At 57.2% G+C, this 57,671-nt stretch carries 45 protein-coding genes and 5 tRNA genes (2 of these 50 only partly in view); 35 read left to right on the top strand and 15 right to left on the bottom strand.

What is annotated here, in order from left to right:
• Window positions 1–201, top strand: the 3' portion of a protein-coding gene (locus G439_RS12745; protein ID WP_022867955.1) for a bacterial Ig-like domain-containing protein. It extends 1,671 nt beyond the left edge of the window; the window shows 201 of its 1,872 coding nt (coding positions 1,672–1,872); its start codon lies beyond the left edge, outside the window; it ends in the stop codon at window positions 199–201.
• A gap of 58 nt (window positions 202–259) precedes the next feature.
• Here the strand turns inward: G439_RS12745 and G439_RS0104295 are convergent, their stop codons facing one another.
• The 4 genes from G439_RS0104295 to G439_RS11120 form a co-directional block, all read right to left on the bottom strand.
• On the bottom strand, window positions 260–1,024 hold the full coding sequence (locus tag G439_RS0104295; RefSeq protein ID WP_022867954.1) for an alpha/beta hydrolase: 765 nt from the start codon (window positions 1,022–1,024) through the stop codon (window positions 260–262).
• Window positions 1,025–1,200: 176 nt separating this feature from the next.
• A complete protein-coding gene (locus tag G439_RS0104290; RefSeq protein ID WP_022867953.1) occupies window positions 1,201–2,670 on the bottom strand; it encodes an amino acid permease in 1,470 nt (489 codons plus the stop codon).
• A 32-nt stretch (window positions 2,671–2,702) separates the two neighbouring features.
• Window positions 2,703–3,164, bottom strand: a complete 462-nt coding sequence (locus tag G439_RS12145) for a NanQ anomerase/TabA/YiaL family protein (protein ID WP_022867952.1) — start codon at window positions 3,162–3,164, stop codon at window positions 2,703–2,705.
• A complete protein-coding gene (locus G439_RS11120) occupies window positions 3,161–6,268 on the bottom strand; it encodes a glycoside hydrolase family 2 TIM barrel-domain containing protein (protein WP_022867951.1) in 3,108 nt (1,035 codons plus the stop codon). Before G439_RS11120 ends, G439_RS12145 begins: the two co-directional genes overlap by 4 nt.
• A gap of 246 nt (window positions 6,269–6,514) precedes the next feature.
• Between G439_RS11120 and G439_RS0104275 the strand changes: the two genes are divergently transcribed.
• The 10 genes from G439_RS0104275 (at window position 6,515) to G439_RS0104230 (ending at window position 22,784) form a co-directional block, all read left to right on the top strand.
• Window positions 6,515–7,519, top strand: coding sequence for a LacI family DNA-binding transcriptional regulator (locus G439_RS0104275; protein ID WP_022867949.1), 1,005 nt, complete (start codon window positions 6,515–6,517; stop codon window positions 7,517–7,519).
• 392 nt (window positions 7,520–7,911) lie between these two features.
• On the top strand, window positions 7,912–11,193 hold the full coding sequence (gene ileS, locus G439_RS0104270; RefSeq protein WP_022867948.1) for an isoleucine--tRNA ligase: 3,282 nt from the start codon (window positions 7,912–7,914) through the stop codon (window positions 11,191–11,193).
• Window positions 11,194–12,008: 815 nt separating this feature from the next.
• On the top strand, window positions 12,009–12,923 hold the full coding sequence (locus G439_RS0104265; protein WP_131333518.1) for a hypothetical protein: 915 nt from the start codon (window positions 12,009–12,011) through the stop codon (window positions 12,921–12,923).
• A gap of 270 nt (window positions 12,924–13,193) precedes the next feature.
• Window positions 13,194–14,975 (top strand): bifunctional folylpolyglutamate synthase/dihydrofolate synthase, encoded by a 1,782-nt coding sequence (locus tag G439_RS0104260; RefSeq protein WP_022867946.1) that lies wholly within the window; start codon window positions 13,194–13,196, stop codon window positions 14,973–14,975.
• A 96-nt stretch (window positions 14,976–15,071) separates the two neighbouring features.
• Entirely contained in the window at window positions 15,072–16,064 is a 993-nt protein-coding gene (gene dhaK, locus G439_RS0104255) for a dihydroxyacetone kinase subunit DhaK (RefSeq protein ID WP_026459383.1), read from the top strand.
• Window positions 16,065–16,072: 8 nt separating this feature from the next.
• On the top strand, window positions 16,073–16,705 hold the full coding sequence (gene dhaL, locus G439_RS0104250) for a dihydroxyacetone kinase subunit DhaL (RefSeq protein ID WP_022867944.1): 633 nt from the start codon (window positions 16,073–16,075) through the stop codon (window positions 16,703–16,705).
• Complete coding sequence (dhaM, locus tag G439_RS0104245; protein ID WP_022867943.1) at window positions 16,705–17,418, top strand: dihydroxyacetone kinase phosphoryl donor subunit DhaM; 714 nt, start codon at window positions 16,705–16,707, stop codon at window positions 17,416–17,418. Before dhaL ends, dhaM begins: the two co-directional genes overlap by 1 nt.
• Window positions 17,419–17,495: 77 nt before the next feature.
• Entirely contained in the window at window positions 17,496–17,942 is a 447-nt protein-coding gene (ndk, locus tag G439_RS0104240; protein WP_022867942.1) for a nucleoside-diphosphate kinase, read from the top strand.
• Between the two features lie 171 nt (window positions 17,943–18,113).
• Window positions 18,114–21,656 (top strand): chromosome segregation protein SMC, encoded by a 3,543-nt coding sequence (gene smc / locus G439_RS0104235; protein ID WP_026459382.1) that lies wholly within the window; start codon window positions 18,114–18,116, stop codon window positions 21,654–21,656.
• A 162-nt stretch (window positions 21,657–21,818) separates the two neighbouring features.
• Window positions 21,819–22,784, top strand: coding sequence for a 2-hydroxyacid dehydrogenase (locus G439_RS0104230; protein ID WP_022867940.1), 966 nt, complete (start codon window positions 21,819–21,821; stop codon window positions 22,782–22,784).
• A gap of 193 nt (window positions 22,785–22,977) precedes the next feature.
• Here G439_RS0104230 and G439_RS0104225 read toward each other — a convergent pair whose 3' ends face one another.
• Window positions 22,978–23,289 carry a DUF7455 domain-containing protein gene (locus tag G439_RS0104225; RefSeq protein ID WP_022867939.1) on the bottom strand — a complete coding sequence of 104 codons (312 nt, stop codon included), beginning with the start codon at window positions 23,287–23,289 and terminating at the stop codon, window positions 22,978–22,980.
• A 92-nt stretch (window positions 23,290–23,381) separates the two neighbouring features.
• Here G439_RS0104225 and G439_RS0104220 point away from each other — a divergent pair, with 92 nt between their 5' ends.
• The 7 genes from G439_RS0104220 to G439_RS12495 all read left to right on the top strand — a co-directional run bounded on the left by G439_RS0104220 (window position 23,382) and on the right by G439_RS12495 (window position 29,851).
• Window positions 23,382–25,490: a DNA gyrase/topoisomerase IV subunit B gene (locus G439_RS0104220; protein WP_022867938.1), complete on the top strand. Its 2,109-nt coding sequence runs from the start codon at window positions 23,382–23,384 to the stop codon at window positions 25,488–25,490.
• A 138-nt stretch (window positions 25,491–25,628) separates the two neighbouring features.
• Complete coding sequence (locus tag G439_RS0104215) at window positions 25,629–26,648, top strand: GNAT family N-acetyltransferase (protein ID WP_040434683.1); 1,020 nt, start codon at window positions 25,629–25,631, stop codon at window positions 26,646–26,648.
• A gap of 36 nt (window positions 26,649–26,684) precedes the next feature.
• A complete protein-coding gene (locus G439_RS11110) occupies window positions 26,685–27,731 on the top strand; it encodes a GNAT family acetyltransferase (protein ID WP_022867936.1) in 1,047 nt (348 codons plus the stop codon).
• Between the two features lie 152 nt (window positions 27,732–27,883).
• The gene (locus G439_RS0104205) at window positions 27,884–28,078 is read left to right on the top strand and encodes a hypothetical protein (protein ID WP_207382263.1); all 195 of its coding nucleotides are present in this window, start codon (window positions 27,884–27,886) and stop codon (window positions 28,076–28,078) included.
• The gene (locus G439_RS0104200; protein WP_022867934.1) at window positions 28,075–28,365 is read left to right on the top strand and encodes a hypothetical protein; all 291 of its coding nucleotides are present in this window, start codon (window positions 28,075–28,077) and stop codon (window positions 28,363–28,365) included. The genes G439_RS0104205 and G439_RS0104200 overlap by 4 nt, the downstream gene beginning before the upstream one ends.
• Before the next feature lie 459 nt (window positions 28,366–28,824).
• Window positions 28,825–29,130 (top strand): hypothetical protein, encoded by a 306-nt coding sequence (locus G439_RS0104195; RefSeq protein ID WP_131333516.1) that lies wholly within the window; start codon window positions 28,825–28,827, stop codon window positions 29,128–29,130.
• Between the two features lie 319 nt (window positions 29,131–29,449).
• The gene (locus tag G439_RS12495; protein ID WP_131333513.1) at window positions 29,450–29,851 is read left to right on the top strand and encodes a hypothetical protein; all 402 of its coding nucleotides are present in this window, start codon (window positions 29,450–29,452) and stop codon (window positions 29,849–29,851) included.
• A 4-nt stretch (window positions 29,852–29,855) separates the two neighbouring features.
• On the opposite strand, the gene G439_RS0104185 is transcribed toward G439_RS12495, so the two are convergent.
• The gene (locus G439_RS0104185; protein ID WP_022867931.1) at window positions 29,856–32,336 is read right to left on the bottom strand and encodes a DNA gyrase/topoisomerase IV subunit A; all 2,481 of its coding nucleotides are present in this window, start codon (window positions 32,334–32,336) and stop codon (window positions 29,856–29,858) included.
• Window positions 32,337–32,404: 68 nt separating this feature from the next.
• On the opposite strand from G439_RS0104185, the gene G439_RS0104180 reads away from it, so the two are divergent.
• Both G439_RS0104180 and G439_RS0104175 read left to right on the top strand, forming a co-directional pair.
• Window positions 32,405–32,941: a DUF5998 family protein gene (locus G439_RS0104180; protein WP_022867930.1), complete on the top strand. Its 537-nt coding sequence runs from the start codon at window positions 32,405–32,407 to the stop codon at window positions 32,939–32,941.
• Complete coding sequence (locus tag G439_RS0104175) at window positions 32,934–34,082, top strand: alkaline phosphatase family protein (RefSeq protein WP_022867929.1); 1,149 nt, start codon at window positions 32,934–32,936, stop codon at window positions 34,080–34,082. Before G439_RS0104180 ends, G439_RS0104175 begins: the two co-directional genes overlap by 8 nt.
• Before the next feature lie 101 nt (window positions 34,083–34,183).
• Here G439_RS0104175 and sepH read toward each other — a convergent pair whose 3' ends face one another.
• Window positions 34,184–35,347 (bottom strand): septation protein SepH, encoded by a 1,164-nt coding sequence (gene sepH / locus G439_RS0104170; protein ID WP_022867928.1) that lies wholly within the window; start codon window positions 35,345–35,347, stop codon window positions 34,184–34,186.
• 172 nt (window positions 35,348–35,519) lie between these two features.
• Between sepH and G439_RS0104165 the strand changes: the two genes are divergently transcribed.
• From G439_RS0104165 to G439_RS11105, 4 genes are read left to right on the top strand one after another with little or no spacing between them, the layout of a single operon-like run.
• Window positions 35,520–35,822, top strand: a complete 303-nt coding sequence (locus G439_RS0104165) for a DUF4193 domain-containing protein (RefSeq protein WP_026459377.1) — start codon at window positions 35,520–35,522, stop codon at window positions 35,820–35,822.
• Window positions 35,823–35,831: 9 nt separating this feature from the next.
• Window positions 35,832–36,479: a DUF3710 domain-containing protein gene (locus tag G439_RS0104160; RefSeq protein ID WP_022867926.1), complete on the top strand. Its 648-nt coding sequence runs from the start codon at window positions 35,832–35,834 to the stop codon at window positions 36,477–36,479.
• Window positions 36,472–36,864 (top strand): OB-fold nucleic acid binding domain-containing protein, encoded by a 393-nt coding sequence (locus G439_RS0104155; RefSeq protein ID WP_022867925.1) that lies wholly within the window; start codon window positions 36,472–36,474, stop codon window positions 36,862–36,864. Before G439_RS0104160 ends, G439_RS0104155 begins: the two co-directional genes overlap by 8 nt.
• Window positions 36,864–37,601 carry a DUF3159 domain-containing protein gene (locus tag G439_RS11105; RefSeq protein ID WP_022867924.1) on the top strand — a complete coding sequence of 246 codons (738 nt, stop codon included), beginning with the start codon at window positions 36,864–36,866 and terminating at the stop codon, window positions 37,599–37,601. Before G439_RS0104155 ends, G439_RS11105 begins: the two co-directional genes overlap by 1 nt.
• Before the next feature lie 61 nt (window positions 37,602–37,662).
• On the opposite strand, the gene G439_RS0104145 is transcribed toward G439_RS11105, so the two are convergent.
• Window positions 37,663–38,379: a potassium channel family protein gene (locus tag G439_RS0104145; RefSeq protein WP_022867923.1), complete on the bottom strand. Its 717-nt coding sequence runs from the start codon at window positions 38,377–38,379 to the stop codon at window positions 37,663–37,665.
• Between the two features lies 1 nt (window position 38,380).
• A complete protein-coding gene (locus G439_RS0104140) occupies window positions 38,381–39,031 on the bottom strand; it encodes a potassium channel family protein (RefSeq protein WP_022867922.1) in 651 nt (216 codons plus the stop codon).
• Between the two features lie 161 nt (window positions 39,032–39,192).
• Here G439_RS0104140 and G439_RS0104135 point away from each other — a divergent pair, with 161 nt between their 5' ends.
• Together G439_RS0104135 and G439_RS0104130 are read left to right on the top strand one after the other, a co-directional pair.
• A complete protein-coding gene (locus G439_RS0104135; protein WP_022867921.1) occupies window positions 39,193–41,247 on the top strand; it encodes an APC family permease in 2,055 nt (684 codons plus the stop codon).
• Window positions 41,237–42,571, top strand: coding sequence for a class I SAM-dependent RNA methyltransferase (locus G439_RS0104130; protein WP_022867920.1), 1,335 nt, complete (start codon window positions 41,237–41,239; stop codon window positions 42,569–42,571). Before G439_RS0104135 ends, G439_RS0104130 begins: the two co-directional genes overlap by 11 nt.
• A 487-nt stretch (window positions 42,572–43,058) precedes the next feature.
• On the opposite strand, the gene G439_RS12140 is transcribed toward G439_RS0104130, so the two are convergent.
• Window positions 43,059–43,712 (bottom strand): GDSL-type esterase/lipase family protein, encoded by a 654-nt coding sequence (locus G439_RS12140; RefSeq protein ID WP_022867918.1) that lies wholly within the window; start codon window positions 43,710–43,712, stop codon window positions 43,059–43,061.
• Window positions 43,713–44,026: 314 nt separating this feature from the next.
• Here G439_RS12140 and G439_RS12605 point away from each other — a divergent pair, with 314 nt between their 5' ends.
• Both G439_RS12605 and acnA read left to right on the top strand, forming a co-directional pair.
• Window positions 44,027–44,182 (top strand): hypothetical protein, encoded by a 156-nt coding sequence (locus G439_RS12605; protein ID WP_022867917.1) that lies wholly within the window; start codon window positions 44,027–44,029, stop codon window positions 44,180–44,182.
• Window positions 44,179–46,869, top strand: a complete 2,691-nt coding sequence (acnA, locus tag G439_RS0104110) for an aconitate hydratase AcnA (RefSeq protein ID WP_022867916.1) — start codon at window positions 44,179–44,181, stop codon at window positions 46,867–46,869. The genes G439_RS12605 and acnA overlap by 4 nt, the downstream gene beginning before the upstream one ends.
• Before the next feature lie 95 nt (window positions 46,870–46,964).
• Here acnA and G439_RS0104105 read toward each other — a convergent pair whose 3' ends face one another.
• The 4 genes from G439_RS0104105 to G439_RS0104090 form a co-directional block, all read right to left on the bottom strand.
• Window positions 46,965–48,809 (bottom strand): chloride channel protein, encoded by a 1,845-nt coding sequence (locus G439_RS0104105; protein WP_040434621.1) that lies wholly within the window; start codon window positions 48,807–48,809, stop codon window positions 46,965–46,967.
• A 6-nt stretch (window positions 48,810–48,815) separates the two neighbouring features.
• Complete coding sequence (locus G439_RS0104100) at window positions 48,816–50,816, bottom strand: alpha/beta hydrolase family protein (RefSeq protein ID WP_022867915.1); 2,001 nt, start codon at window positions 50,814–50,816, stop codon at window positions 48,816–48,818.
• 84 nt (window positions 50,817–50,900) lie between these two features.
• Window positions 50,901–52,145, bottom strand: coding sequence for an HRDC domain-containing protein (locus tag G439_RS0104095; protein WP_022867914.1), 1,245 nt, complete (start codon window positions 52,143–52,145; stop codon window positions 50,901–50,903).
• A gap of 6 nt (window positions 52,146–52,151) precedes the next feature.
• The gene (locus tag G439_RS0104090) at window positions 52,152–52,703 is read right to left on the bottom strand and encodes a DUF3000 domain-containing protein (protein ID WP_022867913.1); all 552 of its coding nucleotides are present in this window, start codon (window positions 52,701–52,703) and stop codon (window positions 52,152–52,154) included.
• Between the two features lie 158 nt (window positions 52,704–52,861).
• Between G439_RS0104090 and G439_RS0104085 the strand changes: the two genes are divergently transcribed.
• Window positions 52,862–53,923, top strand: coding sequence for a lipid II:glycine glycyltransferase FemX (locus G439_RS0104085; protein WP_022867912.1), 1,062 nt, complete (start codon window positions 52,862–52,864; stop codon window positions 53,921–53,923).
• Window positions 53,924–53,927: 4 nt separating this feature from the next.
• Here the strand turns inward: G439_RS0104085 and glgX are convergent, their stop codons facing one another.
• Window positions 53,928–56,039 (bottom strand): glycogen debranching protein GlgX, encoded by a 2,112-nt coding sequence (glgX, locus tag G439_RS0104080; protein WP_022867911.1) that lies wholly within the window; start codon window positions 56,037–56,039, stop codon window positions 53,928–53,930.
• Between the two features lie 166 nt (window positions 56,040–56,205).
• Here glgX and G439_RS0104075 point away from each other — a divergent pair.
• The 6 genes from G439_RS0104075 to G439_RS0104050 all read left to right on the top strand — a co-directional run.
• A tRNA-Gly gene (locus G439_RS0104075) sits at window positions 56,206–56,278 on the top strand.
• A gap of 1 nt (window position 56,279) precedes the next feature.
• Window positions 56,280–56,351: transfer RNA gene (locus G439_RS0104070), tRNA-Val, on the top strand.
• A 59-nt stretch (window positions 56,352–56,410) separates the two neighbouring features.
• A tRNA-Gly gene (locus G439_RS0104065) sits at window positions 56,411–56,483 on the top strand.
• Between the two features lie 37 nt (window positions 56,484–56,520).
• Window positions 56,521–56,591: transfer RNA gene (locus G439_RS0104060), tRNA-Cys, on the top strand.
• A 1-nt stretch (window position 56,592) separates the two neighbouring features.
• Window positions 56,593–56,667 (top strand) — tRNA-Val (locus G439_RS0104055).
• A gap of 137 nt (window positions 56,668–56,804) precedes the next feature.
• Window positions 56,805–57,671: the 5' portion of a carboxylate--amine ligase gene (locus G439_RS0104050; RefSeq protein ID WP_022867910.1), read on the top strand. The gene runs 390 nt beyond the window's last position; 867 of the gene's 1,257 nt are visible here — the first part of the coding sequence; it begins with the start codon at window positions 56,805–56,807; its stop codon lies beyond the right edge, outside the window.

Here is a 57,671-nt window from a genome sequence, read left to right as displayed (position 1 = left end):
GAGCCTGAGGGGCCCGAGACGCCTGCAAAACCGAATAAGCCCAGCACGCCCAATGACTCCGAGGAGGCACCCACTCGCCAACAAGGGCACAAAAAGCTCGCCCAAACGGGTAGCTCTGCTGCTAAATCCTTGACCGGTGGAGTTGTTCTCGCGTTACTCGGCCTCGGCATGGTTGGTCTGCGTCGGCGCACGAAAAACTAAGCGAATGCACCAGTGATCAACTGTTGAGGGCCTGTTTCGAGGACAGGCCCTCAACACTTTATGGAGCTGAGTCAAGGAAAGTACGGATTTCCTCGCAGCACTTTTGGATGCGCCAGGAGCCGAACAAGCCGTGACCAACACCGTCTAGAACAAAGAGGCGGGTATTGGGGTGTTCGCTCGCGAACTTGCGTGAAGAGCCCAAGGGGACTAATCCGTCCTCGCTTCCGTGATAGATCAAGATAGGCCCCAGGTAGCGGCCTACTTGACCATAAGCATCGATTTGCCGACCATCATCAAGGTAACGTTCGCCGACTTTGAATCCAAGAAATGACGGATGATCATGTTCTGCGCCCTGCGGGTATTGGCGTCGGATGTTGCCAGGCAGACTGAGGGCTGGATAAAAGAGGACGAGTGCATCAATATCGGCTGTTCTCTCCGCTGCGACCAAGCCCGCCACCAGACCTCCCTGGCTTTCACCCGACAGGGCAAGGGAAGAAAAGGGCAAGAGTTTGTCGAGTACCGCCCAGTCGATCACATCGTTAAGTTCCTGGCATTGCGTGAGCACGGACATGTTCATCATCGACCCGCCTGAGGCTGAATCGGGTGCGCCACCGATGAAATCAAAGGTGAGACATGAAACCCCCAGGTCGGCTAGCAACTGAGCCTTTTCGACCAGACTGTCCTGTGTATCAGCAAACCCATGGCACATAATAAGCAGGGGAGACGAGGCCGGAGTCTGCGTGGGGTACAGATTGCCGATGAGTGTGCCCCGGGTGGAGGGAATCTCCACGCGGTGGGCGACCTGGTCACTGGCGCTGGGCATGTGTTTATTGTGCCTGTTGTGTAGTGAATGGACGCTAGGAGCTCAAGCATTTCATGAGGTGAAAGTGACAGCGTTTGGCTCTTGACCAGTTCTTGTGGATGGAGAAAGAGTGCGCGCCGCACAGATGCTTTCATCTACGCGGCGCGCACTCAGAACTAGCTCGAACTACAGGGCAACTATTCAGATGTCGTCATGTACAAGGCTGTCGGTGCCAACTCCTTATTTGCTGCCTCTGGATCATCAGCTCGAAGCCGCGCAATGTAACGGGCATAGACGATCCATGCTCCACCTAGGAAAATGACGACGCCTCCGATGTTGTAAACCAGTGTCAGCCAAACTTCTTGACCGTAAGGCAGTGTGCCTGTGATGAAAACGAAGGTGAAGATCACCATCATGAACGCTGCCATTGACATTCCAAACGTGCGCGAACCGACTCGGAAAGAGCGCGGAACATTGTCATGATTCTTCCGGAAGAAGAAGTAAGCGAGGTAGATGAACAATGGGGGAATCAGTGCTGTTGCTGCAGTCATGTTGATGACGATTTCTAGCAATCCGTTGATGGAATCTGAGCCGAGAGCAGGGATCACCAGGATCGGGACGACGATCAGGAACTGGAGCCACGCCGCTCTCCATGGGATTCCTTTGTCGTTGAGTTCGACCAACTTGGAACCGAAGATGCCCTCGGGAATTTCTGAGAAGAAAATCTTCACTGGTGTTGCGGTCCACATGAGAAGCGAACCAAGGGTGGCGGCCAACATGACGAATCCTATGACTCGATTAACTAGCCCGGCATTCAGTCCAAGATAAGAGCCCAGACCACCCATTGTCTGGAAAATACCGGAGGAGTAGGTTAATTCTCCAGCTGGAACGAATACGGTCATGAGAATCGAAGCAACGGCGTACAATAAGCCAATCATCAGACCGGCAAAAATAATGGTTCGGATGAAGGTTTTAACGCCACCCTTAATGTCGTTGATATAAACACCAACCGATTCTGCACCTCCAACACCTTGGATAATCCATGCGAGTGTCCCGAAGAATGCCCACATTGTGGCGAATGAAGACATATCTGGGGACATTGCGTCAATGGTGATTGGAGTTGCTGGCTCAAGTCCTCCCATGAGGGCTCCGGCGGTCAGAATGACAAAGGCGAGTGACATTGCCATCATCAAAGTTGCTCCGATATTGGTCACTTTGCCAATCCATACGGCTCCCTTAGTCGATACGAAGGTTGCCACAGCAAAGATTGCAATGGAGATGATGGTGATTGCAGTTTGAGAAAATACCTTCTCTTCTCCCCAGAAGGCGTACGACGAATATACGAGGATGATGGGAAGAAGCGATGCGAAATAGAAAAGATTTACGAACCAGTATGAAAACGCTCCAAGGAATGCCCAACGACCTCCGAGTGATGTTTTCACCCACTGGTAGTCACCGGATTCGGACTTGGTGTTGAGGGCTACGAGTTCGGCGATGATCAGCGTATAGGGCAGGAAGTATAGGAGCGTTGCAAAGAAGAATGCTGGTGCCGAAGCCAAGCCGATAGACACAGAGTTGTTGATGACATTGCGGAAATTAAACACAGCTGCGACGGTCATTGTCAGCAACGCGTAGGTTCCGAGTCTTGCTCGGGTGGAGGAAACCATTTTTGTCCTTCCAGCGGTTGATGGTTGGGTGATTACTTGTTGTGAAAACCGCGTCCTTCTACGGTGATCCGCGCCTGGACGCCAGTAAAGTCGAGAGAACAACTACGCAGACGATGCGCTTCATGTATGTCAATCAGTAGGAGTGCCCCCTGAGCGACCCTGTGCGTTGCCCATGACTGACTGTCAGTAGTCGGCTGGACAATTTGTCGATCGTTAAGGTCGCAATAGCCTTCGATTGGTTGCCAAATTTGAGCGATGTCCACATCTATGTGTCCGCTTTTGCAAAACAACGCTGTGGTGTAGCGGCGGCTGGTAGTAAAATAAGCGGCAGGAGTTGAAACGGTGAAGTTTCTCCATGTCAGAGAATCCCCGACCGAATAGGTGACATCGTGTTCTAGGCGATCACTGATTTCAATCGCTTCGAAGAGTCTGTCCCACTTGCTGGTTCCTGAAAGAATATCTTGGGCCTGCTGAAGACTGGTGAAAACTCTCATTCCTGTCCTCCTCGAATTAAAGGCGTAAATGTCAGTGAATGGGTAAAGCTTTCCCAATGAATCCGGTAAGAGTCGAGGACTTCTGAACCCCAGGAGTTCGAGCCCAGTCCTAACAGTTGTGGATCGATATTGAGCTCGATGTCATCTCCTTCGTAAAGTTCGTCGAGATGACGAGCCATTTGGAGATGCTCATCGCTGTACGGTAAAGCGCGCATGTTTATGGGTTTGTCTCCTGCTGTAACCAGCAGGCCGCCCCCAGTTTCGTCGACTAAACGGACCCATCTGACGTCGGTTCGGTTTCCCATATCTTGTGGCACAACGTATGGGGTAGAAAGTTTGTCAACGGAGGTTTGATAAATCCCTATGAGATTTGCCTGAGTCGAATCGGGATAATTTTCTCCCGGCCCTCGTCCGTAATATTCAATCCTTTGAAGCGACGAGTTCACGCCCATTCTGAGACCGATTCGAGGGACGATATCACTGTAGTCGCCACACGGCTTACCGCTAAGTGCTAGATGGAGGATGCCGTCTGGGGTCAGTTTCCAGATGTACGTGCATTCCATTGCGAAGTTGAGAGTGGGCGGCGCGATTCTCGAAGAGACGCTAACAGTGAGGGCATCACTGTCTTTGCTCCATGTCACATCTGTAGTGGATTCTTGTGCAAGATGCAGGAGATTCGGAGCCCATATCCCATCGAATTCTTGCTGATGATTGTCTATAAGGGCATGCCAGAAAGTCAGACGCGGTGCTCGTGTTAACAGTTGTTGACTCTCAACCTCGAAGCCCGTCAGTGATCCGGTTACCAGATCAAAGGTTGCTGTGGTGCACCCAGCGTGAGCGGTGAGAATCTGGTTATCGCCTTCTTTGACGATCAGCTCTTCTCGAGGGCGATCATTTGTTTGACGATGCTCAGCTGGGAAGCTATCGAACTCAATAGGAAACTGGCTATGAGCGACTTCGTGTCCGACAGATGCGTAGCGTGTTTCTCGGGTGCGTAGCGCACGCACATTGATGAAAGCTTCACCTCGAAGTGATTGAGACTCGGAAGTCAGATGTTTGCGTTCTTGTTCCAGATTGCTAGTGAGCTCCGAGACGTCAAAACTTGCGGTAGTTCCAGGTGCGAGGCTAGGACAGGGGATTGTAATGGAGGAGATTCTCTTCCCATCACAAATCGTTTCGATATGTAATTCGTAGCCTTCAAGTTCCTCAAACCACTGACGTGACTTGACAACGAGAACAGCGTCTTTGTATTCGAAGCCAATAGGAGCGATGACAAAAGAATATTCTGTCAATCCTGGGCTTGGTTCACGCCAGGGGAAAACCATTCCATCGATGCAAAAATTAGCATTGTTTGGTTCGTCACCGAAGTCGCCTCCGTAGCGGTAAGACGTTTTTCCGTTGGGAAGTTCTACCGCCACAGCATGATCAATCCATTCCCAGATGAAATGTCCCTGGATGCAGTCCCAACGATCGATTACTTGCTGATATTCGCTTAATCCGCCGGGACCATTTCCCATTGAATGGCCATATTCACATAAAATTCTGGGTTTTGGATGCGGATATTCCCCGAAGTCATTCATTTGAGAAACGCGTGAGTACATGGTCGATATAACATCGACTACTTCACCGTTTCGATCTTCTTCATAGTGAACAGGACGGATCGGATCGAGTTCTTTGCACCGGTTATACATTGATCGAATGTTGCAGCCGTATCCCGATTCGTTACCAAGCGACCACATCACGATGCTCGCGTGGTTTCGCTGAGCTAGGACATGTCGTTCAATTCGATCAACATATGCGGCCTCCCATAGGGGATCGTCGGTTAGCTGGGAAAGGTCGCCGATGGTAACAAACCCGTGACTCTCAAGATCTGTTTCAGCAATCACCATCAGTCCAATGCGATCGCACATCGTGTAGAAGCGCGGATCGTTTGGATAATGAGAGGTGCGTACAGCGTTGATGTTGTGGGCTTTCATCATGCGAAGGTCGGTGGCCACTAGATCCATCGAAATCGCACGTCCTTTTTGTGGATCATGATCGTGGCGATTAATGCCATGCATCTTGAAATATTGCCCGTTCAAAAGGAGCTTGCCGTCGCTAATCCTGATATCGCGAAAACCCAGTGGGTGTGCGATGGATTCGAGTTCTATGCTTCGGTCATCTTCGGACTTCTCGAGGGTAAGGATCAGCGGGTAAAGGACGGGCTTCTCAGGGTTCCACCACTGAATGTTTTCTAGTTTGGCTTCGAACCGGACATTTCCGTCCTCGTTAATACGGCTGTTCCCACACGCGATGGAGGTGGGGGAAATGCTGTTGGATGGCTGTTCGGAGTCGAGAATATTCCAGCGCAGATTCAGGTCTTGCCTGCTGCCGCTGACCTCAACATCAATGGTGAGGCGACATGCGTCATTGTCTAAGACGCTAGTGACATGGAAATCTGAGATGTGCGAAGTAGGTCTGATGAGCACGCAGACGTCGCGGAAGATGCCAGATGCCCACCACATGTCTTGGTCTTCAAGATAGGTGCCGTCGCAGAACTGACTCACGGCGACGCTGATGAGGTTGTCCCCGGGCTTGAGAGAGTTTGAGATGTCGAATTCAGCACTGAGTCGAGACCCTTTGGTAAATCCGTGTGCGTGGCCGTTGACATGGACTTGGGCAAAAGATTCGACCCCATCAAAGCGCAAGATGTATTGGTGATCTGGGTCGATGCGGTCCAGGAAGAGAACGCGTTGGTAGAGCCCCGTCGGATTTTTAGAAGGGACTCGAGGAGGATCGATAGGGAATGGGTAGCCCTCGTCTGTGTACTGCAGTTGGCCGTAACCGTCGAATTGCCAAAGGTGCGGGATTGTGACCTCATGGGTATGTGTGGCCAGGGTGGACAGAATGCTTGGAGTTAGCCGTTTCGGGGAGTCGAAGAGGGTAAATTTCCAGGCTCCGCTCAGATCAATGTAGCCGAAGCTTCGTTCTTTGGACGGGATGAGGTCTTCGTCGAGAATGCCTGCGATTGCCTCAGCAGAACTGGGATAGGGGATGAATGCGGCGTGTGCAGGCAGTCGTCCATGGTGTAGAGCCTGCGGATCTTCCCAAGGATGCTGGGACATGATGCTCCTCGTCGTTGTTGAGCTCAGCTGTTTCAGAAACCGGTTTCTGTTAGGTGGGATACAGTCTGGATTCATAGAAACCGGTTGTCAAGCCGATTGGGGGAAGAAGGAACGTTCTTTGTGCCGTTTTCAATGCGCACACCGGCATCGCAATGGGATAGAGGTCATTGTCGGTGATAATTTCTGACACGAGGGATTTACCGCACGTCCCGATCAGGCAACGCGTCCGAAGGTAAGGAAACATCGGTGAAGAAGCGAACCACCATTCAAGATGTAGCCCAAATGGCAGGTGTCTCCAAAGCCACGGTATCGCGAACCCTTTCCGGTGACTATCCCGTCTCGAAGAAAACTCAAGAGGCGGTAAGGCGCGCTGTCCACTCTCTTGGCTACACCGCATCTATCCGAGCTCGATCACTGGCGACTGGCCGCTCAGACGCCATCGCCGTCATCATCTCCGAACCGCTCGATACTTTTTTCGCAGATCCAACGTTCTCTCGTATTCTGCGTGGAATCACCGATGGTCTTGCAGGAACTTCAATCGTGCCGGTACTTGTACCCACCGCAACCTACGAAGAACAGAAGAAAGCTATCCGCCTCATCACCAACCAAGCCGTCGATGCTGTAATCCATTTGTCGCCATGGGCCGATGAAGGTCTCCTCAACAGTCTGAGCCAACACAACATCCCTGTTGTCGTGTGTGGACAAGATGATCAACGAGCGCCGCACAGTCCTGACTTTTCACATGTCTACTCCGACGACAAGTCTGGAGCAGCGCAGGCTGCACTGCATCTTCAAACTCAAGGAGCTGCCGAACCGATTGCAATTCTGGGTGTCCCGAATCAACCTGCGGCAACTGATAGATATCAGGGGTATCTAGAAGTCTTTCCTCATCTTGATGAGAGCCATGTTCGGTGGGGTGGTTGGTCGGAAGCTGCTGGAGCCGATGCCATGAAGGATATCTTGAAGGGCGGCGTCCCCTTTGATTCGCTTCTCGCAGCTTCGGACAGAATTGCCAGAGGAGCCATCGCCGTCCTCGAAAACGAAGGACTTAAAGTTCCTGATGACATCCTCGTTGTCGGGTATGACGACCATCCGACCGCCACTGAAACCTCGCCGCAGCTCACTACGGTGTCCCAACCCATGCATGAACAAGGCAGGGTTGCTTGCCGAGTTGCGCAAGAAATGATTGACGGCGCTCGTGCTCGAGTTGTTCTGCTTAATACGGAACTGCACGTACGGGAAACAGCGTGATTTTTCTGGCAGCTTCTTATTAATACCGACTCGAACATGTGAACTCGTGCGTCCCTCGCGGAACTTTTGTGCGTCCCTCGCGGGATTCGGATAGAGTTGGCGGCGACTACGATCCGGCCCGCAAAAGCAGACAAACCCTGCCGCACGGGATATCACCGGGGAGTCATCCGGAAGAACAGGCTCGCCCTCGTCAGAGCACACAGCCCCACTAGAACCGGACGGGCCGGCCCGACATAGCCGAAACGAAGCGGCCTCGCCCTCGTCAACTGGTTCGCAAGAACCGGCAGACACACGACGCGAGGCAAGCGGGGTGGTACCGCGGGCTGAGGCGTCGCCAAAGCTCGTCCCTGTGAGACGACACAAGTCCCACGGGACGACCAGACGAGGACACCATGACGAAGCACGGCTTCTACCCCCGCCACCGCGACACCGAGGTGGACGCAAGCCCGTCCTTCCCGCAGATGGAAGGCGAAACCCTGGCCTTTTGGGCCGCTAACGACACCTTCCGTAAGTCCATTGAAATGCGCGACGCCGGCGCCGACGGAAGCAACGAATTCGTCTTCTACGACGGCCCCCCCTTCGCCAACGGCCTGCCCCACTACGGCCACCTGCTGACCGGCTACGTCAAGGACATTGTCGGGCGCTACCAAACCATGAAGGGCCACCGCGTTGAACGCCGCTTCGGCTGGGATACCCACGGTTTGCCTGCCGAACTTGAAGCCCAGCGCGAGTTGGGCATCGAGGACGTCACCGAGATCACCCGCGAGGGTGGCCTCGGTATTGAGAAGTTCAACGAGGCATGCCGCACCTCCGTCCTGCGTTACACGAAGGAATGGGAAGAGTACGTCACTCGCCAGGCTCGCTGGGTCGACTTCGAGAACGACTACAAGACCCTTAACCCCGACTACATGGAGTCAGTAATCTGGGCGTTTAAGACTCTCCACGACAAGGGCTTGGCATACCAGGGCTACCGCGTGCTGCCGTACTGCTGGCATGACCGCACGCCGCTGAGCAACCACGAACTCAAGATGGACGACGACGTCTACCAGGACCGTCAAGACAACACGGTGACGGTGGGCATGCGCCTAACCGAACCGCTGTTGGCCGACTCTGCCAGCGCCGAGCTCGTCCTCATCTGGACCACCACTCCGTGGACTCTGCCGTCCAACGAGGCCGTCGCAGCGGGTCCGAACATCGACTATGTCGCGGTGCGGGTTGCTGACGACTTGGATTCGCCCGTGGCTGGACAGACCGTGATCTTGGGCGAGGCGCGCCTGTCGGCCTACGCCAAGGAGTTGGGCGAAGAACCCGAGGTTGTCGCACGCTTGAAGGGCACAGACCTGGTGGGCCGCCGCTACCACCCGATCTTCGGCTACTTTGACACCGCCGAGCACCGGGCCGAGGGCGCAGCACCGGGCCCCAACGGATGGACGATCATCTCCGGCGACTACGTGACCACCGAGGACGGAACTGGCCTGGTCCACATTGCTCCCGCATTCGGTGAAGACGACATGTTCGTGTGTATGGAAGCTGGCATCGAACCGGTGCTGCCCGTCGATGACGGTGGCGCTTTCACCTCTGAAGTGTCCGATTACGAGGGCGTCCAGGTATTCGACGCGAATAAGCAGATCATCATGGACCTACGCGATGGCACTGGGCCAATGGCTCGCCGCGATGAATCTGTGCGCGCCGTTCTGGTGCAGCAAAAGTCGTATGTCCACAGCTACCCACATTGCTGGCGTTGCCGCAAGCCGCTGATCTACAAGGCGGTGTCCTCGTGGTTTGTGCGCGTCACGCAGATCCGCGATCGCATGGTTGAACTCAACCAGCAGATCACCTGGGTGCCGGAGCACACGAAGGACGGAATTTTCGGCAAGTGGCTGGAAGGTGCGCGCGACTGGTCGATTTCGCGTAACCGCTTCTGGGGTGCTCCCATCCCAGTGTGGGTGTCGGATGACCCGGCCTACCCGCGTACCGACGTTTATGGGTCTTTTGCCGAGTTGGAAGCTGATTTCGGCGTTGAGGTCAAGGACTTGCACCGCCCGTTCATTGACACACTGGTGCGCCCTAACCCTGATGATCCGACCGGCAAGTCCATGATGCGTCGTATTCCCGACGTGTTGGACTGCTGGTTCGAGTCCGGGTCCATGCCTTACGCGCAGGTGCATTACCCCTTTGAGAATCAGGAGTGGTTCGAATCCCACTACCCGGGTGATTTCATCGTCGAGTACATTGGCCAGACTCGCGGCTGGTTCTACACGTTGCACGTTTTGGCGACGGCGCTGTTTGACCGCCCAGCTTTTACCAATGTTGTTTCCCACGGCATTGTTTTGGGCGATGACGGCCGCAAGATGAGTAAGTCTTTGCGTAACTACCCGGATGTCAATGGCGTATTCGACTCGTATGGGTCGGATGCGATGCGTTGGTTCCTCATGTCGAGTCCGGTGGTGCGCGGCGGCAACTTGATTGTCACCGACGGCGGTATCCGTGACACGGTTCGCCAGGTGCTCCTTCCCATTTGGAACACCTACTACTTCTTCACGCTGTATGCGGGTGCGGCTAACGGCGGGGCCGGTTACGAGGCGACGGTCCGTGACTTGTCGGATCCGGCTGTGGTTGCTGCTTTGCCTGAGATGGATCGCTACTTGTTGGCACATACGCGCACGTTGGCCGTCGAGGTTGAACACGAGTTGGGCGAGTATGGAATCGCCGAGGCCTGCGAGTTGGTGCGCAACTACTTGGATGTGTTGACGAACTGGTATGTGCGTACACAGCGTCAGCGTTTCTGGGACGAGGACGGCGCAGCTTTCGACACGTTGTACACGGCGTTGGTGCGTTTGATGGAGGTTGTGGCGCCGTTGCTGCCCCTGTTAAGTGAGGAAATTTGGCGTGGCCTGACTGGTGGCGAGTCCGTGCACCTGGTGGATTATCCAGCGCTGCCTGAGGCTGTGGCCGACGACGAGTTGGTTGCTGCAATGGATGAGGTGCGCGACGTGGTGTCGACGGCTCATGCGCTGCGTAAGGTCAATCAGTTGCGTGTGCGCCAGCCTTTGGCGTCGATGTCGGTGGTGTCGGTCAACTGTGATGCGTTGGCTGCTTTTGCGCCGATCGTTGCTTCCGAGGTCAACGTCAAGGAGGTGCGTCTGCTGACTCCGGCTGAGTCGGGCCTGTCGGTGAGCACGGAGTTGACGCTGAACCCGCGTGGTTTCGCTCCTGAGATCCGCAAGGTCACGTCCCAGTTGTTCAAGGCTCAGAAGGCAGGGGAGTGGGAGGTGTCCGAGGACGGCGCCACCTGCACTTTCCCCGGTGTCCTGGTCGAGGGTGCGCCCGTGGTTTTGACGGGTGACCAATTTGGTGTGACAACTTCGGTCAATGCTGCTGAAGGCCAGGTTGCTGATGTGTTGAGCAATGGCACCTACGTCGTGCTAGACACTGAACTGACGCCGGAGCTTGAGGCTGAGGGTTACGCCCGTGATGTCATTCGTGCGGTTCAGGATGAGCGGAAGAATGCTGGTTTGCATATCTCGGATCGCATTGATCTGGCTTTGGGAGTGCCTGCTGATCGTGTGGGAGCGGTTGAGGCTCACCAGGACATGATCGCTACTGAGACGTTGGCATTGTCTGTGACGGTGTTGGAGTCGGCTCAGTTAGATGTGACTGTGTCGAAGCGGTGAACTTTGGGTACGGATTTTGTTTGACCTGTTCGTGGTGAATACCTGAGCCGGTTGAACTGTTGGTATTCTGGCACGTTTCTGATGCCGGTTGTTTCCTTGCCGTTGATGAATGGCTGCTGTCATGAGCCACGAGGAACTGCAGTAATCGCTGCTTGCAGTGCGCTGCGGTGGCGTACAGGAAAGATTGACGATATCCGGTCGTACCTCTACAACTGCGGCGTATTTGTCTAGTCGCCTAGGTGCGCATCGTGCTGGTGACTGTCAGCTGGGAAAACTAGTCGACCTTCGTGAAAGCCTGTCGGGCCTGCGAAGAATGCGTCATGGCCGAAGGCCTGACCATCAGCAAGTACGGGTTCTGCCCGGATTGATCACTTGAGGAAGGCAAGGCTGCCTGGGCTGCTGGAGGAGGGGAGGGGATGTCTACTGGTCTGCCATTAGTGGAAGTGGTACCAACCGGTGACGTCTGGAAGCTTGCACCGTGCGCACAAATTATCGACGTGTGCGCATGGTGAGGTCTTCTTTGCGTTGCAAGAGTGTGTTCTTTCCTTCTGCGTATCAGCTAATTCTCAGAATAATTACCTAGACCTTACAGGTGTGTCCTGGAAAATCAGCTCGGAACTTCAGTAGGTGCTCTGGTTCGTCCTGCTAACGTTTGAGGTCACCGTCGGATAAGTATAGAACTGTGGTTTGGGCAGGCGTCGGACTTGAACCTTCAGAGCCTCTGCTGTTAGTTTCCTATTTCGAAAATTGAAGTTGATGTGATGGCGTTGGCTTGTGCTCGAGGCCATTGACGAGAGAAATGGAAAGAGGACTTGTTGAAGAGGAAGATCCATGCGTCGGTTGCTGCTACTGTGATTGGCGGACTGCTGGTATTGGCTCCGGTTGGGAATGCTTCGGCTGTTGGTGTCGATGACCGGCAGCCAGTTGCAGCCTCTCCCCAAGGGCAGAATGAGGGACAGTCTGGACAACCGAATTTATCAGTGAGACTTGCTGGTCCTAGAGGGCAGGCTGCACGTACGGAAGACGAGGCTTATAAGCTCCTCATAGGCGAGGAGGTCAAGGTCACCATCACGCTGAGGAATGAAGGTGACGCGTTATTGAAAAATGTGAGTATCAATGACATTCGTTATCCTCAGAACGTCGAAGTTGTTGAACGCAGTTGCGGTCGGCACGATTCGGTGTTTTCAGATGGACAATCGACCGTGTCGTTGGACGTGAATGAAGCAATCGTTTGCGCTTTCCGTCTCAAAGCGTCGACCCCTGGTGTTGGTATGTTGAATATGACTGCTGTCGCCCGAAACGATCAAAACCAAGATGCTCGAAAGAATGCCGTCTTCGTGATCAATTCCGTCGAGGCAGATCAACCTGCTCCAGCCCAACCTGAGGCAGATCAACCTGCTCCAGCCCAACCTGAGGCAGATCAACCTGCTCCAGCCCAACCTGAGGCGGACCAGCCTGCTCCAGCCCAACCTGAGGCGGACCAGCCTGCTCCAGCCCAACCTGAGGCAGATCAACCTGCTCCAGCCCAACCCGGAGCAGGCAGCGATGCGACGATGATCAGTACATCTGCTCAAGGCTCTCACGTGAAGACCTCCGCGCAGGCTCCCAAGAAAACGGCACGGATTCTTGCCAAAACTGGTTCCAACTTTGCATCGACGCTTTCAGCGGCTGGAACTATAGCCGCAGTCGGTATCGGGACAATGGCACTGCGTCGCAGAGTGTTCCGTTGATACGGCATCTGGGTTGTCATAGTTCTGACTACAGTTGACGATCTCTCAAACAGAATCGGAGGCGTGCGGGAACGCCTGCACGCCTCCGGCTTCGTCTATCAGGTGATGCAGGCGCATTCTCAGCATGAGAAGCCTGTACCTTCTGACTGCGGCCAATGCTCCCGTAACTCGCACACAGGTAAAATAGGCTGTCGGGATTCGGATGAAGGTTGACACAGGGTTGGATCCTCTGTGCCCGAAAAGAAGACACACCTACGGAAGGGCACATGCATGACCACCAAAGATGGCATGACTCATTACCACGCTGCATTCTTCGGTGCAGGCACAGGCTCAGATGCCGGTGCAGATAGTGCTTCTATGTTTTCCGGTGATCTGCGCGGAATTCCCGCAGATCTCATCCCATATCTCGAAGAAGCCGACGCCCCTGATGATCAGCCTGACATTGACATTGCAGCGTTAACAGGCAACGCCGATCAATCCAGCACTAGTCGACTTCGTAATTCCAGCCAAGGTTCAGATACAGACCAAGACGCCGAACGTGACGAAGCCTTGCGTGCCCTCGTAGAAAACTCTCTGCTCGTTGGCCCTGACCCGACGATCCTGGCTGAACTTGACGGAGAATTTGATGACGAATTCGCCGACGACGCGGACCAAGAACAACGTGAACGCAGTGAACACCAGGCTGCCCTGGATCAAGCAGCTGACGGCGTCGAATTAGACGCAGAAGTTGAACGGATCTACCAGGGGATTGTCGCTCGCGCCCCCGAACACTCCGTCCAGCCCTCACTTGAACGCGTCACAACGGCCCTCGACATCCTGGGAGACCCGCAAAACTCATACCCGAGCGTCCACATCACCGGCACCAACGGAAAAACCTCGACCGCCCGCATGATTGACTCCATGCTCACCGCCTTTGGGATGCGGGTCGGCCGGTTCACCAGCCCCCACCTGATTGATGTGCGTGAACGCATCAGCATCGAGGGCGAGCCCATCAGCCGCGACGCATTCATCTCCGCGTGGCGCGACGTCGAACCCTATATCGGCATGGTTGACGCCCAATCGCAGGCTGACGGCGGCCCCGCAATGTCATTCTTCGAAGTCTTCACGGTCATGGCCTACGCGGCATTTGCCGACCACCCCGTTGACGCTGCCGTCGTTGAAGTCGGAATGGGCGGCACCTGGGACGCGACGAACACGATTGATGCCGGAGTTGCCGTCATTACGCCGATCGCTCTGGACCACACGAAGTGGCTGGGGTCGTCTATCACGGAGATTGCGCAAGAAAAGGCCGGCATTATTAAACCCGGCCAGATTGTGGTTATCGCGAAGCAGCCGGAGGAAGTGCTCGACATCCTCTTGGCGCGCGCCCGCGAGGTTGATGCGATTGTGCGTTTGGAAGGACGCGATTTCGAGGTGGCCAGCCGCCAGCTTGGCGTGGGCGGACAGATGGTCACAGTGCGCACTCCGTCCGCCGTCTACGAGGACGTGTTCGTTCCGCTGTTTGGCGAGCATCAGGCACACAATGCTGCTGCTGCAATCGTCGCTACCGAGTCTTTCATGGGCGGGCGCGGTCTTGATCCGCAGATCGTTGAACGCGGCATGATGTCGGCAACCTCCCCGGGACGCCTCCAAGTGGTGCGTCATTCGCCCACGATCCTCGTCGACGCTGCGCACAATCCGGCAGGGGCCGCGGTGTTGGCGGATGCGATCACAGAGTCATTCGACTTGGCGCACACCGTGGGCGTCTACTCGGCGATGGGAGATAAGGACGTCGAGGGCGTGTTAGCTGAACTTGAGCCCGTTCTCGAACACCTTGTCATTACGCGGATGCCAGGGGAGCGCGCGGCTGATGCAGAAGAACTACGCGAAATTGCCGAGGACGTGTTCGGCGCTGATCGGGTAGATGTTCGTTCCGATTTGGCTGAGGCTGTAGATCGGGCTGCTGAACTGGCTGAAGCGTCCACCGCTCCGTCGGATCGAGCAGGTGTGGTGGTCTTTGGTTCGGTGGTGTTGGCTGGGCAGATGCTCGCATTGGCTGGAAAGAGGCCTTGATTCGTCCGTTTCGGCTCCATCGGATGACGGAAAAGCTCCAGCAGTGAGATGATGCTCACGTTGGCCGTTCACCGTTCAGGTTTGCAAGGAGGCACCGTGAAGAAGCTGGTCAACGACGTTCACAACGTCGTTAAAGAAACCCTCGAGGGGTTCGCATTGGCCCACGCCGACCAAGTTGAGGTCCATTTCGACCCCGATTTCGTCGTACGCGCAACCCCAAAGGCGCGAGGCCGTGTCGGCCTCGTCTCTGGTGGAGGTTCCGGCCATGAACCCCTCCACGCAGGTTTCGTTGGCGAAGGCATGCTTGATGCGGCCGTTCCCGGCGCTGTATTCACATCACCCACACCCGACCCAATTCTCGAAGCCACCAAGGCTGCTGACCGAGGCGCGGGCGTGCTGCACATCATCAAGAACTACACAGGCGACGTCCTCAACTTTGAGACCGCTGCTGAAATGGCGGAGATGGAAGACATCGAAGTACGAGCCGTTGTGGTCAACGACGACGTCGCAGTCGAAGATTCCCTCTACACGGCGGGACGTCGCGGCGTCGCAGGCACCGTCCTCGTTGAAAAGATCGCTGGCGCTGCGGCCGAACGCGGCGACGATCTCGAAAGCGTCACCGCCATTGCCCAGCGTGTCAATGACGAGATGCGTTCCATGGGCTTGGCTCTGGGGCCGTGCACCGTTCCTCATGCTGGAAAGCCCTCTTTCGACCTGGACGAGGACGAGATTGAGCTGGGTATCGGCATCCACGGCGAGCCCGGGTACCGCCGCGGCAAGATGGAACCTGCCGACGATCTGGTTGCAGAACTCTACGAGCGCGTGCGCGACGATCTGGGGCTTAAGGAAGGCGAGCGCGTCATTGCCCTGGTCAACGGCATGGGTGGAACGCCCTCGTCGGAGCTCTACATCTGCTACCGCAAGCTTGCGCAACTGCTGCAAGCAGATGGCATTGACATCGCACGTCCCATGGTCGGCGACTACGTGACGTCGTTGGAGATGCCTGGTGTGTCGATCACCCTGTGCAGGGTGGACGATGAGCTGCTTGAACTATTTGATGCGCCGGTGTGCACGCCGGCCTGGAAGTGAGGAAACCTATGGCACTTGATGCCGCATGGGCCGTCCGCTGGATGTCCAACACTCGCCGTGAAGTCGCAGCGCAAAGGGAATACCTGATTGACCTTGATCGCCAGATCGGCGACGGCGACCACGGTGAAAACCTTGATCGCGGCTTCGCCCAGGTTGAGCAGGCTTTATCCGATGCGACGATTAACAGCGTTCAGGACGTTTTGAAGATCGCCGCGAAGACTCTCATGTCAACCGTTGGCGGGGCAGCGGGGCCACTGTATGGCACCGCTTTCTTGCGTGCGGCCAAGTCTGTGACGGATGAACCTTTGGACGGGCAGGGCGTTGCGGCGCTCATCAGTGCGGCACTCGAGGGCATCCAAGCCCGCGGAAAAGCCGAACGCGGCGAGAAGACTATGGTCGACGCCTGGGGTCCAGCCGCAGACGTGGCCCAAGCTGCTGCTGACGGTGGGCAAGCAGCAGAAGCTGTTCTCGCTGCTGCTTCGGGGGCTGCCGATTCAGGCGCCACGGCTACAGGTCCTCTCAAGGCAACGAAGGGACGCGCCTCCTACCTGGGGGAGCGTTCCGTTGGACACTTGGACCCCGGAGCCGTTTCGTCGGCAATTATCCTGGCTCAGGCAGTTGCCGCCGTTGAGGAGTCCTAATGCCTGCCGTCGCATTCGTCATTGTGTCGCATTCGGATCTGCTGGCACGCGGGGTGGTTGAACTGGCAGCTCAGATGGCTCCGGATGTGCATTTCGAAGCAGTCGGTGGAAACGATGATGGCGGTATTGGTACGTCGTACGACCGGGTTGAGGCAGCCATTGAAGCTGCTCGCACCAAGGTCGACGACGCGGACGGCGCCGGAGTCCTGGTGCTGACCGATATTGGTTCGTCAACGATGACCGTCGAGTCTGTTCTGGAGTTCGTCGACGACCCTGACCACGTGCAATTCGTTGAAGCGCCACTGGTGGAGGGCACGGTTGCGGGTGCGGTGCGTGCACAATTGGGCAATCCGCTGGGCCAGGTTGCTGCGGCGGCTCGGGGTGCCTTGTCCCTTTCGTCTTCTGCGCAGGGCGAGGATTCGGAGCTGCCGGTTGCTCGAGAGGATCCATCGCAGGATCCTGAGGGGGCTGTAGTGGGGGAAGCTGTTGTTGCTGACCCGGTAGGTCTTCATGCCCGGCCGGCCGCACTCTTGGCACGTAAGGCAGCGAGCTTCGACGCTGACATTAAGATCAACACCGCCGAGGCAGCGTCCGTTCTTGAAGTCATGTCTTTGGGCATCCAACAGGGCGAGACTGTGCGCATCGTGGCCACGGGTCCCCAGGCACGTGAAGCCGTTGCTGCGCTGGTGGAGATGCTTCAGGACGCCGGCTGATCTTTGTTGAAGGGCGTGTACGTTCCCGGGGGAGCTGTGGCTCCCTGGGGGTGTCACAATAGAGGAAAGGTGTCTGAATGAACCACGATCTTCTTGATCCGGACAGTGAACACACGTTGTTGCTGGTCAAACCTGATGGTTACAGGCGAGGCCTGACAGGTGAGATTTTGCGTCGCATCGAAGCCAAAGGCTACGTCCTGCGCGGCCTGAAGGTGATGGTGGCTTCGCGTGATCTGCTTGAGGAACACTACGCGGAACACCGCGGCAAGGGGTTCTTTGATCCGATGGTCGCCTACATGAGTTCTGGTCCTGTGGTGGCTGTGGTCATTGAGGGACAGCGCGTTGTTGAAGGGGTGAGGGCTTTGATGGGCTCCACCGACCCGACAACGGCGCCAGTGGGAACTATCCGCGGTGACTTGGGACGGGCATGGGACAAACCCCATGTGGAAAACCTAGTGCACGGCTCGGATTCGCCTGAATCTGCCCGCAGGGAGATCAAACTCTGGTTCCCTGAACTGGTCTAAGCTTGGGCAACACTGCGTCCTTCAACGGTGTTGCGCCAGGGGCTGGCGAGTTTGAAGCTGGCTGAAACCGTGGAGCCTTCGAGTTAATGCGAGTTCGCTGAAACCCGCCTTAATGGCGATGAAATCGCCATTAAGGCGGGTTTTCGCGTGTTCACACCGTATTCTGTTGGGGTGCACCTAAAAACCCTGACGCTGCGAGGATTCAAATCCTTCGCCAGTGCGACGACGCTGAGGCTCGAACCGGGCATCACCTGCGTCGTCGGCCCCAACGGTTCAGGTAAGTCGAATGTGGTTGACGCCCTCGCGTGGGTGATGGGTGAACAGGGCGTAAAAACCTTGCGTGGCGGCCAGATGGCTGACGTCATTTTCGCTGGAACCTCCGGTAGGCCAGCGTTGGGGCGCGCTCAGGTTGATCTGACGATTGATAACTCCGATGGCCTTCTGGACATCGACTACTCAGAAGTCACCATCACCCGTACCCTTTTCCGCGGCGGAGGATCCGAATATCAGATCAATGGCACTCCAGCCCGCCTCCTCGACGTTCAAGAATTGCTGTCTGACACCGGTATGGGCCGCCAAATGCACGTCATTGTCGGTCAGGGGCAGCTTGATGCGATCCTGTCTTCAACGCCGGAGGAACGCCGCGGCTTCATCGAAGAAGCAGCCGGCGTCCTCAAACATCGGCGCCGCAAAGAGCGGGCCTTACGCAAACTGGCAGATATGGACGCGAATTTGGTTCGGGTCCTGGACCTGACCAACGAAATCCATCGCCAACTGGGGCCACTGGCCCGACAAGCCAAGATTGCTCGGCGCGCATCCCTCATTCAAGCTCGAGTCCGTGACGCCAAAGCACGCCTACTGGCAGACGATCTGGTGTCCGCGCGCGAACGCCTAACCGTGCAATCGACGAACGACGAAGCCCAAGCACAGCGCAGGGCCGCCCTCGAACAGCAGATCGAAAAGGCACGTACCGAACTGGCCCGCCTCGAAGATGAAGAACGCCAATCCACTCCGCGTATGGAACAGGCCACGAGGGCGTGGCAGGAGTTTACGACGATCCACGAGCGGCTACGCGGCACCCTCATGGCAGCCCAAGAACGTGTGGCTTTGCGATCTCAGCCTGAATTGGCTCCATCGGGTGACGACCCGGAAATGCTGGATGAAAGGGCCAAACTTGCCGGAGATGAGGACGCTGAACTCTTAGAACGCCTGGAACAGGCTCGAAGTGACCTCACCGCTCAGACTCGCCTGCTCGAGCAGCTCGAGGACGCCCAACAGCAGGCGGCTCGCGAACTGGCCCGAGTCAACCGGTCATTGGCTGATCATCGTGAGAAAGTTGCCCGGATGACAGGTGACGTGTCCTCGGCCCAGTCACGCCACGAAGCCGCAAAGAACGAGGCCGAACGCACCCAGACCGCACTTGAGGAAGCGCGGCGCCGCCAGGAAGTAGCTGAGGCTGCAGCAGCTGCCGCGCCCATTCCAACAGTTGACGAGGACGAGGGTTCTGCCGGTGCCATCCACGCTGCTGCGGTGCGTGCCAGGGATGAGGCGCGCGCTCACGTCGATGAAGTGTTGGCGGCTGAACGTGAAGCACGCGCAGATCGGGCTCGCTGGGAGGCTCGACGCGACACTCTTGAACAGTCGTTGGCTCCCCAAGACACGACTGCTGAGTTGTTGGGTTCAGACGGTGTCATTGGTTCGCTTCCGCAATTTTTGCGCGCTCACTCCGGTTATGAGGACGCGATTGCCGCCCTCGTGTCTCCCTACACGGATGCGGTCGTCGTTGATTCCACGCAGACGGCTCTAGAGCAGTTGCGCCGCGTTCAAGATAACAATGGCGGACTTATTCGGATGGTCGTAGCCGACGGTACAGCTACCGACGCTGTGCAAGGCAAAGCGGGGCGCGCACAGTTGCCCGAGGGCGCACATTGGGCCCTTGATCTAGTCGATGCTGACCAGCAGGTCCGCGAATCGATTATGGATCTGTTGGTGGGCGCCGTGGTTGTTGAAGATCTGGCATCTGTTGAAACTCTCGCTGGTATTTCTGGCGTGCGCGTCGTTGTTTCTCTACGTGGAGACACATGGACCAACGGCAGAGTCACCGGATTGGGTAGCATGCAAACCTCCGTGTTAGCGCTGCGCGCCCAATACGAGGAGGCAGGCCTTGCAGCCGATGCAGCTCAAGCCCGCTTGGCTAAAGCCGAAGAAGAACTCGGCTTAGCAAACACTGCTCTCGACCATGCAATCAAGGCAGCTAACGAGGCGCTGCGAGCCCTGCGCGACGAGGACGCGGCGCGAGCAAAAGTTGCTCAGGAGGTGGCCCGAGTCCAATCGGCAGCCTCGGCTGCCCAGGCTGAAACACAGCGCGCTCAAGAGATCGCTGCCAGGGCTGCTCAACAGGTCGAATGGACGGGGGAGCAGGTTGCTCAAGCACGCCAACGCCTCGAATCCAATTCTGAGCAGGCCCCTCAAGATGATCTGGATACGGCCCAGAGTCAATCCGAAGCAGCAGAGGCGGCAGTCAAGGAGGCTCGCGAGCAGGAAACCCAGATGAGGCTCGCTCTGCGTGCCCTCGAAGAAGAATCTCGTCAAATCCAGTCAAAGGCCCGAAATTTGCGGCAAGCTGCCGCGCGGGAACGCGAAGAACGCCAGCGATATGCCAGACGTGAGGCCAAACGCAAGGCAGAACTGGCTGTCGCCCTCGAAGTGGTTGAGGGCGCAACGGCCGCCCTCGAAAAAGCAGCTGGGTCGCTGGCTCAAGCTCAAGAGGAACGCCAGGCGGCAGAATCGGAACGTAGCCAGGTGTCTCAGGCAGTAACGGATGGGCGCCGAGTCATTGATCGTTTGAACGCTGAGTTAGCGGAGCTCACGTCGGCGTCGCATCGCGATGAGATTGCTCGCGCGCAGATGCGCATGAGAGTTGAACAGCTTGAATCACGTAGCTTGGAGGATCTGTCGCTGGAAGCCGACCAGCTTGTCGAAGAGTTCGGTCCCCACAACCTCGTGCCTGTGTTTGGCAATGATCCGGATGCGAGCGAAGAGGACTTGCCTGAGCCGGTGCCATATGTGCGTTCTGAGCAAGAGCGTGCCTTGGAACGGGCTTCGCGTGACTTGGACAAATTGGGTCGAGTCAACCCTTTGGCGTTGGAAGAACATGCTGCTTTATCGAAACGCCACGAATTCTTGGTCTCCCAGGTCCAAGATCTCAAGAAGTCGAAAGCTGATTTGCTCGACATTGTTGAAGATGTGGATCGGTTGGTTGAAGAGGCCTTTACGTCGGCTTTCCGCGATACGCGCGAGCAATTCGCTCACACTTTTGAAGTGCTTTTCCCCGGTGGGCAAGGCGACTTGGTTTTGACCGATCCGGAATCAATGCTGACCACCGGCATCGAGATTGAGGCGCGTCCTGCCGGCAAAAAAGTCAAACGTCTGTCGTTGCTGTCGGGAGGGGAGCGGTCCTTGGCAGCCATAGCCTTCCTCGTTGCGATCTTCAAGGCCAGGCCCTCGCCGTTCTACGTGATGGACGAGGTCGAGGCCGCCCTCGACGATGTCAACCTTTCTCGTCTTCTGACGATTTTTAAAGAGTTGCAGCAAGAATCGCAGCTCATCGTCATCACTCACCAGAAGCGGACAATGGAGATTGCGGATGCCCTGTATGGGGTGACCATGAAGGCTGGTGTGACCACGGTGGTGTCTCAGCGATTGGATGCGTAAAGTCCGCTCGCAAAATTGTTAACAATTTTTCTGTGTGGCGGTGTATCGTCGTTCATGGAGTCACCGCCTCACGCCTTGCGACGCTCGTTCACGGGGAAGAAAAGGTGAGGACGCCGCCCTCGAGCCGGACAGATCTTCAACGACGAATGGAGCCTCAGCCTCATGTCCCACAACGTGTACATCGCACGACTTCTCACCGACAACATCCAGAACAAACTGGCCGACGTCGACGGATTCACCTTCGACATCGGTGAAATCGCTCCGCCCTCGCGCGAAGAACTGCTGTCGCGTGTGGCAGGCAAAGACGGTGCCATCGTGACGCTGACTGAGAAGATCGACGAAGAGTTCTTCGCAGCGGCAGGCCCCCAGCTCAAAGTTGTCGCCAACGTTGCGGTCGGCTTCGACAACATCGACCTTGAAGCAGCAGCCCGCCACGGCGTCACCATCACCAACACCCCCGGTGTTCTTGACGGTGCGACCGCCGACCATACTTTCGCGCTGCTGCTGGCAGTGTGCCGCCGCATCGTAGAAGCCGACAACTTCGTCGGTGAGGGTACCCCGTGGATCTGGGGTCCGCGCATGTTCGTCGGCCTCGACATCTCCGCGGGCGCAACCCTGGGCATTATCGGCCTGGGACGCATTGGCCTGGCTGTTGCCCGCCGCGCCGCAGCTTTCGACATGAAGGTCATCGCTGCTGACGCAACCCGCACCGTCGGTGAGGTTGTCGAGGGCGTCGAGATAGTTTCGCAAGAGGACCTGCTGGCGGCCTCGGATGTCGTTTCCCTGCACGTGCCGTTGCTGCCCACCACCCGCCACCTCATCAACGCTGACACCATCGCTCAGATGAAGGACGGCGCGTACCTGATTAACTGTGCGCGTGGCGGTGTCGTTGACGAAAAGGCCCTGATTGCGGCTATTGATTCGGGCAAGATTCGCGGCGCCGGTATTGATACTTTCGAGGGCGAGCCCAACATTGATCCCGAATTGATCAAGCGCCCGCAGATCGTATGCACTCCTCACACTGCGTCGGCCGGTGAAGCCACTCGTGACGCCATGGGCCAGCTGGCTCTGGACAATGTTGTCGCTGTCTTGTCCGGCAAGGAAGCGGTGACTCCCGTTCGTATGTGACGGATTCGCAGTGCTTTTTGCGTCGTGCGGAAGCGTGAAAAAGCTGGGGCTTGGAGATCTGGTGAGATCCCCAAGCCCCAGTCTTAACGTATGGGCGTCCCTCGGCGGACTTTTGGGCGTCCCTCGGCAAAGCTTTGGGCGTCCCTCGCGGGGGAAGCGAGGAACGCCCAGTTGTTGGCCGAAAGGCTAAAACTCAGAGAGTTCCGACCTCGTCGGCGATCAGCAAGTACCGCTCATCCAAGACATGCTTGGCAGTGGCAACCATCGCCTCAAGATGCTTGTTTGCATGGTGAGCACAAAAGAAGAGTTGGCCATCGGAAGCCAAAGTAACACGGACCCACGCCCGGGCACCGCACTGGTCGCAGCGATCTGCTGCAGTCAAAACAGGCTCTTGGACTGCCGGACGCTCAAGTGTCATTGCATTCATGACACCATCACACACCATCGACAGCTCCCACGCACCGCCAAACACTCCTTGTTCACCTCCGGCGCAATCGCCGCGCATCCGTCCGCCCTCGAACGTCGAATCCCTCACCACTTAACCCATTTCGGCGAGGCACACCCCGACTCAACGCGCGACTTTCCTACGATGTGCGAGTGACTCCCACATCTGCATCTGACTACAGCGCACGCCACCTGTCGGTCCTCGAAGGTCTCGAAGCCGTGCGTAAACGCCCCGGTATGTACATCGGCTCTACCGACCACCGCGGACTCATGCACTGCCTGTGGGAAATCATCGACAACGCAGTCGACGAAGCCCTCGAAGGCCACTGCGACACCATCGACGTGCGCTTGCATCCCGACCACTCCGCATCCGTTGCCGACAACGGTCGCGGTATCCCGGTCGATGAAGTACCCGGGGTTGGACTGTCTGGCGTTGAAGTTGTCTACACGAAGCTGCACGCAGGCGGAAAGTTCGGCGGTGGCTCTTACGCGGCCTCCGGCGGTCTGCACGGCGTCGGTGCATCCGTGGTCAACGCCTTGTCCGCACGCCTTGACGTGCAGGTCGATCGCGGATCCAAAACTTGGGAAATGTGCTTCCGCCGCGGTGAACCCGGAGAATTTGACGATACGAAACAGCGCACACCGAACTCACCTTTTACTCCTTTCACCCAAGCCTCCAAACTCAAAACCGTTGGCAAAGTCAAAAGGAACGTCACCGGCACGCGCGTACGCTTTTGGGCCGACTTCCAGATCTTCCCCGCAACCGAAGGTTTCTCTTGGGAAGGACTGCTGGCCCGTGCCCGCCAAACAGCCTTCCTGGTACCCGGACTGACCATCAACTGCTGGGATGAACGCGGCGAGGAAGAACTCCACGAATCCTTCCGCTTCGATGGCGGCGTCGTCGACTTCGCCAATTGGCTGTCCTCCGATGGGCCAGTCACCGACACATGGCACATCACTGGCGAGGGGTCTTACACCGAAACCGTCCAAGCCCTTGACCCCGAATCTGGCCACCTGCAAGCCACCGAGGTTGAACGCACCTGCGAAGTTGATTGCGCATTGCGCTGGGGGATCGGCTACGACACCCAGATACAATCCTTCGTCAACATTATTGCCACACCCAAGGGCGGCACCCACGTCGCAGGCTTTGAACAAGCAGTCCTGAAAGTCTTGCGCGCCCAAATCGATAAGAATTCGCGCAAACTTAAGGTCGGCACCAAAGACGGGCGCCCCGAAAAAGAAGATGTCCAAGCTGGAATGACTGCCGTTATTACGGTTCGCTTCCCAGAACCCCAGTTTGAAGGCCAAACCAAGGAAGTTTTGGGAACACCGCAGATTCGATCCGTTGTCAATAAAGTGATTTCGGATTGGCTTAGCGCCAAGTTCAAGTCCACCAAACGCGACGACAAACAACAGACTTCCATGCTCATGGAAAAGGTCGTGGGAGAGATGAAAGCGCGCGTTTCTGCGCGCATCCACAAGGAAATCTCGCGCAAGAAGAATGCGCTGGAAACATCCTCGCTGCCCGCAAAGTTGGCTGACTGCCGCATGGAGGATGCCTGGCAGACTGAATTATTTATTGTCGAGGGCGACTCGGCGTTGGGAACGGCTAAGGCTGCGCGCAATAGCCAGTACCAGGCTCTTTTTCCGATCCGCGGCAAAATCTTGAACGTGCAAAAAGCCTCGACGGCTGACATGCTGGCTAACGCCGAATGTTCCAACATCATTCAGGTCATCGGAGCCGGCTCCGGCAGGACCTTCGATTTGGAATCAGCACGCTACGGCAAGGTCATCCTCATGACTGACGCTGACGTTGACGGCGCGCACATCCGCACTCTGCTGCTCACCCTCTTCTTCCGCTACATGCGTCCTATGGTCGAGGCCGGACGCGTCTATGCGGCGGTTCCGCCCCTGCACCGTATTGAGGTCGCAGGCAAAGGCAGACGAGGGCGAGAGTTCATCTACACCTATTCCGAAGAGGAACTGCATCGCAAGCTGCGTGAACTCAAGCGTGCCGGGCGCACCTGGAAGGAACCGATCCAGCGATACAAGGGCTTGGGTGAAATGGACGCAGACCAGTTGGCGGAAACAACAATGGATCGTGCTCACCGTTCGCTACGGCGCATCACCTTGGGAGATGAAGAAGGACTGCGCGAGGCCGAGGACGTTTTCGAGCTGTTGATGGGTTCGGTTGTTGGTCCACGGCGTGATTTCATTGTTGAAGGTTCAGCCGCTTTGGACCGCGAGAGGATCGACGCTTAACGCACGTGTTGGTGGTCTAGCGGATGCATCGCCCGACCGCGGCGTTATTGAAAAAGGTGTAGTGGTCTTTTGAGGTTGGACTGCGTGAATAGATGAGCGCATGTGACCTTTGGCCCCCTCGCCCGTATTATGGTCCTCATGACTGGACTTGCCGAGCGACTCAAGCTGCCCGAGTCCGTCCCCTACCCAGGAAAGCACCTGGGTTTGCGCTGGCGCTCCATTATGGCTGCCGATGCGCCTGCAGTTTTTGACCTGATTAGGACGGTTGAAGCAGCAGACGACTCGATCCGGCGCACGGGCGCGGATGCAGTCGCTGAGATGATCGAAGGCCGAGGAGGCGTCGACTGGGTCGACGCCATCGTCGGTGTCGATGTCGACCGTAAGATCTGCGCGGTGGGCACAGTTCGAGTAGTCCGCACAGTCACTGATACAGCGAATGCGCTGATTAACGCTTATGTTCACCCTCATTGGAGGGGAAGAGGACTGGGGCGTGCCTTGTTGTATTGGCAAGATGGGCGCGCTCGCCAAATGCTTGTTGAAACCTTTGGCGGCGACTCCCAGATTCCCGCGTCTATAGCCAACTTTGTCGATGGACATAAGACTGATCGCCGCCGCCTCTACATTGCTGCGGGATTCTACGCCAAGAGAACCTTCCAGATCATGTATCGGGATTTGGAGGGCTCCGAGCAGCCGGCGCCAACACACCATGGGTACACCATCCGGCCTTTCGTTGATGTGAGTGAAGCTGCTGTGCGTGATCTGCACATGAGAGTCTTCCAGGAGCATTTCCGTCCCGACTTCCGCGGACAGTGGTGGAAGGAAGGCCTGCGTGAAATGGATGCACGCTGGTCCTTTGTTGCCTGCGATCCCGACGGTACAGCCGTCGGATACATTATGACGGGGCGACCGACAGACCGATGGGTGGCCACTGGGCGAACCGAAGCCTACGTTGCTTTACTTGGCGTTGATCCTGCCCATCGTGGATATTCCTTGTCGAGTGCGCTGGTCGATGCGTCTGTCGCCGCCGCGGCTGCTAGCGGAATGAGCCGAATCGGGCTTGACGTGGATACGAAGAACGATTCGAATGCTCACGGAATCTACGAACACCTCGGCTTCGTTGATGAAAAAGCAGAGGTTTACTACACGATCGACTTATGACAACAATCGACTTATGAAGGCAAAGGAGGGCAAGCAGTGAGCGAGTATGAGGCCGATGCCCAGCAGTCGACTGAAACCCCAGAGCCTGAATCCTCCTCCGCAGTCGCAAATCCCGACAGTCATCATGGCATTGTCTGGGAAGAACTTGATGCGCAGCACCTATACCCCTTGGCCTCCCTTATTGCTCGCATCGAAGCCCAAGACAATCCGCCGTATCGCACATCAGCCGACGAAGTCGCAGAAATGTTGGCTGATACGAGCCAATGGCGAGGTATTGCAGGCTTTGCCACGAGGGGGCTAGCTAAAGGCCGGATGATTGCTTTTGGCCAGGTGCATCTGCGCTTCCCCGGACATGTCGAATGCGTGTGCCACGGGGGAGTGGATCCAACCTTCCGCCGAGTAGGACTCGGCGGCGCCCTCGTCGAATGGCAAGAAGCTGCCGCCCGCCAGATGCTGGCTGAGCTTCCTGACAACCCTCCTGCCCAGATCGTCTCCCAGGTTGAAAGCGGAGAAGCTGATCTTGAAGAACACCTCAAATTGAGGGGTTTTCACTGGGCACGCACCTACTACGAATTGCGCGCAGACCTATCCGACCTGCCTGAGCAGCCCGAACTGGGGCGATATCTGACCATTGAAGAATGGTCAGATGAGTGGGAAGAACCAGTGCGTAGGGCCGCGAACCGGCTGAGCGAGCAGGAGTGGGGTCGGCCCCCGCTTACTCGCGAACAGTGGTTGCAGGGGCGTACATCTTTTGTTCCCGAATGGTCCTTTGTGGCAGTTGATCGTCAATCTGATCGCCCGCGCGTAGCAGGGTTCCTTCTAGCCTCACGTTACGAACAGGACTGGGCGGCCTTGGGCTGGAAAGAAGGCTACATCGACCAGATGGGTGTCTTGGAAGATTGGCGCCAGACGCGCGCCGTTGACGCCCTCATCACGGCTTCTATGCGTGCCCAAGCCCGCGACGGAATGGACCGCATTGGTGCTGGCCTTGGATCAGCCAACCACTCCGGTGCGTTAGCTGTCTACGACTACCTGGGCTTTAGGACGGTTGGGCAGACGCGGCTGTATGCGATTGAGGCGTAGAGCCTTCTGGTTAACCGTTTTCTGTAGTAGATTCAATTTTCACGATAGACGCCAACGAAAATTGTTCTCTGAACGAATTCCAGTGGCCTCCAGTGGTCTACGTTCCATGCACCATTGATAGTCAAGGAGAGAGGCACCTTGCGCTTAGGACGATGAAAGATGGGCGCATTGCGTTGCTCGTCTACACTGCTCTAGATCGTCTCAAGGATCGTGCGGGTGAGGTTCCGTGGGCGCTGCTTGATTGGCCTTCTTTGGGACAGCTACAGAAGACGGACCACTTCGATCTTGTTATTCCCGATGTGGTTGTCCCTTTTGATAAACGAGATACGGTTCAAAGGGGGCAATGACTATGTTGCAGTTCGATTCTGATAGTGCCGCGAACATTGCTAAATACGTCTCCCAGGCTCAGGCAAGCGTTGACCGCGCGAACTCAGCACTGATGATGTCGGTCGATTCCGGATGGATAGACTTGGCGATCTCATCCCTACAATCGCGACAAAACAGTGTCCTCTCCGCCCTGTCATCGGATCTGTCGTCAACAGCGTTGGACATTGAGGCAACAGCGGTCTCCTTCGAAGAAGCGGACGCAGAGATCAAGGACGCAATCACTGGGGTCAAGGCGGTTATCCAGTGATCACTGTCGATATTCCGGGGAGCCCTGCATCTCTTCGAGCTTTTACGTCTGCCCTTGAATTTCAGGCTGTCGAGCAGCTCGAAGAATCGCGAGATTACCTTGAAGCTGCACAAAACGCAATGCGTGCACTAGTTTCGAACTCAAGAGAGCGTGGACTGGTTGTTAGCGGAAGGGTATGTTCAGTTTCCCGCGGTTGGTGCTCCGGCAGGTCAATTTAACAGTTAAGCAACGACTGCTCAACAGACCCAACTAATATTCCAGAGGCTTTCTGCGCCGGCAACGAAAACTTCTCAAACGCTCAACTTCTCACACTGGAATAATCTGTTCAACATTGCCTCGGCCATAGTGGACGGCACTTCCGCAGGACTGCTTTCTCTTCAGGCTCGTCTCACTACGGAAGGCACGCGGTTTTATGCTTCGCAGGCAGCACGAATCCGACAGCTGAGCCTAGGCAACCCAATGCTAGTTGGCGATGACCTCGTACGAGCATTCCAGGCGGCTGATGACATGAGTGCGAGAGCATCCAATCTTATGAGCCAGGCAAGCAGAGCTGCCAGTCTAGCGAAAGGGGCATCGGTGGCTCTGGCGGGTATCGGTTTCGCAGTCGGAGTTGTTGCTTCTATATTCACGGATGGCTTTGCCGATTCTCTATTCGAGAACGGTAGCGATTTAGGAACTGCCATAAGAGCTGGAGGTGATTCACTCGCTGAGTTTGGTGAGTCAGTCGGAGACTTAGGAGAAGCAGTCTGGGATCACCTGTTCTGAATTCAGATGCAGCGTGCCATCAATGAGGGTCATAGCCTTAAACTCTTCCATGAAATAGATCAGGGAATCGGTGTTACTTGTTACGGGTGCAGGGGCAGTGTTCCTCTACCTTCTTCTAGGAATCGTTCGCCTCTATATGACTTCCGAATCCCGGAAAACTCTCCCAGAAAACGTCTTGAGCGAACAGGACGGGGTGCTGATTCTCAGGGCCCAACCACCCAGAGGAATTGTCATACTCGAGAAAAGTCAGTGGTTTCTTGTCTGTGTTGGTGTATGCAGTCTCATTCTCGCTTTGCCCTGGTCAGTTATGGTGCGAAGTATGCTGTGCGTTGCTTGGATAAGCCTCATTGTCGTCATGGCTTGGATCCAATCCCCTGAGCATCTCGGCGACGGGAACATTCGTTTAGAGCACACCTGCATCGTCCAGCGCGCAGGCGGGTGGGAGCGCCGAGTCGCGTGGAAGGATTTACGAGCTGCCGTCAGTGTGACGGCTCCGAACACAGGGCGCGGGGCGATCATGTTGGCCCTGGATGAAGCAACGGTTGGAGGCACCCACGTCACCCCGTTGGCTCCAGCCATCTTTCGGAGCACGAAGCCGCAATATAATGGCGTCGTCATGCTGAGCTTGGATGCTCGTGGTGCCAGTGTTGATGGCGATAGCATTGCGGGTGAAATCAACTCGAGAATCTCTGCACAACGAGCAGATGCCGAGGACCGATGAAACCTCACCCAATCGTTGCGATAGCAAAAACGATCGGAGTTCCAGAACCGTCGCGACGCGGGTCTTCTGCCGGAAGTTCGACGGGCGACCCATCGGCTGAGGCCGCGCGAGCTGGCCGCTCGCCCACCCATGCGACGTCCAAACGGTCCTCGCCTCGTAAGAAACGCTGAGTGCGAACCCCTTGCCCGCCGCGCCCCTTCGACGGGTACTGCTCAAAAGGCGTGACCTTGACTGTGGTCTGGCCGGTGCCAGGCAATGCGCCCTCGGCAGCTGCCACAGTGACGACGACAGCCTCTGCAGCAGAATCAACCACCCAGAAGCCGATGGCTTCCACACCATCGTTGAGCTTCATTCCAGCAACGCCGCCCGCGGTGCGCCCCTGGGGGCGAATCTTTTCAGCAGGGGTGCGCAGCAGCTGAGCATCAGAAGACACGAACACCACGTCCGCATCGTCCGGACACGGAGCCAAACCAACCAGGCGGTCGCCCTCGTCTAAAGAAATCACGTCCCACTCGTCGCGCTGGAGTACGTCTGGGCGCAGACGCTTGACCGTGCCGCGAGCCGTACCCATGGCCATAACCGCGTCGCCCTCGGGATCGAGGAGGCCAATCGCAGGCGAATCAGTGTGGAGCAGCAACGAGGCCGGGGTCGCAGCTGCCAATGACAAGCCCGTGTCAAAACGCGGCAAGGCAGGCAAGTCCACAACCTCAATACGATGGGCAACGCCGTCGGCCGTGACAACAGCAACCTGCGACCTGGCAGTGGATGCTAATTGAGCGCGCCACCCGTCGTGCGAGGCACGCGGGCCAGGCTCTAAGGGATCGGCGCCTTCAACTCGGGCCAAAGCACCCGACGCCGACAAAACGACCGTGCACGGATCATCCGGGATTTGCAGATCCATACCTTTGCCAGATTTCGACACAGATGGCAAAGAAGCAGCCAACGCCGCCGAACCTGCGGCAGGCAAACCATCAGCCCCGACCTCGGCGCCCGTGGATGCCAGCAACACGGTGCGACGTGGAGTGCCTAAACGATCCGACACCTCACGCAATTCCTTCTTAACCAGGCCGCGCATCAGTTCGGGGTTCTCCAAGATTTCGCGCAACTGGGCGATCTTGGCCAATAGTTCGTCGCGCTCGGATTCCAACTCGATCCGGCTGAATTTCGTGAGCCTGCGCAGACGCAACTCCAGAATGTAATTCGCCTGAATCTCCGTCAGATCAAAAGCCGTCATCAAACGGGTGCGGGCGCTCTCCACGTCATCAGAGGACCGGATGATTGCAATGACATCATCAATATCCAAGATGGCAATGAGCAGGCCTTCAACCAGATGCAACCGATCTTCACACTTGGTGAGACGATAGGTTGAGCGCCGCCTCGTCACCTCAAGGCGGTGGTCAATAAACACCTGGAGCATTTGTTTGAGGCCCATGACCTGGGGCTGACCACCCACCAGCGCCACCGCGTTAATCGAGAAGGAATCCTCCAAAGGAGTGCGCTTGTAAAGCTGCTGAAGCACCGCTTCGGGATTGAAACCATTCTTAACTTCAATGACCAGACGCAAGCCGTGGATCCGGTCGGTGAAGTTTTGAACCGAAGAAATGCCCTTGAGCCTGCCGGCATTGACATTCTCTTTAATCTTCTCAATGACTTTTTCTGGCCCGACCATGTAGGGCAGCTCGGTGACAATCAACCCCATCTTGCGCGCGGTAACACGCTCGATTGACACCTTTGCACGGGTCTTGAAAGCGCCTCGGCCCGTCTCATAGGCCTCTTTGACACCATCGAGGCCCACGATCACGCCGCCCTCGGGAAGATCAGGGCCCGGAACGTAGCGCATGAGGTCAGCCACTGTCGCTTCGGGATGATCCAACAGGTGGATGGAGGCTGCGATGGTTTCAGCCAGGTTATGAGGGGCGATATTCGTCGCCATACCAACGGCAATACCGGAAGCCCCATTGACCAGCAACTGAGGGAAAGCAGCGGGCAACACGTCAGGCTGCATGAACTGGTTGTCATAGTTGGGCACAAAATCGACAGTGTCCTCATCCAGACCCGTCACCAAGTCCAGAGCCGAGGCCGCCATCCTGGCTTCCGTGTAACGAGCGGCAGCGGGACCATCATCTAAAGACCCGAAGTTACCGTGTCCGTCAATGAGAGGAACCCGCAGGTTAAACGGCTGAGCTAATCGCACTAGTGCCTCGTAGATCGCCGAATCGCCATGAGGGTGGAGCTTACCCATGACCTCGCCGACAACCCTTTGAGACTTGACGTGACCACGGTCGGGGCGCAGGCCCATCTGATCCATTTGGAACAGGATGCGCCGCTGCACGGGCTTGAGGCCATCGCGAGCATCCGGCAGAGCGCGGGCGTAAATGACCGACACCGCGTACTCAAGGAAAGACCCTTTCATTTCGGCCGAGACATCAATCTCTGAGATGTTCTCGTCCTCGGGCAAGTCGATGAGCTGGTCCTTCTTCGGCATAATCCGCATTCTTACGCCGCTCACGAGCTGTTTTCGACTCACACGCCGTGTGACGGCACAATTAGGGGATGGACACATGGGCAAGAATCGAACGCGCGGGCTTCTATCCTCAGATTGCCAAGCGTGCTCTCCGGCGTGCGCTGCGAGGAACCGAACCGCTGGCAACGCTATGCCAAGTAGACGCCGCCTTCGACCGAGGCTCAGTTTTCCGCCATCTGACGGTGGCAACGCTCACGTCCTCGTGCCTCATCCACGTCCATATTGACGAACTCGAAAGCGGGGGAGCAGGCGTCGCAACCGCCATCCACCCAATCTCTTCCATCATGGGTGCCTCCATGATGGAAGTTGTTGACCGGCCTGAAATATCGTGCGAAGTCAGTGAGCTGACTATCGCCATTAACGTAGGTGGACAGCGTCGAACAGAAATAGAACCGGCCCACTGTGACGACCCACAGTGCACCGCCGACCATGGCTATTCAGCGTCTACCTTCCCCGACGATCTGACGATTCGTATTTCTGGGGCAGCCGACGGTGTCGACGTTCTGGCCGAGGCCGAGCAATTCGTCGATCATCTGTACCGACTGATCGGACAGAACCATGCATGAGCGTCCCACCGGTCTGGACCTTCCCGGAGCAGACCTGCCCACAGCTGACGAACCGCTGCTCACCGACGTGCTGGGAGCGTCACTGGCCGCCCTCGACCCCGCACTGCCTGGGGCAGACGACGGGGCGCGAGAAGCCTTGGGAATCGCTTCGGACGCAGAACAACTCCTCGTCATCCTTGCAGACGGCTTGGGCTACTACGGCATGGCCGACCACTTCGGCCATGCCCCCACGCTTCGATCCATGCGCAATGACATCCGCTCTATCCACACCGTTGTCCCCTCAACCACGGCGGCTGCCATCACTGCTTTTGGTACGGGAGCTTTCCCGGGGGCAACACGCATGGTCGGGTATTCGGTGCTCCACAACTATTCGGTGATGAATCTTTTGGCCTTTGAGGGTGGGCCGGCCGTCGAGGACTGGCAGAGTGTGAAGACACGTTTTGAATTACTGGCCGAGGTGGGGGTTGAGTCAGCGGTCGTCTCGCCGTCCTCGTTCGCCGGCTCGGGATTGACGAGGGCGGCCTTGCGCGGTTCGCGCCACGTGGGGGCATTTTCTTGGGAGGAACGCTGCGCTGCTGCACTTGGCGAGCTACGAAAAGGCACGCGCGTGGTCTACCTGTATTGGTCAGATATTGACCATGCCGGCCACGGACACGGAATTGGTTCGCCGCAGTGGGTTGCCGCGTTGGAGGACTTTGACCGAGGCCTGGGTAGCCTCTTGCGGCGCCTGCCGGCTGGTGTGCGGTGTGTGCTGACGGCCGATCATGGCATGGTCAATGTTGAACGGTCTGACTTGGCTGACTTGGCGGCGCAACCGGGGCTGGGAGCCGGTGTTGTAGCGATCGCGGGGGAGACGCGCGCAGTCCATGTCCATGCGGAGCTGGATGAGGAAGATGCGGTCATTGAGCGGTGGCGCAATGAGCTGGGGGACCGCGCGTGGATTCTTGTCGGCGACGAGATCGCTGCAGTGATCGGGACAGGGCCTGGAGTTGAAGTTGTCGGCACGGCATTGGTGCTCATGCGTGAGCGCTTCGGAGTGGTTGATTCTCGGACCCAGTCGTTCCAATCAATTGCAATGCCCGGAGTCCACGGTTCGCTCACCCCAGAAGAGATGCGAATCCCGGTCCTCCAACTCGCCTAAATTTTTCTCGCCGAGAGCAGACTTTGTGGTCAAAAATCAGCGATTTCGAGGGCGAAAATGCGCATAAGGTCTGCTCTCGGCGGGGGCGGGGAAGGGAGCAGTCAGTTCTTCGGCTTGGAACCGAAAACAATCTCATCCCAACTAGGAACCGAACGACGCCCCTTCTTAGCCTTCTTCTTAGGGGCCTCGGAAGCATCCAGCGTTTCCAAACCCGGAAGCGCGTCATTTTGGGCTACGTCTTCTGAACCTGAAGCCTCAGCCTCACCAGCTTTTTCCTCAAGCACCGGCTCCACCGGCGAGTCAGCTACCGGAGTCACCTGAGAATCGGGCAACCAGAAAACCGACGGGTCCATCCGCTTGGACTCACCGCTATCAGTAGCGACTTCGGGAATCTGCGCGGTCGTCGGCAAGGGGCCACGATCCGCCTGGTCCTTGGTGCGTGCTTGAGCAATCGAATAGATGCGCGCAGAAATAGTGCTGGGAGCTGGATCCGATGAATCCTCGTCAGAGTCAGCCTCAGCGTCATCGCCGAAGATTTCGTCGAATCCTTCGTCCTCGTCCAGGTCATACTCGATTTCCTGGCGCTTGCCGCGCGCAGCATTGAGCTGATCCAAAATTGCTTCGCGAGCCCGGACCTCTTCAAGATCAGCCTCATCGCGCTCAGGGGCGGGCAAGGGAGTGAAGATCGAAGCCGCAGGCGTTTGCGAAACTGTTTCAGTGAGCCACTGGGCTTCCTGATCGACGGCTTCAATTCCGCCGCCGCTCGTTAACAGCCAGTGAGCTCCGCGTTCGGCGGCTCCCTGGACAAAAGTCAAGCAGATCTGCCACGGGCCGGAAGCCTCACGTTGAGCCTTCCACTCCAAAGAATCCGGATCCACTCCGCGCGCAGCCAGTCGATCCACTACGAGGTCGCCCATCGTAGGGCCGTCGGGGGTATTGCCCACGGTGCTGGCTAGAGCGCGCTGAAGCGCATAGTTCTTTTCTGCCTGAACGGGAGCTTCAAAACGTCGTACAGAGGCGGGATCCATGCCATGCCCAGATGCGATTTCTTCAACCGTCGCACCGGCGCGCAGCATCGATTGGATCTCACGCGGGCGCAGGGCCTGGGCTGCAATTGAAGGGGCGGCCTCGATCCGAGGACGGTCGCGTCGCGTGGCGCCGCGCAGCTCATCGGTGATCTGGACGCTGTAGCGTTCACCGTTCTCATCCGTGAACACCAGCGATTCTCCGTCGCCTCCGACACCGAGCAATTCGAGCTCGATCATGGACACCTCCTGCGTAATGGTCGAGTCGAATCGTCTCAAATGACGGGGAAAACATCGGCTCAATTCTGCGCGTGTCTCCAACTCGATGGCATTGAACTTGCGCAAGTGTTATCCTCCCACCGCTGAGGCACGAATGACTGTCGTGCAGCTCAAGGCCCGGGAGGGGATGACCATGGCAACTGATTACGACGCTCCACGCAAGAACGAGGACGATGTCGCCGAAGACTCGATTGAGGAGCTCAAGTCACGTCGAAATGACGCTGGCTCGGCCGAAATCGAAGAGGACGAAAACGAGGCGGCTGAGAATTTTGAGCTGCCCGGAGCTGATCTGTCCAAGGAAGAACTGACTGTTCACGTCGTTCCTCGCCAGGAAGACGAGTTCACCTGCTCAGTGTGCTTCCTCGTTCACCACGCCTCACAGCAGGCCTACGTCGATGACGCTGGCTTGCCCGTGTGCACCGAGTGCGCGGGCTGAGGCCCTGGAATGTTTGGACGTAAAAAGAAGACTCCAGTCGAAGTCGTCGAACACGAAGAGCAGGTTCAAGTTCTGCCCACCCTCAACGACGAGGACGACATCTGGAACCAACCAGGGCCGCGCTCATTGAGTGAAGTTGACACATCAACCGGATATGTCGATATGGGGTCGGTACGAATCCCCGCGATTCAAGGCATGCAGCTTCGCACGCAGGTGGCCGATGACCAGAAGACGGTTCTGCGCGTCCTCGTGGTTCTTGGTGCTTCCGGCATTCAGATGTCGGTGGCGGCTGCTCCGCGTTCAGGAGGTGTGTGGGACGAGGTACGAGAGCAGCTCAAGGCCTCACTTGAGGACTCAGGCGGCACAATTGAACACGTTCAGACCCGTTACGGCCAGGAGCTCTTAGCCGATATGCCCGTCAAGACGCCGGATGGACGCGACGCAACCTCGCGTATGCGCATTATTGGGCGCGAGGGCGACCGGTGGTTTGCGCGGATTGACATCATCGGTCCCGCGGCGCAAAGCCTCGAAGCTGGCGAGCAGATCGAAAAGGTCATTGATCGCATTGTTGTGGTGCGTGACGATCAGCCGCGTGCCCGCCTTGACTTGTTGCCCCTGCACGTGCCCTCTGGGGCCGTAGAGGTTCCGAATGTCTGACTCGGGCGGGTTCGTTAAGAACCTGTGGGCGAAGCTCGTCCAGAGTTTGCACACCGATAGCCGTGAGGCTGACGAGGTCAATGACGAAGATCGCTCACGGCGTAGTCGCGGCACCACGGCGATCTGCGATATTCGCGACCGCGAACGAGTGACGCTCTACGGCCGTCTGAAGTCCATGACTTTCCCTTACGAGGGAGGCCATTCAGTACTCATTGCCACTCTCTTTGACGGCACGGGCACTATCGAATTGCGGTGGCCTGGGCGCAATCACATTCCAGGCCTTTCCGTCGGAGAGCACATCGAAGTTGAGGGCACAGCCGGTCGGCAGGGCGACCATCTAGTCATTATCAATCCGCTCTATCGGATTATCGCGTCGGAGAACTGATGGACCACCTGACATCCAAGGAAGAACAGCAGGCGCAAGCACAAAGAGACGATGTCTTAGTTGGGGCTCCTATTCCCGTTTGGATGCGTCAAATTGATGAGGAAGTATTTTCGTGGCAGGCTGCGGTCGGGGGAGCGCGCGGCCTCGTTGAATCTCTAGCACCCGGCCTGATCTTCGTCATCGCTTACGTTGTTACTCGTGCCTTGTGGCCAACTCTAATTGCTGCTGGAGCAGTTGCACTCCTTGCCTGCCTCATACGCCTCGTTCAGCGCCAACCTTTGACTCAAGCACTTTCGGGAGTTTTTGGCGTTGCTATCGGTGTGGTCTGGGCAGCGATGTCAGGAAAGACTGAAAACTATTTTGCGTGGGGTCTGATCACCGCAAGCGCGTTCCTCACTGGCATCGTGGCCACGATTTTTGCTCGCCGGTCGCTTGTGTCCATTGGCGTCGGCCTCGTCTGGGGCCTGGGACCGCGGTGGCGTAGCCAGGAACGTTACCGCCTGCTAAACCGTCGTTGCACGGCGTTGTCGTGGGCGTGGGCGATGATGTTTGCGATCCGTTTGGGGGTGCAGTGGCCGTTATGGCAGGCATCCATGGTGACTGAACTGGGTGTCGCTAAACTGATCCTTGGTCTGCCGCTCTTTGCATTGGTGTGTTGGGCGACATGGATCGGCTTAAAGCCTTTCAAACCGCTGCTCGATGAATCCTCCTCGCAAGCGAGCGTTTCAACACCCTGAACCTCACTGCTGAACTGACGAACTGGTAGCTCCTCGAATCGAGAATTCGTAGGAGAATCACTTACGCTTGATCTTCGCCACCTTCGTCGCCGTCGGTAACTTCTTGCGGCTCTGGTACTGCAACCAGGGCGGTGAGTTTCGCCAAAATATTCTGGTCGTTGTCCGCCAAGATCAGCAGAAGCTCATCTCCGGCCTCAAGCAGGTCGTCCGGGCCGGGGGTGAGAGGCCGTCCATCACGCAGGATCGCTGTCAGCGTAGCGCGAGGAGGCAGAGCCATTTGCGCCACCCGCATTCCAACTACGGGCGATTCTTGAGGCAACACGATCGCATACATTGCGACCTCGGCGCCGTTGAAGGAGAAGAGCCGCACCGGGATACCCACAGAGACTGCTTCCTCAACCAACGAGGTCATAATTCGCGGCGTCGACACGGAAACATCGACGCCCCATGACTGGTCAAAAAGCCACTCATTCTTCGGATTGTTCAGGCGCGCAACTACGCGAGGCACCGCAAACTCGGTTTTTGCCAGTAGCGAGATCACCAGGTTGACTTTGTCGTCGCCGGTGGCTGCCACCATGACATCGGCATCCATCAAGCCAGCATCACGTAAAGCGTCAGGGGAGCACGCATCAGCCAACACCCAATCGGCATCGGCAACGGAAGCAACCCGTAGCTTGTCGGGCTGCTTGTCGATGAGGGTGAGTTCGTGTCCGTGCTCAAGGAGTTCGAGGGCAACCGAGCGGCCCACCGATCCGGCACCTGCGATGACGATCTTCATGTCATGCCTCCAACTGGGGAGCAGCTGTTAAAACGTCGCGCAATTGAGACGAGTCCGTCCCAGACACCGCGAAGTACAACTGATCGTGCTCTTGGACAACCAGATCATTGGACGCGGGTTTAATCGACCCTAGACGCGAGGCAAAGGCGATCCTGCATCCCGTCAACTCTTCAACGGTGGGGAAGGCCACGCCGTACCAACTCGGCGCGGGGGTGGCATTGACCAGGGAGACCTCGCCTGTGGGGTGCGTCCAGGTTACGGCCGCGTCGGGTGGGAGTAGGCGGCGCATGACGGACTCGGTGGTGCGTTTGACTGAGGCCACCGTGGGGATTCCGAGGCGCTCGTAGACGAACGCGCGGGTTGGATCATAAATTCGGGCAACGACGCGTTCGACGTGAAACACTTCTCTGGCCACACGCGCCGAGATGATGTTGGAGTTGTCGCCCGATGACACGGCAGCGAAAGCGTAGGCGTCTTTGAGGCCCGCTTTGCGTAAGGTGTCGCGATCCATACCTTGGCCGGTGACTCGTCGCCCAGAAAAATCGGACGGCAGTCGGTTGAAGGCTTTGGAATCGGCGTCAATGACGGCCACAGAATGGCCGTCGGCGTCTAATTGGGCGGCCAAGCGTGCCCCCACGCGGCCACATCCCATAATCACAAAATGCACGCAACAAACGTACCCCTACCGCTGCCCTAGGCCAAGCCTGACGAGGTTGCCGACGCTCAAGCGATGCTGCGGAGGTGACGTAAAGAACCTAGTGCTTATGAGGAGACCGGCTGGACCCAGGAGAATAGGAGACTAGGCTTTGCGACGTGTTGAACAACGTGCTGAGCCGAGCCAAGCGACTCCTCATCGGTCGCCCCATGCGCTCCGACGCCATGGGACGACAGCTCCTGCCCAAGCGAATTGCCCTGCCAGTCTTCGCCTCTGACGCCCTTTCATCGGTGGCATATGCTCCCGACGAAATCCTCCTCACCCTGGCTCTGGCAGGCTCCCTTGCAGCCATCCAATCCATCTGGGTGGGAGTCGTCGTCGCGGCGGTCCTAGCCATCGTTGTCCTGTCCTACCGCCAAACCGTGCACGCCTACCCATCGGGGGGCGGCGACTACGAGGTCGTGACCACGAACCTGGGACGCACCTGGGGCCTAGTAGTCGCGGCAGCACTACTCGTTGACTACATCCTTACCGTCGCGGTCTCAATCTCTTCTGGCGCCGCCTACATCACCACCGCTATTCCCAGGCTTACAGGCCACGAAGTAATGATTGCCGTCGCCCTCGTCATCCTCTTGGCGCTGCTTAACTTGCGCGGAACCAAAGAGGCAGGCGGAGCTTTCGCCATCCCGACATACCTCTACATGTTTGCCATCGCACTGATGGTTGGTGTCGGTATGTTCCAGTGGGCCACCGGAAACCTCGGTCAAGCCCCCACAGCCGCCTACGAAATCGTCCCTGACGAAGCCCACGCCCAGGGCATCACCGGCCTGGCCGGGGCATTCCTGCTGATGCGCGCCTTCTCCTCGGGATGCGCGGCCCTGACCGGCGTCGAAGCCATCTCCAACGGCGTGCCCATGTTCAAACGCCCCAAGTCAAAGAATGCTGCCACCACCCTGGGTATGCTCGGAGCAATCGCGGCTACGATGATGCTGTCCATTCTTGTTCTGGCCCGCAAAACTGGCGTCAAGATCGTCGACGATCCTGCTGAACAGCTCACTCTCAACGGCCAGGCACTCCCCGCTGACACCACTATTGCTCCGGCTATCGGTCAGATTGCTTCGGCGGTATTTGGTAGCGGATCATTTCTTTTCCTGTTGGTCACGGTTGTCACCGGCCTGATCTTGGTGCTGGCAGCTAACACGGCGTTCAATGGCTTCCCCACTTTGGCGTCCGTGTTGTCACGAGACTCCTATCTGCCGCGTCAAATGATTCGGCGCGGCGACCGCCTCGGCTACTCCAACGGCATCCTGGTTCTGACAGTGGCAGCAATCGTCCTGATCGTAGGGTTCCAAGCCCAAACAACCCGGCTCATCCAGCTTTATGTTGTCGGAGTCTTCATCTCATTCACACTGTCCCAGCTGGGAATGATCCGTCACTGGAATACCATTTTGCGCACCCGCCAGACCGGAGTTGAACGCGGACAGGTTCTGCGCTCGCGGGCAGTCAATGTCATCGGATTCATGATGACTGGAATCGTGCTCTTCATTGTGATTGTCACGAAGGTGTCGCGGGGAGCTTGGATCACTTTGCTGATGATCCTCGTTGTATTCCTCATTCAAAAAGGAATCCATAACCACTATGACACCATCCGTCAGCAGCTCAAAGTTGAAGACTGGTCAGCTAAGCGCGCATTGCCGACGCGTGTGCGCGCCCTCGTCCTCGTGTCGAACCTGTCGCGCCCATCGATGCGAGCCATTGCCGCCGCCCGCGCCTCCCAACCGGCGTCCCTCGAACTGGTGTCGGTGGTTGCCGATAAGGATGAAGAACGCAAGATTCGAGCCGAGTGGTCTGAGTCTGGTGTGCCGATCCCTCTGACGCTGCTGTCGAGCCCCTACCGAGATCTCAATGGCGTGATCTTGCACTATATTGAGTCGAGGCGCCGCCGTTCGCCCGGTGAAATGCTTGTCATTTATATGCCCCAGTTCCTGGTGCGCCACTGGTGGGAAAACGCCATGCACAACCAGACTGCACTTCGCTTGCGCCGCGACCTCATGGCCGTACCCGGCGTTGTGCTCACCACCGTCCCATGGAAACTCGGAGAGGACGACGAGGTTGAGGGCAGACAACTCGTCAACGATCCCTTTAAGAAAGTTGCCGCTGACTTCTATGAGGATGCAGCTCACCCCATACCGTGGAGGAAGAATGACCAATAAGGGTCACCAGAATCGCCGTCGCCAACACCGCAGGAACAAGCGGACGGTTCCGGTTGAAATGCCAATTGTTGACTTGACTATTGGCGAACCTGCCCACGGGGGTGCGTGCGTGGCCAGGGACGAGGACGGGCGCGTCGTCTTTGTGCGCCACGCCTTGCCCGGCGAAAGGGTCCGGGCGCGTATCACCTCCACCCGTAACTCTTTGGCGTGGGCTGACGCCATTGAAATCCTTGAGGTCTCGCCCAATCGAGTCGAGCCCTTGTGGCCGCAAGCCGGTCCAGGGGGAGTGGGCGGTGGGGAACTGTCCCACGTGGCACCGGTTGCGCAGCGGGAGTGGAAAACCCAGGTGGTTGCTGGCCAATTGCGCCGAGTGGGAGGTGAGGAACTTGCCGCCTGCATCGGTGAACTCGGTGGCGTTAAGGTTCTTCCAGTCCCAGGTGATGAAGCAACTGACGACATGTTGGCCCACCGGCGGACTCGCATCGAATTGGTCATTGACGAGGACGGCCGTCCGGGTATGCACCGCCACCGAGGCCACGAAGTCCTGGCGCTGAGCCAGATGCCGCTCGCGGTTGAGTCCATCACTGCGTTGGGATTGTTTGATGAGGATTCCCCGTGGCGCGAGCTGTGGAAGCCGGGGGACCGGATTCGCATTGTTGCGCCCGATGGTGGTGCGCCTGTTGTGGTCATTGGGCAGAGTGTTTACGACTCCAACCGGCAGGAGATTGAGGTCGACCAACTGGAGTGGCACGTTGACGTGGGAGACCGGACGTTTACCTACGGCGTGCGACCACAGGGCTTTTGGCAGACTCATGTGCGCGGTGCCGAGGTGCTTGCGGGGGCGGTGCTTGAGGGTGCTGACGTGCGACCCGGTGCAACCGTGATGGAACTGTATTCGGGAGCTGGATTGTTTTCTGCAGTTCTTGCCGATGCCATCGGTTCCGAGGGACGCTTGGTGAGCCTTGAATTAGATGAGTCTGCGGTGGCTGACGCTGCCGAAAATCTTGCACCGTACGAGTGGGCGGATGCTTTTGTTGGAGACGTTGATGCTCAGGGAATTATTGATCTGACTGATGAGCTGGGTTCGGCTCCCGACGTCCTCGTCCTCGACCCGCCGCGCGCAGGAGCAGGACGTGGCGTGTGCCAGGCGATTGCTCGGGTGACTCCGGCGCGCATTGTGTTGGTTTCCTGTGACCCCGCGGCGGGGGCACGTGATCTACGAACCCTGATGGATTGTGGCTATCAGGTTGAATCCTTCCAAGCGTGGGATCTCTTCCCGCATACTCACCATGTTGAGACAGTAGCGACTCTGGCGCGGATTTGAGGGAGGTGCTTGGAAATCAATAGGGGGCGTCCGCGCACGAGTTGATTCGTGGCGCATTAAGAGCTGTCAGCTGTCGTAGCTGGTGAGAGTCGCTGAACTTGCACGCTAGCCTTTCAGCAGTGAGTTAAGTAAAAGATTCTTGTTGATGGTTGTTTTCTTCGTTATATTCAGCCTGGAGTGGCTACGGATCGAGGGGGGGGGAGGAACTCGTGTCATGGGGTTGGTGGGCACTAATCGTCATTGTGGCCGCTGTTGTGTTCTTCTATCTGTCCAGTCGCTTTAGTGCCAGGCGGGATCTGGAGAAGAAAATTGAAAGGACCTCGGATCCTCGGCAACGAGCTGATTTGATGAAGATTCAGTCGGATATCGACCGGGGTCGATACGGATTCTGATGCGCTGAAGCAGTCGGGGACGTGTCAGCGTAGATTCCACCGGTCAGATTCGCACCCGCTGCGCCGCGAAGAAAACAACGGGGAGACAAGCACCATTAATGGGTGTCAGTGTCGCCGAATATTTCCTTTACTTTTTCTGCCATTGCCTCTCCGAGCCTGTAATGCGATTCTTCTGAGAAATGGACGCAATCAAGCGGTGACGCGGATGCATAATCGCCCACATTCAGACAATAGACACCGTTGTCGTGTGCCATAGAGGAATATTTTGGCGTGAGAAGAAGAGATTCCTGGTAGTAGCTCTTCTGAAATTGTTCGTCGTAATCCGGGTGTACCGGTGCAGGTGCGGCGATTAAGATTTTTACACCATTGGGAAATATAGGTGTCTGTGCATCCGGAACCGCCTGAAGCATGCGAGTGCGTCGAATGAGAGCTGCGGCGCTCTGTGCTGAGAAAGAAGAGTCGACAACAGACAGATCGTTAATCCCCAAGGCAATAATCAACAGATCCAGCGGTTTTTGAGAAAGCAAGGCATAAGGCAGCGCGGACTGGCCGTTCTTAGACTCGCTCCACGGGAAGTCAAAACTAGTGGTTCGTCCACTAATGCCATCTTCAGCGACGTGATAACCAGCGCCGAGTTTGTCAGCCATGACGCCGGGCCAACGTACGTTCGGTGCATAACGCTCACCAGTTCCAGGGGTGTATCCCCACGTATTGGAATCCCCGAAACACAAGATGTTCTTTCGCGTCATTGTTCCTCTTTTTATTACGTAATGAATAGTCGCGCACACACGATGGTATTTATCAGAAGAATCACGCTAACGTGATTGTCGCCAATGTTCAACCTTACATAACCAGTCGATGCGTAAGGCTCGTCATCAACGTCGTCGATCTGGCGGAGGACAGGCAGAGAATGATCTGGTAGACGCACGCTTCTCATGCGTTGAAGCACCAAAATAGACGACTTACTGTACGGAATAGATATCCTGTACGGAGTAAGTATCCCCGGACCGGATTAGCGTGAATTCCGTTGAGACTATGTTGCGAAATAACGTATTGAAGCCCGATGAATCAGACGAACAAGATCGTCCTCATCTCTGATACTTTGCCCGGAATCGCCACGTTGACCGTATCCAAGATGGACGCGGTTGCAGCGGTATTGGAGCCTCTATATCTTGGCAACGAGATATTTTGCATCCGATCCCACCGGGAGGGTTCATGACGAGCATCGACAGCTTCGGCGCCCGCGCCACCATTGATGTCAACGGCCAGAACTACAACATCTACTGCCTTGACGCAGTCGAAGGGCTCGACAAGCTGCCATACTCGCTCAAGATACTCGCTGAAAACCTCCTGCGTACTGAAGACGGTGCGAACGTTACGGCAGACCAGATTCGCGCCCTCGCCGTGTGGGACCCAGACGCTGAACCGAACACAGAAATCCAATTCACCCCCGCTCGCGTCATCATGCAGGACTTCACCGGCGTGCCCTGCATCGTTGACTTGGCCACGATGCGCGAGGCCGTCGCTGACCTGGGTGGAGACCCCACCCTCATCAACCCGCTGGCTCCCGCCGAAATGGTCATCGACCACTCCGTGCAGATTGACGTTGCCGGCACACGCCTCGCATTCGAAGCCAACGTCGAACGAGAATACGAACGCAACCGCGAACGCTACCAATTCCTGCGCTGGGGACAAGGAGCCTTCGACAACTTCCGCGTTGTCCCGCCCTCGACCGGCATCGTCCACCAGGTCAATATCGAACACCTCGCCCGCACTGTCTTCACTAAGACCGAAGACGACGGCACTGTCACCGCATACCCCGACACCTGCGTGGGCACCGACTCCCACACCACCATGGTTAACGGCCTGGGCGTGCTCGGGTGGGGAGTCGGCGGCATCGAGGCCGAGGCTGCGATGCTCGGCCAGCCCGTGTCCATGCTGATCCCACGGGTCGTTGGATTCAAGCTTTCGGGTTCTATTCCATCGGGTGCCACCGCCACCGACGTCGTTTTAACGATCACGCAGAAGCTTCGCCAACACGGTGTAGTCGGCAAGTTCGTCGAATTCTACGGCGAGGGCGTGTCCCAGGTCCCGTTGGCCAACCGCGCCACCATTGGCAATATGTCGCCCGAATTTGGCTCAACCGCAGCGATTTTCCCAATCGACGACGTCACCTTGGACTACCTGCGCCTCACCGGTCGATCCGAGGAATCCATCGAATTGGTGCGTGAATACGCCAAGACTCAAGGCTTGTGGCACGACCCGTCGAAGGAAGCTCGTTACTCCGAATACCTTGAGCTTGACCTGTCCACCGTAGTGCCCTCGATTGCCGGTCCCAAGCGCCCCCAGGACCGCATCGTCCTGTCCGAATCCAAGGAGTCCTTCTCCCAGGTGATTCCCACCTACGCTCCCGAAGGTGAGCGTGAGGATGTGAAACTCACCCTGGCGGACGGTACACAGACCCGACTCAACCACGGTGATGTCGCAATCGCATCGATCACCTCGTGCACGAATACCTCCAACCCGTCGGTCATGATGGCCGCGGGTATCCTGGCGCGCAATGCCAACAAACGTGGCCTCAAGTCCAAGCCGTGGGTGAAGACTTCTCTGGCTCCCGGATCTAAGGTCGTCACCGAGTACTATGAAAAGGCTGGACTGTGGGAAGACCTTGAATCTCTGGGTTTCAACCTGGTGGGCTACGGTTGTGCCACGTGCATCGGTAACTCCGGTCCGCTAGCCCCCGAAGTGTCGGCCGCAGTTAACGACAATGACCTGGCCGTTGTGTCTGTTTTGTCAGGCAACCGAAACTTCGAAGGTCGTATCAACCCTGACGTCAAAATGAACTACCTGGCGTCCCCACCTCTGGTGATCGCCTACGCTCTGGCTGGAACGATGGACTTCGATTTCGACACTGAGCCTCTGGGCCAAGATCCCGCTGACGGATCCTATGTTTACCTGCGTGACATTTGGCCTGATCCCGCTGAAGTTCAGACTGTTATTGATGCTTCCATCGACCGGTCAATGTTCGAAAAGGGGTATGCGGATGTCTTTGCGGGAGACGAGCGTTGGCAGAGTCTGGAAACCCCTGACGGCGACACCTTCTCGTGGGATGACGATTCCACCTACGTGCGAAAGCCCCCGTACTTCGAGGGGATGGGACTCGAGCCCGAACCCGTCACCGATATTCACGGAGCTCGAGTCCTGCTCAAGCTCGGTGATTCAGTGACCACCGACCACATTTCTCCCGCCGGTGCTTTCAAGCCGGAGACCCCTGCCGGCCAGTATTTGGTGGCCAATGGCGTGGATCGACGCGACTTCAACTCCTACGGTTCGCGTCGCGGAAACCACGAGGTCATGATCCGCGGCACCTTCGCCAACATCCGTATCCGCAATGAGATGGTGCCCGGCGTTGAAGGTGGCTTCACCAAGGATTTTGCTCGCGAGGGTGCACCTACCACCACGGTGTACGAGGCTGCGCAGGACTACATTGCTGCCGGAACACCGTTGGTCGTCCTCGGCGGTAAGGAGTACGGTTCAGGTTCCTCGCGCGACTGGGCAGCCAAGGGCACGTCCCTGTTGGGGGTGCGGGCTGTCATCACCGAGTCATTCGAGCGTATTCATCGCTCCAACCTCATCGGTATGGGCGTGTTGCCTCTGGAGTTCCCGGCTGGACAGGATCGCGACTCGCTGGGACTTACGGGTGACGAAGTTTTCGACATTACGGGTATTGAGCAGCTGAATGAGGGTGTTACTCCCAAGACAGTGCGCGTTGTTGCGACTTGCGAGGGCGCAGATCCGATCGAGTTTGACGCGGTTGTCCGTATCGATACTCCCGGTGAAGCTGACTACTACCGTAACGGCGGCATCTTGCAGTACGTCCTGCGCGACCTCGCCAAGCGAGGCTAAGCCTCCTCCTTCGCCGAGAGCAGATTTTGTGGTCAAAAATCGCGGTTTTCAGGCCCGAAAACGACCATAAGGTCTGCTCTCGGCGGTGAGAGGGGCTAGGGACGGCGGTGTTTGTCCTGCCAACGTGAACCGAAAGAGGTCTGGCGGCGAGCATCCAGAGCGCGGCGCTGATCCCGATACATTCGATCCACCAGATCACGCTGACCCACCCAACCGATGAGCCGCTCAGACTTATCCACAACAGGCAGAGCCGAATAACCCGAAGCACGCAACGCTTCCAAAGCCACGGACGGTAGATCGTCGGGTCCAAGGCGCTCGGCCGACAAAATAGCCTCAGACAGCTCAGCATCCAAAGAAGCATCCTCGCCGCGAGCAGCCGCCACATCCAGGGCAGATACGAGGCCGACGAAGCGATCGCCCTCGTCAATAACTGGCAAACATTCCTCCCTGGTTGAACGCAGGATGCGCACTGCCTGCGACAAAGACTCAGAGACTCTCAAAACGTGGGGGACAGGTCCCATCCACTCACGAACCGGCTTGTTTCCCAAAAGAGTTCCGTCCACAGGGTCGTCGAGGACATCGCCGCGCCTGCGCAGCTTCTCCGTGTAGATCGTGCCGCGAGTCAAGAAACGCGACGCTCCCATAGCGATCACCACGGCCAACATCATCGGCATGATGAGCGAAAATTGCCCAGTCATCTCCACAATGATGAGTACAGCCGTCATTGGGGCGCGTGCAGCCCCAGCAAAGGCCGCGCCCATCCCAATCACTCCGTAGACGCCTGCACTGGTTGCCGATGCAGGATCAATGAGCTGCCCAAAAGCCGCACCCACCATGGCACCAACAAAAAGCGTTGGAGCAAACACCCCGCCCGAACCACCCATGCCGATGGTGTAAGACGTGAAAAGTATCCGCCCGAGCATGAGGACCAAAAGGAAACCGATGGAGTACTCACCCGCCAGAGCTGCCTCTTCAATCGGATTGCCAGAACCGAACATATGAGGGAAAGCGATAAGACCGGCACCAAGCAACACAGCCAGGACAGCGGGACGTGACCACTCCGGTAGATGGAGCTTGCCCCACAGCGCGTCGATCACATCCTCCACGCTGTACAACATCTTAGAAAAACCCAGGCCAGCCAGGCCCGCGATGAGACCCAGAATTGCGACCCAGACAATATCGGTCAGGGAAGAAAAAGCCAGGTCAGTACCGACGTCAACAACAACTTCGTCTCCTTGCAAAGCCCGGGCCACCACCGACGACATGACGGCAGCGATGACGACGTAGCCGAAAGCCTCGGCAGAAAATTGTACGAGGATCACTTCGAGGGCGAAGACCGCGGCAGCCATAGGAGCGTGGAATGTCGCTGCGATACCACCAGCGGCGCCACACGACACCAGCAAGACCGTGCGTGATGTGGGCAGACGCAAGAAAGAAGAGACGGCGGAGCCAATCGAGGTTCCCACCTGCACAATCGGTCCTTCACGGCCCGCAGACCCACCAGAGCCGATCGTTAACGAGGACGCAATGAGTTTAACGACCGCAACCCGCTCGGGGATCTTTCCGCCCTTGCGTTTGACAGCCAACATGACCTCGGGGATGCCGTGGCCCCTTGCACTGGGAGCAAAACGATGAACAAGCGGCCCGTAGATCAGCGCCGATAACGAAGGGGCCAGCAGCAGAAACACCCAGGCAGGCCAACCAAAGAAACCGTGGTTGTCCCCCAGATGCTGCGTGTACTCCTCGAAACCCGTGGAAAGAGTGCTCCACGCGGCGATCATCAAATTAAAGAGAACAGCGGCCACACCAACGACCGCACCGATTAGCCCGGCCACGACACCCAAAGCGATCCTGTGGGCGCCAATGATGGCACCGATTCGGGCGCCGGCCCTCCTAACAGAGGAATCAGCGCCCGAATGAATGGTCTTTGAGTCACCCACCGCGAATCACAGGTTCGCGATGTCGACAATGACGTCTCCGTCGATCGCCAACCCCCAGACTCTGCGGTAGAAAGTCAGCTCGGTCCGCCACGAGTCTTTAATGTGCTGAGCCTTGCGGAAACCGTGGCCCTCGCCCTCGTAGATCTTCATGGCCACAGGGTTACCCTGTGCCACCAGAGCGTCGTACATCGACTGGGACTGGGATGGCGGAACGATCTTGTCTTCCGACCCCTGCAAGATCAGTAGCGGAGCCGTGATCTTGTCAATGTGGTTGATGGGGGATCGATCGTGCCATACCGGATCGTCCAGGTCATCGGAGCCGAGCAGACGGTAAGCGTAGTGAGATTCGAACTTGTGGGTTTCTTGAGCCAGCGCCTTCAGATCAGAGACCCCGTAGAAGGAAGTTCCAGCGGTGAAAACATCTGTGGATGCAAGAGCGGCCAGAGTCGTGAAACCACCGGCAGAACCACCGCGAATTGCGATGCGGTCCGGATCCACCAAACCCTGGTCAACGAGGTAGCGGGCTCCATCGGCGCAGTCCTGCACGTCAAGAACACCCCAATTCCCATTGAGCTTCTCCCTGTAGGGACGCCCCATGCCCGTCGAACCGCGGTAGTTCACATCCAACACGGCAAACCCGCGACTCGTCCAGTATTGGAAGGGCACCTTGAGTCCGGGGCGTGCCGATGACGTGGGGCCACCATGGACGTTGACAATCAGCGGAGGTAGCTCGCCTTCGGGTGCGCTGTATTCGGGGTTGAGCGGCGGATAGAAGAAACCGTGGGCGACCTCGCCGTCGGCCGTCGGCCAACTGACGATTTGGGCTTCGGACACCAGTTCTTCCGGTGCCTCAGCGTCAGAAGAAGGCCTCAAAACGCGGGTTTGACCATCTTTGATTTCAATGATGGACGCCGAGTGGTTCACCGAGTCAGCTAGGAATACGACGCGCCCGTCAGCGGAAGCGACGTTTCCAATAGGCCACCATCCCGTTGACCATTCTTCGGCCATGCCGTTGTCAATACGGACTGTGCCCAGATGCCACGTGAGGTTTTCTGACCACGAGCAGATCAGGTAGTCATTGTCGAAGTTATCGAAGGAGTGCAGGCCCAGAGCCCAGTGGGGGTGCGAGAACGCCCGCTTGCCAGGGTGCATAGCGCGGGTGCGTAGGCGCTTGGTCCATGCACCGGGTTCTTCGCCTTCTTCCCAGGTAAAGCCCTCCGTACGGAAGAGGTTTGCCCAGCCGGTGGAATCATCAACGTGGACGAGGTCGCCTGCCAGGGTCCAGCGAGGCTCGTAGACACAAACATCGGGAGACTCGACCAGGGTGACCCTATCTTCGATAACCCCTTCAAAGTTCAACGAGGCGACGTGAAGGACCGACTGGGTCCACGGCATGTGCGGGTGATCCCACGTGATCCACGCAAGCTTGGTGCCGTCTGGGGACAAGGTGGGGGCGGCAGAAAAATCAGTGCCCTCAAAAACAACTGAGAGCAGGTCAGTATTGCGGCCGGCGCTGCCATCCAAAGGAATTGCAGCAAGATAGTTCACGGGTTCGCCGTCTGCGCAGTGGTCTTCGGCAACCGCGTAGACGAGGCCGCGCACTTCATCGATTTCAAAGTCGGCGTAGCGGATCTTAGTCAGCGGAGTTAAGGGGATAATTCCGCGAGTCATGTCTTTCGTGTCGAAACGGTAAACGCGACCGTCGAAGGCATCGGTGAAAACAATGAGACCTTCGGAAACTGCATAGGCGCGACCACCGTACTCGTGGACCCGTGAACGCACATCGGGTAGACGTACCCCGTCAATCATGGGCAGAACTTCAGCAGTTTCTCCGGTTGCGCGCTGGCGCAGCAAAGTGCCGCGGCCGTCCTCTTTTGGATGGCCCTCAACCCAATAGGTGTCGGGGCCATCGATTCGAACCTGAGAGAGGGTGACGGAACGCGCCGTGAAAGAATCGCCTGTAATGGGCGATTTCCATTCTCCGTAGCGTGCGATGGTGGTGGACATCGGTCCTCCTTCGACTCTGGAACGGCTGTGCCTCAGCGCACAAGCGCCATGATAGTCCGATCGTGACTTGTTGGCCGCACTGACTTAGACACCTAAAGCGTCGCAGACGGGATCTAAGCACAGATCCATCTGCCAGTCCCGAGCCCCGCGGTCATACATGCGTTCTTCCACCTCGTCGCCAGATGGACGTTTGGGATCCAGTGGCGCCCATGCAATGTAACGCTGCACCTTGGGTTCCAACACAATCTCAGGAGCAAGGTTCAGGGCGTCAGCAACACCAGCCACGGCATCGCGCACCAGGCCCAGCCTGGCGGCGGCATCTTCGTCGAGTCGAGCCCAATGACGAGCATCCGGCACAGAACCCGGTTGAGGGGTCTTTTGCTTATCGGGCATGGCGTCCTCGTCCATGGTGAGCGCGCGACTGATAGCGCGCAGCCACGCATCGGTGTGCTGGCGTGCAACGGGGGAGCGGAACTCCGACAAAGACATGAGCGTGCGTCTATTACGAGGAGGTTGCAAAGCGGCACGGACGAGGGCGGCGTTACGAACGAGGCGTCCCGGAGCCAAATCAATGTGTTCGGCAATAGCTTCGCGTGTTTCCCATAATTCTCGAAGAACGGCAAGATTGCGCCGACTGCGGATCTTGCCAGCCCCCGGAAGGGAACGCCACCGTTCTGCCTTGGGCTCAGGCGCAGGTTTAGCGGCCTCGTAGGCGAATTCTTCCAACGCCCATTCCCAGCGCCCCAGGTCATGCAATGTCACCGAAAGCCTGCGATACAACTCGGTCATGAGTTCAACGTCAAGGGCGGCGTAGCGTAACCAATCCGAAGGCAGAGGCCGGACCGACCAGTCGGAGGCCTGATGGTCCTTAACTAAGCCCAAGCCCAGGATCTGTTCGCACACTGATGCCAGGCCAAACCGTGTCAGCCCGATCATGCGGGCAGCGATTTCAGTGTCGAAGAGCTGCGGACATGCCAGTCCAGTTGATCGCAGGTTCACCAGGTCTTGGTCTGCGTTGTGCAAGAGCCATACATCGTTTACACCTGTTTGAAGGCTTGTCAGATCAGGCAGGGCATGAGTGTCGATGAGAAAAGTACCGACGTCCTCGCGGCGTATCTGAACCAGGTAGGGGTCCGCGCCGTAGCGGAATCCTTGGGCGCGTTCGACATCGAGAGCAATGGGAGTTGTTCCCGTCTCAAGGGCAGCAGCTGCGGTCGCCAAAGCTTCGGGCGTGTCAATGACGTCTGGCACACCTTGTCGGGGAGCAGCTATGAGGACCGGATTATCAGTGTCGCCCTCGGGCAAACCATCCCTATTGGTAATGAGCACGAGGAATCAGACCCCTTCAAGGAAATGTTCGGTGATGACTCCGGAGGTTCGGCACATGAGGTCCGCCCACCCTTGGAGATGCTCACCCAGATGAGCAGTATTAGGGCTCCACGAGGCACGCAATTCAACGAAAAGACTCGATCCTCGCAGCACGAGGCCGCCGAAAGACTCTGAAAGTTCACGGGTGACTGTGCCGGTCAAATCATGTAGACCGGCGCCGGCCTCGTCCAAGCATTCTGCCGCCCAGCCCCAAATGGCTTCTCCCAGTAGCGGATCGTGTCCCATCTCAGGGTCGATTTGAGAACGTAGCTGTGCCACCAAACGAAAGGTTCCATTCCATCCAACCTGTCCCTGAGGATCGTGCAAGACAACGAGCCTGCCAGACGCCAAAGGTTGCTCATTGTTTTCGTCACGTGTACGCATAGCCAGTGCTGCGGTGAAAGGAGCAAGACGGCGTGGGGGAGGAACCTCTTCGAGGAGTACGTGGGGATCGCGCGGTGAATCACGCAAAGAGAGCAGCGCTGTCACAAAGTCGTTGGGCAAGGCTGTCTCAGTCACAAAATCAGCGTAAACACCCCCATGTGCGTTAGGAGCAAGGCGCGCCGCTACCTGTGAGATGCCTGTGAGATACAGATCTGAACGGGTAGTAATCCTGACCTATCGGTACGGTGGATGAAAGGTTCCGTGACAGCGGATTCTTAAAAAGGGAGGTTCGCGTGACTTTAGGCCGATGGTCGCTGACCGAAGTCGACTCAACTCAATTTGAAACGCTGCTGACACAAGCAGGGTGCGTCCTTCCTATCGAACAAACTCGCCAGTGGGCCCAGATAGACGCCCCCGACACTGACAGAGATCCACGAGGCTTCCACTTGGTCTACGATGCCGGCGGGTCCTTGCGGGCAGGCTTTTACGCAACTCGAGTCAAGGACCACGGATCACACTTTTTGTGGCTACGCCACGGGCCTGTCTGGGTAAGTGAACCCAGCGCCCAAGACGAGTCAGACCTCATCGCCCTCGTACGCTCCCACATAGCCAGCTTGTGCCCTCGAGCCACGCACCTGCGCCTCGATCTGCACCACGAGGTTGACGGAACGCAGTTGCCGTCCTCTCTGATTACTTATGATCGGACCGTCATTATTGACATTGCGCGTGATACTGAGCTTGATGGCGAAGCTGCAGCCGAAGAGATCCTTACTCGCTTCAAAGCGCGAGGCCGGCGTGATGTGCGCAAATCCGTCCGAGAATCTGGGCTCGAATGTGCAGATGAAACAGCTCAAGCCAGCCAGGACTTCAGCGAATATCACGCACTCATGGCACAGACCGCAGGCCGCGATGGCTTTGTTCCGTGGGATGAATCCTACTATCGCCATATGGTGGCAACATTGGGCGAGGATCACTGCAGGGTGTACGCAGGGCGTATTGATTCTGAACTCGTCTGCTGGTCGATCGTGACGGTCTTCGGCACCCGAGCTACTCGGTACTATGCGGCCTCTGCTACCAAGATGATGCGCCAGAGAGTGACCGACCGCCTGGTCTTGTTCGAATGTGTTGATTTGAGTCGCCAAGGCGTCGAATCCTTTGACCTCATGGGCATTGGATCTGATCTTTCGCCGAGCTTGATGGGGCTTAACGAGTTCAAGACGAAATTCAGCAAAGACGTGGTCCAAGTAGCTCCAACCCGCGAAGTAATTCTTCGTCCGGCCGCTTTCAATACTCTGCGATCTGCGCGCCGCTTGATTCGCCGCCTGCGTACGGGCAAGCAAACTCCAGCGAGCTAAATCCTCACTGACCTAATGGGTTGAGGAGAATGACCGTAGACCTGGAGGGCACACTGATGGTGTCGCCGGTGTGGTGGACACTGCGATCTGAATCGTCTGCCGTATTGACAACCGTCTCCCAGCGTTCACCGTAGGCGCGGTCTGGAATGGTGAAGTCCACGGCTTCAGGTGCAGCATTGATGAGGAGCAAAAAATCGTCGTCAACGATGCGCCGACCGTACTGGTCAGGTTCGCGGATCGCATCGCCGTTGTAGAAGACCATTGTTGCCCTGGCCCACGGCTGAGACCACTGTTCGTCGGTCATGTGTTCACCAGATGGAGTGAACCATTCGACCTCTCCCAGGTCTGACTCGCCGCCTCTCTTGGCCAGGCCCTTAAAGAAACGACGGCGACGCAAAACCGGGTGGTCGCGGCGAAGGTGAATGATCTTCGACGTGAAGTCGATGAGAGCTTCAGCTTCGTCATCAAGATCCCAGTCAATCCATGAGATCTCGTTATCCTGGCAATAAGTATTGTTATTGCCTCCTTGGGTTCGACCCAATTCGTCTCCGTGCAGAATCATGGGGACACCTTGGGAGAAGATCAGCGTTGTTAGGAAGTTGCGGATTTGGCGATTTCGTAACGCCTGAACTTCGGGATCATCTGTGGGTCCTTCGGCGCCACAATTCCACGACCGGTTGTCGTTGGCGCCGTCAGCCCCGCCTTCGCCATTAGCTTCGTTGTGTTTGTCGTTGTACGACACGAGGTCGCGCAATGTGAAACCGTCATGGGCGGTAATGAAGTTGATTGAGGCAACTGGGGTGCGTCCAGAATGTTGGTAGAGGTCCGCCGACCCCGCCAAGCGCGAAGCGAAATCTGGCAGGGACGAAAACTCTCCTCGCCAAAAATCGCGGACGGTGTCTCGGTAGCGCCCGTTCCATTCCGACCATAGGGGAGGGAATCCACCCACCTGGTAGCCGCCCTCGCCAATATCCCATGGTTCTGCGATGAGTTTGACTTGGGAGACGATGGGGTCTTGCTGGATGAGGTCGAAGAATGCAGATAGGCGTGAGACTTCAGCAAACTGGCGTGCCAAGGTTGAAGCCAGGTCGAAGCGGAAGCCGTCGACGTGCATTTCAGTGACCCAATATCGCAGTGAGTCCATAATGAGCTGGAGCACGTGAGGGTTGGACATGAGCAGGGAGTTACCCGTGCCGGTGGTATCAAAGTAGTGCTGACGATCTTCTTCTACGAGCCTGTAGTAGGAGGCATTGTCTAGGCCTTTGAGGGACAAAGTTGGGCCAAGGTGGTTGCCTTCTGCAGTATGGTTGTAAACCACATCTAGGATCACTTCAATATCGGCAGCATGCAGCGCCTTAACCATCGCCTTGAACTCCGCGACTTGACCCCCGGGTGCCTTGGTCGCCGCATAGGCATTATGCGGAGCAAAGAAACCGATGGTGTTGTAACCCCAATAGTTTGATAAGCCCTTGGCTTGAAGATCGGTGTCATTGACGAATTGATGCACCGGCATGAGCTCGACGGTTGTCACGCCCAGACGTTTGAGATAAGCAATCGTGGCCGGGTGGCCCATGCCCGCATAGGTGCCACGCAGTTTTTCAGGGATGTCTGGGCAGAGCATTGTCATGCCCTTGACATGGGTTTCGTAAATGATTGACTGGGCGTAGTCGTGATTTGGTGTGTAGTCACCACTCCAGTCGAAGTAGGGGTTAACGACCAGGGAATGCATCGTGGCTTGAGCAGAATCTTGTTCATTACGCTGCTCAGGATTGTCAAAGTCATATGAGAACAGACTTGATGAGTCTTGGACCTGGCCGGCAATCGCCTTGGCGTAAGGGTCAAGCAAGAGCTTTGATTCATCACATCGGTGGCCATTTTCCGGATCCCAGGGACCCTTGACACGGAAGCCATAACGCTGACCCGGACCCACGTCGGGAAGATAGGCGTGCCACACCCACGCATCGACCTCCTTGAGTGGGATGCGTGTCTCATTGAGATCGTCATCGAGTAGACACAATTCGACGCGATCAGCAACGGAGGAGTACACGGCGAAGTTTGTTCCAGTGCCGTCGAAGGTCGCGCCAAGGGGGTAGGGCTTTCCGGGATGAATATCCATGTCACAAGCGTGCCATGGTCGGGCAGGGCATGCGTGTTTTAAACGCAAACTCCCGCTAGAAAAGTCCGTGTGATGGGCATCTCCCCGCTTGCAATTTCGCATTCGACCTGAAGACCTGTTAGAGTTCCATTTCGTCGAAACGAACTCAACGAGTTCAAATATTGATGCGGATGTGGCTCAGTTGGTAGAGCATCACCTTGCCAAGGTGAGGGTCGCGGGTTCGAGTCCCGTCATCCGCTCGGGCGATTGGCGCAGCGGGAGCGCGCTTCCCTGACACGGAAGAGGTCACTGGTTCGATCCCAGTATCGCCCACGGTAGTTCCGGTTAATCCGGGGCGTGGGGTTCATTCCCCGGCCGCATGAGCGGTCTTCGCGGATGTGGCTCAGTTGGTAGAGCATCACCTTGCCAAGGTGAGGGTCGCGGGTTCGACTCCCGTCATCCGCTCGCACACCTGGGGCCCAACTGATCTCCGCGGTGTAGCGGTGGGTTGGCCGAGAGGCGAGGCAGCGGCCTGCAAAGCCGTATACACGGGTTCGAATCCCGTACCCACCTCGGGCGATTGGCGCAGGGGTAGCGCGCTTCCTTCACACGGAAGAGGTCACTGGTTCGATCCCAGTATCGCCCACCACAACGACCCTGGTCCCTTCGGATCAGGGTCCTTTTGTATCCACGACTCTCCGATCGGGGGCAGATCAGGGTATTCCCCCATAGATTCGGGGATACTCGGATTCGTAAACTCTGTGAGTTAAGAAAAGGTGGTTTTCCATGCATCCCAATGCGCCTTCGGCGTCACTGCTGCCCGTCATCATGGGCGGTGACTTCGGCGTCTACGGGATCGGCCGTTCTTTCAACGAGGCATTCGGATGCCGGTGCCTGTGCGTGGCCAACCAGCCGATCGAAGCAATTACAAAATCGAACTTCTTTGATGTTGTCACGATCGATGCCGGCATCAGCGACGACGATCGCCTAGCCGTTCTTAAAGGCATCGCAGCAGCTCACCCGGACAAGGCACTGGTCCTCATGGCCAACACTGATGTCCACTCAGCTTTTATTGCCCGCAATTCGCAAGCGTTACAGGCCTGTGGGTACGCGACACCATTTCCCTCAATCGACGTCATTGAGGGGCTGACCGACAAAGCCGCTTTTGCGCAAGCCTGCGGGCGCTTGGGCATCGACACTCCGGGCACCGTCGTCGTCGACTTTTCGCAGGCCACCGATCAAGACTGGCGCGCCCCTGAAATTCCTTTCGACTTTCCTGTCGTTGCAAAAGCGGCTCGAGGCGATGCCTACGACGCCATTGAGTTCGAAGGTAAACGCAAGATTTGGTTTATGGAATCCCAAGACGAGCTCGATTCCCTGTGGGAGAGCCTCAAAGCAGCCGGATTCGAAGACCTCTTCCTCGTCCAGGAATTGATCCCTGGCGATAACACGGCAATGCGATCCATCACCGCATACGTCGACTCGACGGGCAAAGTGGCACTTATTGGTTCTGCCAGGGTTCTTCTGGAAGACCACGCACCCACCATGATCGGCAACCCCGTTGCGATGATCACCGAAACCTTCGAACATCTGTGGGAACAAGCATCCAAGCTTCTGACGGAATCTGGCTACCGTGGCTTCGCGAACTTTGAC

The sequence above is a fragment of the Schaalia vaccimaxillae DSM 15804 genome (genome assembly GCF_000420425.1).
Lineage (GTDB): Bacteria > Actinomycetota > Actinomycetes > Actinomycetales > Actinomycetaceae > Pauljensenia > Pauljensenia vaccimaxillae.
The sequence above is the reverse complement of the archived record's forward strand: the minus strand, read 5'-3'. Positions and strand labels throughout refer to the sequence as shown.

Excerpts from the sequence above, each read along its gene's own strand:
- G439_RS0104185 (WP_022867931.1), bottom strand. The coding sequence starts at position 32,336 with ATGCCGAAGAAGGACCAGCTCATCGACTTGCCCGAGGACGAGAACATC.
- G439_RS0104130 (WP_022867920.1), top strand. The coding sequence starts at position 41,237 with ATGACCAATAAGGGTCACCAGAATCGCCGTCGCCAACACCGCAGGAAC.
- G439_RS0104295 (WP_022867954.1), bottom strand. The coding sequence starts at position 1,024 with ATGCCCAGCGCCAGTGACCAGGTCGCCCACCGCGTGGAGATTCCCTCC.
- glgX (WP_022867911.1), bottom strand. The coding sequence starts at position 56,039 with ATGGATATTCATCCCGGAAAGCCCTACCCCCTTGGCGCGACCTTCGAC.
- G439_RS0104145 (WP_022867923.1), bottom strand. The coding sequence starts at position 38,379 with ATGAAGATCGTCATCGCAGGTGCCGGATCGGTGGGCCGCTCGGTTGCC.
- dhaM (WP_022867943.1), top strand. The coding sequence starts at position 16,705 with ATGCCTGCCGTCGCATTCGTCATTGTGTCGCATTCGGATCTGCTGGCA.
- G439_RS11105 (WP_022867924.1), top strand. The coding sequence starts at position 36,864 with ATGGACCACCTGACATCCAAGGAAGAACAGCAGGCGCAAGCACAAAGA.
- acnA (WP_022867916.1), top strand. The coding sequence starts at position 44,179 with ATGACGAGCATCGACAGCTTCGGCGCCCGCGCCACCATTGATGTCAAC.
- G439_RS0104290 (WP_022867953.1), bottom strand. The coding sequence starts at position 2,670 with ATGGTTTCCTCCACCCGAGCAAGACTCGGAACCTACGCGTTGCTGACA.
- G439_RS0104155 (WP_022867925.1), top strand. The coding sequence starts at position 36,472 with ATGTCTGACTCGGGCGGGTTCGTTAAGAACCTGTGGGCGAAGCTCGTC.
- G439_RS12605 (WP_022867917.1), top strand. The coding sequence starts at position 44,027 with ATGAATCAGACGAACAAGATCGTCCTCATCTCTGATACTTTGCCCGGA.
- G439_RS0104205 (WP_207382263.1), top strand. The coding sequence starts at position 27,884 with ATGAAAGATGGGCGCATTGCGTTGCTCGTCTACACTGCTCTAGATCGT.
- G439_RS0104215 (WP_040434683.1), top strand. The coding sequence starts at position 25,629 with ATGACTGGACTTGCCGAGCGACTCAAGCTGCCCGAGTCCGTCCCCTAC.
- dhaL (WP_022867944.1), top strand. The coding sequence starts at position 16,073 with ATGGCACTTGATGCCGCATGGGCCGTCCGCTGGATGTCCAACACTCGC.
- G439_RS0104140 (WP_022867922.1), bottom strand. The coding sequence starts at position 39,031 with ATGGGATGTGGCCGCGTGGGGGCACGCTTGGCCGCCCAATTAGACGCC.
- G439_RS0104230 (WP_022867940.1), top strand. The coding sequence starts at position 21,819 with ATGTCCCACAACGTGTACATCGCACGACTTCTCACCGACAACATCCAG.
- G439_RS12495 (WP_131333513.1), top strand. The coding sequence starts at position 29,450 with ATGCTGTGCGTTGCTTGGATAAGCCTCATTGTCGTCATGGCTTGGATC.
- G439_RS0104195 (WP_131333516.1), top strand. The coding sequence starts at position 28,825 with ATGCTAGTTGGCGATGACCTCGTACGAGCATTCCAGGCGGCTGATGAC.
- ndk (WP_022867942.1), top strand. The coding sequence starts at position 17,496 with ATGAACCACGATCTTCTTGATCCGGACAGTGAACACACGTTGTTGCTG.
- G439_RS12145 (WP_022867952.1), bottom strand. The coding sequence starts at position 3,164 with ATGAGAGTTTTCACCAGTCTTCAGCAGGCCCAAGATATTCTTTCAGGA.
- sepH (WP_022867928.1), bottom strand. The coding sequence starts at position 35,347 with ATGATCGAGCTCGAATTGCTCGGTGTCGGAGGCGACGGAGAATCGCTG.
- G439_RS0104200 (WP_022867934.1), top strand. The coding sequence starts at position 28,075 with ATGACTATGTTGCAGTTCGATTCTGATAGTGCCGCGAACATTGCTAAA.
- G439_RS12140 (WP_022867918.1), bottom strand. The coding sequence starts at position 43,712 with ATGACGCGAAAGAACATCTTGTGTTTCGGGGATTCCAATACGTGGGGA.
- G439_RS0104175 (WP_022867929.1), top strand. The coding sequence starts at position 32,934 with ATGCATGAGCGTCCCACCGGTCTGGACCTTCCCGGAGCAGACCTGCCC.
- ileS (WP_022867948.1), top strand. The coding sequence starts at position 7,912 with ATGACGAAGCACGGCTTCTACCCCCGCCACCGCGACACCGAGGTGGAC.
- G439_RS0104180 (WP_022867930.1), top strand. The coding sequence starts at position 32,405 with ATGGACACATGGGCAAGAATCGAACGCGCGGGCTTCTATCCTCAGATT.
- G439_RS0104225 (WP_022867939.1), bottom strand. The coding sequence starts at position 23,289 with ATGCGCGGCGATTGCGCCGGAGGTGAACAAGGAGTGTTTGGCGGTGCG.
- G439_RS11120 (WP_022867951.1), bottom strand. The coding sequence starts at position 6,268 with ATGTCCCAGCATCCTTGGGAAGATCCGCAGGCTCTACACCATGGACGA.
- G439_RS0104100 (WP_022867915.1), bottom strand. The coding sequence starts at position 50,816 with ATGTCCACCACCATCGCACGCTACGGAGAATGGAAATCGCCCATTACA.
- G439_RS0104165 (WP_026459377.1), top strand. The coding sequence starts at position 35,520 with ATGGCAACTGATTACGACGCTCCACGCAAGAACGAGGACGATGTCGCC.
- G439_RS0104160 (WP_022867926.1), top strand. The coding sequence starts at position 35,832 with ATGTTTGGACGTAAAAAGAAGACTCCAGTCGAAGTCGTCGAACACGAA.
- G439_RS0104260 (WP_022867946.1), top strand. The coding sequence starts at position 13,194 with ATGACCACCAAAGATGGCATGACTCATTACCACGCTGCATTCTTCGGT.